Source organism: Nannocystis sp. (genome assembly GCF_016714285.1).
Taxonomy (GTDB): Bacteria; Myxococcota_A; Polyangia; order Nannocystales; family Nannocystaceae; genus Nannocystis.
On the sequence record NZ_JADJNN010000035.1, the window covers coordinates 230,687 to 285,187 of the forward strand.

The window sequence follows — 54,501 nt, forward strand, 5'->3', positions numbered from 1 at the left end:
CACCGCCTCCCCCGTCGACCCCAGCGCCTCCTCCCGCTGCCCCACCGCGCTCTGCACGGCGCCCAGGTTGTTGAGGCTGCCCGCAAGGTTCGGCTCGAACGCGTCCGGCCGCGCCGCCGCAAGCTTCCTATGCAGCTTCACCGCCTCCCCCGTCGACGCCAGCGCCTCCTCCCGCTGACCCACCGCGCTCTGCATGTTGCCCAGGTTATTGAGGCTGCTCGCAAGGTCCGGCTCGAACGCGTCCGGCCGCGCCGCCGCAAGCTTCCGGTACAGTTTCACCGCCTCCCCCGTCGACCCCACCGCCTCCTCCCGCCCCCCCACCTCGCTCTGCCTGCTGCCCAGGTTGTTGAGGCTGCTCGCAAGGTTCGGCTCGAACGCGTCCGGCCGCGCCGCCGCAAGCTTCCGGTACAGCTTCACCGCCTCCCCCGTCGACGCCAGCGCCTCCTCCCGCCCCCCCACCTCGCTCTGCATGTTGCCCTGGTTGTTGAGGCTGCTCGCAAGGTCTGGCTCGAACGCGTCCGGCCGCGCCGCCGCAAGCTTCCGGTACAGCTTCACCGCCTCCCCGTCGACGCCAGCGCCTCCTCCCGCCGCCCCACCTCGCTCTGCCTGCTGCCCAGGTTGTTGAGGCTGCCCGCAAGGTTCGGCTCGAACGCGTCCGGCCGCGCCGCCGCAAGCTTCCTGTACAGCTTCACTGCCTCCCCCGTCGACGCCAGCGCCTCCTCCCGCCGACCCACCGCGCTCTGCATGTTGCCCAGGTTATTGAGGCTCGTCGCAAGGTCCGGCTCGAACGCGTCCGGCCGCGCCGCCGCAAGCTTCCGGTACAGCTTCACCGCCTCCCCCGTCGACGCCAGCGCCTCCTCCCGCTGACCCACCGCGCTCTGCATGGCGCCCAGGTTATTGCGGCTCATCGCAAAGTTCGGCTCGAACGCGTCCGGCCGCGCCGCCGCAAGCTTCCGGTACAGCTTCACCGCCTCCCCCGTCGACGCCAGCGCCTCCTCCCGCCGCCCCACCGCGCTCTGCCTGCTGCCCAGGTTGTTGAGGCTGCCCGCAAGGTTCGGCTCGAACGCGTCCGGCCGCGCCGCCGCAAGCTTCCTGTACAGCTTCACCGCCTCCCCCGTCGACGCCAGCGCCTCCTCCCGCCGACCCACCGCGCTCTGCATGTTGCCCAGGTTATTGAGGCTCATCGCAAGGTCCGGCTCGAACGCGTCCGGCCGCGCCGCCGCAAGCTTCCGGTACAGCTTCACCGCCTCCCCCGTCGACGCCAGCGCCTCCTCCCGCCGCCCCACCTCGCTCTGCCTGCTGCCCAGGTTGTTGAGGCTGCTCGCAAGGTTCGGCTCGAACGCGTCCGGCCGCGCCGCCGCAAGCTTCCGGTACAGCTTCACCGCCTCCCCGTCGACGCCAGCGCCTCCTCCCGCCCCCCCACCGCGCTCTCCATGTTGCCCAGGTTGTTGAGGCTCGTCGCAAGGTCCGGCTCGAACGCGTCCGGCCGCGCCGCCGCGAGTTTCCGGTCCAGCTTCACCGCCTCCCCCGTCGACGCCAGCGCCTCCTCCCGCCCCCCCACCTCGCTCTGGATGTTGCCCTGGTTGTTGAGGCTGCCCGCAAGGTCCGGCTCGAACGCGTCCGGCCGCGCCGCCGCAAGCTTCCTGTACAGCTTCACCGCCTCCCCCGTCGACGCCAGCGCCTCCTCCGCTGACCCACCGCGCTCTGCATGCTGCCCAGGTTGTTGAGGCTGCTCGCAAGGTCCGGCTCGAACGCGTCCGGCCGCGCCGCCGCAAGCTTCCGGTACAGCTTCACCGCCTCCCCCGTCGACGCCAGCGCCTCCTCCCGCTGACCCACCGCGCTCTGCATGGTGCCCAGGTTATTGAGGCTGCTCGCAAGGTCCGGCTCGAACGCGTCCGGCCGCGCCGCCGCAAGCTTCCGGTACAGCTTCACCGCCTCCCCCGTCGACGCCAGCGCCTCCTCCCGCCGCCCCACCTCACTCAAGTGTGAGCCCTTGTCCCTCAAACGACGCGCTCTGCCTGCGAGTTCGTCCGGCGTCGCCGACTCCCAGGTACCCGTCGTCGGAGTCCCTTCCGCGGCCCGCTCCGCGAGCAACACGGCCACGCCCCGCAATGCGACCGACCCGAGCGGCAGCGGCCGCGCCAGTGCGTCGGCCTCGTCCGGTGTCATCGCCTCGAGCCCTCCGAGCGCGGCCTCAAGGCGTTCGGCGTGTGTCGGCGCCCAGGATTCCTCCGGCGCCACGGCGAGCCAGGCGCGGACGAAGGGCGCTGTGTGCCGGCGGGCCAGCGCCTCAAGACGAGGCACGAGCCCAGGTTGCCACCGCGCTGCACGACCCAGCACGCGCAGCGCTTGCTCGGCAAGCGACGACTCGCTGCCCTCAAAAGGCAAGTCCGCCAGCGAGGGAGTCGATGCCAGCTGCGTGGCGACGAGTCGCTCACCGATCCGGTCCGGCTGTACGGGCGGCAGCGCGCACGGCTCTCCGCCCGCACCGGGATACAGCGACGCGAACACGGCCGCCAGCCCGTCGAGCGTGGCCTCGGGTTGCCCGCCCAGGCCGGGCGTTCGAACGAGCACCGCACGCGCCTGCTCGACCGATCCGAGCGGGCCGACGAGTGTGGCGATGCATGCAACGGTGCTCAACACCTTGTCGCGGTTGGCGAACCCGTCGCCGACCAGCCGCACCGCCTCCGGCTTCCAAAACTTGAGGAGTTCCGCCGCAGGAGCTCGTCGAACAGCTTGCCCACGCCGGCATCGAACGGCGGTGGATCGCCCTCCACCGCGAGCAGGGCCGCCACGTGAAGCGCGAGCACGCCTTCGCGCACCAACCCGGTCAGCACCTCCACAGGCGGCATGACGACGGCCCTCATCGCGGAGCCTCGGCGCTCCGTGAACGCCTGCACTGCGTCTACCCACGCGCGGCTCACATCCTCGATGGACCCGAGCCGCCGCACGACATCCGCCCCCTCGAGCAGGTCTCGCAACGCTTCGACGCCATGCGGCAGCTCGCGCCACCACTCGGCCTCCGCCCGCGCCGCAAGGACGACCCGGATCGGTTCGGGGTTCTCACGAAAAGGCGCGAGCGCCCACAACAACTGCTCGAGATCCTTCCCCCAGGTCTCGGCATAGTCGACCGCAAGCAGCAGCGGTCGTCCCGCTTGCGCGAATGTCATCAGTTCTCCGTGATCCACGCCACGCCGCAAAACTCCTGCCGTCCAGCCGCGCTCGAGTTGCCGCTTGCACAGCTCGCGGACTAGACGCGTCTTGCCGCTCCCACCCGGCGCTGTCACCAGCCGGATCGCAAGCCCGGGCGTCTCGCACCACGCGGAAAAATCCGCGAGCATCGCCTCGCGCCCCGACATCGCCACGACTCCATGCTCGGCGCGCAGCAGACGAAATCCCGGGATCGACATGTCACCGGCCGGCAACTCTCGATACGGCTCCTCGAGCCACGCCGACGGTCGTGGCGCAGCCACAATACCGCTCCGCGCCATCCCAGGCGGCTTCGGGGTCGGCCTCGTCGAGGTGGACGGCGGCGAGCCGCCGCGCAGGCGATCGCGGAGCGCCGGCAACAGACAGTGCATGTCCACGTGCTCGTACGTCTGCACGCGTCCACCCCCAGCTTCCAGCTTGCCCACGACCTCTGGATCCGCGGCGCCGTAGAAGCCCCACACGATGTCGGGATGAGCCCCTTCGTCAGCCACCAGGGTCTGCAAGCTCCCCATGAGTACATCGTCCCAGCCACCATAGCCGAGCACCACAGGCAGCGCCGGCTCGATCCATCGCCGCAGCGTCGACGTGAGCTGCCTTCGCTCGCGCTGGAGCAGTCGATCGGTGTGCAGGGTGTCGGCGCTGAACCAGTACCCGTGCACGTGCACCACGTGCGTGCCATCCCGCTATGCTGTCCGGGATTGCCGTCGCGCGTGAGTGACCGTCCTGCGCGCCGTACCCCCTGCACGCTTCACGGCGACCTCGATGAGCGGGTCAAAGTTCGTCGTAAACACCAGTCGCCCTGGGTCCTGCTGCAAGATCTCGCCGAGTGCCACGACAGAGGGACGCAGAGGGAGCCAACCCGCGGGCGCATCGAGGAGTTCCTGGCACGCCGCGTGGCGGACCTCCCGATTGGCCGACGACACCCGGGCTCGACGCGCATTGTCGAGGAATTCGTGAGCCTCGAGCACCGCCTCGAGGATGACGCGATCGACCGCATCCTGTCCGCCGCCACGGCGGAGCAAGGCATCGAAGCCTTCGCGGTACGCGACGCCGAGATCCCTACCGGAACCACTTTCGTCGGCCCGCGCGACCGCCTCGTCGAACTTCACGCCACCGTCGCCCGCGAGCGCCGTGCGCAATCGATTCACCACCCCGCGCACGTCCGGGACTCCCGACAGCCCGGGTCCTGGCTGCATCGTCAAAGCCGAACCCAACAGCAGCACTATCTTCCGTTCGCTCTTGACGATCCGCGCGATCAGATCGCGTGCACCCTCGCTGAGCTCACCTCCAGAGACCTCGGGCGCAGGCATGCATCATGGTATCGTCCTCCTGACTACTTGAGAAGTGCACGGCACACCGCACGGAGCTCCGTCGACGCTACGCCGATCTCCTCTGCCCGCTTGGTCGACGCCCAGCCCACGTGCTGCTAACCATCTCCACCCAGCAAGCGCCTTCGTCCTGAACCGAGCGCTCGGGCCCTTTACAAGCGGGTCCGTGGTCCCGACCTCGACGAACGTGGCCGACACGCGACATAAGGGCCTCGGGTACGATTGCGACGGCCGCCGCCACGCCCCCCGCCGTGTGACGCCTACCAAGACACGCCCCACCTCGAATCACTCTCTCACGCCGTACTTCCAGGCGTGAATTTGCAGGCCCCGCGACACCGGACGACACCCCACAACATGTCCCAAGCGACATGTCCGTACCGCCATATCGCCCGCTCAGGGCCGGTGCGGTCCGGCTCTCGGCCACGCCGACCGCACCGGCCTTTAGCGGAGGCTTCCCGTGCCGGAGGGCCGAGAGGGGGGTCGACCGAGTCCGGCGTAGACCGGGGAATCACCCCGGCGACGGTGTGTCAGGCCGTGTTTGAGGGCGACCCCCCTCTCGGACATCCGGCTTCTCGAGCCTGCGCGGGCACCCAGCCGGACCGCACCGGCCCGTGCCACGTCACCCGCGCCACGAGCCGGACCGCGCCGGCCCGTGCCACGTCACCCGCGCGACCGATCGTTCACAGCACCGGGCGACTAACGCCGCCCGCGACCACCACCACCACCACCACCACCACGCCGACCACCACCGCCACCACCCCCGCGCCCACCGCCCCCAGCCGCCCGCGGCGAGCGCGGAGCAGCCGGCGCACGCGGCCCCGAATTCGCCGCCGCCCCTGGGCGCCCGAGCGTCGTCGGCCCCGGAGGCGGCCGCGACGGCGGGTACGGATGGTCGTCGACCCGCTCGATGTGCTCCCCGAGCAGCCGCTCGATGTCCGCCAGGAACGGCCGCTCCTCGTCGTCGCAGAACGACACCGCGATGCCCGACGCGTCGGCCCGCCCCGTGCGGCCGATCCGGTGCACGTAGGTCTCCGGCACGTTCGGCAGGTCGAAGTTGATCACGTGCGTCACCCCGGTGACGTCGATCCCGCGGGCCGCGATGTCCGTCGCCACCAGCACCGCCAGCTCGCCCGACTTGAACCCGTCGACGCGCGCGTGCGGGCCCCTGCGACTTGTTGCCGTGGATCGCCGCGCCGTCGACGCCCGCCTTGTGCAGGTGCTCCGCGACCCGATTGGCCCCGTGCTTGGTCCGGCTGAACACCAGCGCCCGCTCGACCTCCGGCGCCTTGAGCACGTGCAGCAGCAGGTTGCGCTTGGCGTCCTTGTCGACGAAGCAGACCCGCTGCGCCACCTTCTCCGCCGCCGACGACACCGGCGACACCGCGATGCTCACCGGGTCACGCAGCAGCGACCCCGCCAGCTCGCGGATCTCCGGCGGCATGGTCGCCGAGAAGAACAGCGTCTGCCGCACCTTCGGCAGCGCCGCCACGACCCGCCGCACGTCCGGCAGGAAGCCCATGTCGAGCATGCGGTCGGCCTCGTCGAGCACGAAGATCTGGATGTCCGCCAGGCTGATCAGGCGCTGCTGCATCAGGTCGAGCAGGCGCCCCGGCGTCGCCACCAAAATGTCGATGCCCCGCTTGATCTCCTTCTCCTGCGGCCCCTGGCTGACGCCGCCGAAGATCACCGCGTGCCACAGCTCGAGGTGCTTGCCGTAGCGGGCGAAGCTCTCCTCGATCTGCGCCGCCAGCTCGCGCGTCGGCGTCAAGATCAGCGCGCGCAGCTTTCGGGTCGTCGCCCGCCATCGCGTCGATGCGCTGCAAGATCGGCAGGGCGAAGGCCGCCGTCTTGCCGGTGCCAGTGCGCGCGCAGCCGACGATGTCGCGGCCGGCCAGCGCCGGCGGGATGGCCTCGATCTGAATGGGAGTGGGTCGGTGTAGCCCGCGTCGGTCACGGCGCGGACAAGGCTCGGTAGGAGCCCCAGGTCGCTGAAATGCACGCGCCTCCCCTGACACATTCCCGGCCGCACGTCGAGTCACTTCCACCGGCGCCCGCCGCGTGCGCGCGTGTTAGCCTGCCCGCGATGAAGCTGCGCGAGGCCAGGCGGCGCCTGCCGATCGTCGAGCTTGCCGCCAGGACGCGGCAGGCGGGTCCTGCCCGCCCCGCGCGGCGAGGTCCAGCGGCCGGGACTCGCCGTGTGGGAGTTCACGCTGGCCTGCGACCAGCGCTGCCAGGCCTGCGGCCCGCGAGCGGGCAGCGCCCGCCCGAACGGGCTCCGGCACCGAGGAGGCCCTGCGCCTGGTCGACGAGCTCGCCGGAGCTCGGCGTCGGCGAGGTCGTGCTCATCGGCGGCGAGGCCTACCTCCCGCAACGACGTCCTGCTCGTCATCCGCCAGATCCGCGAGCGCGGCATGACCTGCTCGATGACCACCGGCGGCCTCGGCCTCACCCGCCAGCGCGCCGAGGCCCTCGCCGAGGCCGGCCTGCAGACGGTGTCCGTCTCGATCGACGGCCTCGAGGCCAGCCACGGTCCTGCGCGGCACCCCGGCGGCTGGCGCCGCTGCTTCGAGGCCCTCGCCCACGCCCGCGCCGCCGGCATGACGATCGCCGCCAACACCCAGATCAACCGCCACAGCTGGCGCGAGCTGCCCGCCCTGCTGGGCTGCTCGCCGCCGCCGGCGCGCGCGCTGGCAGATGTTCCTGACCATGCCCCACGGCAACGCCGCCGACCACCCGGAGCTGCTCCTACAACCGCATGACGTGCTCGAGCTCTTCGAGATCGTCGACCGCGTCATCGACCGCTGCCAACAATTGAACGTCCGCTTCTGGCCCGGCAACAACCTCGGCTACTTCGGCCCCCACGAGGGCAAGATCCGCCGCCTCCTGCAGAGCGACGGCCACTACGAGGCTGCGCCGGCCGCACCGGCCTCGGCATCGAGGCCGACGGCACCATCAAGCCCTGCCCCCAGCGTCGGCGGCCCGCCCAACGAGGGGCGGCAACTGGCGCGACCACGGCCTGCGCGCGTTGTGGGAGCGCGCCCCGGAGATCCGCTATATCGAGCACCGCACCTCGATGATCTAGGGGATATTGCCGCGAGTGCTACTATGCAGATACCTGCATGGCCGGCTGCACCGCGATGAGCGAGCCCCTGCTCGGCCGCCCCGGCAACAACCCCTATTGCCACCACCGCGCGATCGAGATGCAGCGCATGGGCCTGCGCGAGCGCGTCGAGCAGGTCGCCGCCGCCTCCGGCCAGCCCTTCGACCACGGCCTGTTCCGCCTGATCCGCGAGCCCGCCGACGCGGCCGAGCGAGCCATCCGCGGCCCGGTCCAGATCGACGACCCCCGCAGCCCCCGCACGCAGGACCCCCACGGCCCCGGCACCCCGCTCCACATCCCCCGAGACGAGCCCACGACCTGAGCCCACGTCGTGCCATTGTCGAACGCCCCCAGCCTTGCTACCGTCGCCGCCCATGAAGCCCTGCACCCGCTGCCACCGCCACGTCCGCCGCGCGGCCGCGGCGTGCCCCTTCTGCGGCGAGGCGCTGCTCGAGCTCCCCGCACCCGCCATCGCCGCCACACTCGCCGCATGCGCCCCCTGGGCCCTCGGCCTCGCGGTCTTCGCCGCCTGCGGCGGCAAGGACGACGGCGACACCGACAGCACGAGCACCAGCGAAGCCAGCACGAGCACCGGCGAAGCCACCACCACCGCCGCCCCCACGACCAGCGCCACCGATGCCGCCAGCACCGGCTGCCTCACCGGCTGCAGCGACACCACCGTCGGCACCGGCTTCATCTACGGCACGCCTGACACCGGCGACACCCCCTCGAGGTGCGACGTGCAAGCCGAGGACTGCCCCGCCGGCGAGAAGTGCATGCCCTGGGTCGACGGCGGCGGCGCCATGTGGAACGCGCTCAAGTGCGTCCCCGTCGACCCCACCCCGTGGCCGTCGGCGAGCCCTGCGAGGCCCCGGCGGCGGCCTCACGGGCGTCGACAATTGCGACAAGCACGTGATGTGCTTCGAGGTCCAGGCAACACCGGCGTGTGCCGGGCGATGTGCGACAGCGGCACCTGCGAGGCCGGCTTCAACTGTTTCATCGGCAACGACAACGTCCTGCAGCTGCGCCCCCGCCTGCGACCTCAACATGCCCGACTGCCCGCCCGGCCGCACCTGCCTGCCGGTGGCCGGCGGCGGCGTGTGTGCCCCCGGAGGCTGATATGCCCGTCTTCTGGGCCGAGCTCACCGGCACCGCGCTGCTGATCGTCCTCGGCGACGGCGTGGTCGCCGGCGTGCTCCTGCGCCACAGCAAGAGCGAGAACGCCGGCTGGATCGTCATCACGATCGGCTGGGCCCTCGCCGTCACCCTCGCCGTCTATGCCGTCGGCAGCGTCAGCGGCGGCCACTTGAACCCCGCCGTCACCCTCGCGCTCGCCAGCGTCGGCGAATTCGCGTGGGCCCAGGTGCCCACATACCTGCTCGCCCAGCTCCTCGGCGCATTCCTCGGCGCCTGCCTGGTCTGGCTGCACTACCTCCCGCACTGGCGCGCCACCCAGGACCCCGCCAGCAAGCTCGCGGTCTTCTGCACCGCCCCCGCGCTGCGCCACGCCCCCGCCAACTTCCTCAGCGAGGCGCTCGGCAGCTTCATCCTGCTGTTCGGCCTCACCGCGATCGGGGCCCACCGCTTCGCCGAGGGCCTGGGTCCCATGGTCGTCGGCGCGCTCGTGCTGGCGATCGGCCTGTCCTCGGCGGCACCACCGGCTACGCGATCAACCCCGCCCGCGACCTCGGCCCCCGCCTCGCCCACGCCCTGCTCCCGATCACCGGCAAGGGCCCCTCGGACTGGTCCTACGCGTGGATCCCCGCGCTCGCGCCGATCGTCGGCGCCGTCGCTGGCGCCTTCGCCCACCGCGCGCTGTTCTGACGCGAGCGCGTCCCCGGAATGCCCCGTGCCGCCCCACGTTGCCAGCGGCGCGAGGGTGTATCCTCGCCGACCAGGAGAATCCGCAATGCGTAGACCGTGGCGACGTGGGCCCTCGCCGGGCTGGTGGCAGCTGTGTTGATGACCTCGCTGGCGCTGCCAGCCCGCCCCGCTCCGGCAGCCAGGTCGCCGCCAAACGTCGTCGCCGACCCGCAGCTGCAACAGCTCCTGCGCCACGTCCCCGCCGACACCCCTACGCCTTCATCGGCATGGGCAGCGCCGGCACCCGCGGCTTCATGGACAAGATGTACGGCTCGCTCACGCCGATGCTCAAGCTGCTCGACAGCAAACGCGCCGAGCTCGAGCGCGGCATCCCGGCAGAGCACCGCAAGCTGGTCACCGCGATCCTCGACGAGGCTGCAGGGCAAGCTCTCGGTCGACGGCCTCGCCGCCCTCGGCCTCGACGTCGAGGCCCGCTTCGCGATCTACGGCCTCGGCCTGCTCCCGGCCATGCGCGTCCAGCTGCGCGACGCCAAGGCCCTGCGCGCCGCCATCGACCGCGTGCAGCAGAGCGCCGGCGTCAGCTTCCCCACCCGCAAGCTCGGCGAGCTCGAGTACTGGCACATCGCCGGCAACTATGTCTCCGGCGCCGTGGCGATCGTCGACGACCAGCTGGTCCTCGGCGTCGCGCCGACCAGCCTCGCCGACCGCGTGTTCGCCCTGCTCCTCGGCAGCGAGCTCCCGGCCCAGTCGCTCGGCAAGTCGGAGCGCTTCCAGCAATTGCTCGTCGACCACGACCTGGCCCGCATCAGCGCCGGCTTCATCGACGCCCGCACCATCGCCGAGGCCTTCCTCGGCGAGGGCGACCCGCTGAACAAGGACGTGCTCGCCGCCCTCGCCCCGAGCTCGCCGCCCGCTGGCCGCAGCTCGGCGACGTGTGCAAGCAGGAGATCCGCCAGCTCGTCGCGCTCGCCCCCGCATGGTCTTCGGCACCGACAAGATCGACGCCGACGGCTTCTCCGGCAAGTTCGTCGTCGAGCTGCGCCCCGACCTCGCCCAGGGCTGATGGCGATGCGCGCACCCGTCGGCGGCCTCGACCCCGCCAGCATCGGCGAGCCGATCTTCGCCATGGGCGCCGCCCTCGACATGGACCGCGCCCTCAGCTTCGTCCAGAACAAGGCCATGGCGATCCAGAGCGCCCCTACGCCTGCCCCAGCTCGCCGAGCTCAACACCGCCGCCAGCGACATCAGCCGCGAGCTCAAGTCGACCCCGCCCGAGCTGTGGAAGGCCCGCGGAGGCGCCCTCGTCCTCGACGACCTCAAGCTCGCCGGCTTCCTCCCAGCGAGGTCCGCGGCTACGTCTCGATCGGCTTCACCCGACACCAAGGCGCTGCTGAACGCCGCCCGCCAGATCCACCCCTCCAGGCCTCGCCCTCAGCGACGACGGCAGCGTCCGGCCAGCCTGCCGGACGGCACCATCCCCTTCCTCAACGGCCTCGCCTACGGCGTCCCAGGCCGGCCGCGGCGGCGTGCTGGCGATCGGCAAGGACTCCGAGGCCCGCGTCAGGCCCTGCTCGCCGAGCCCGCCTCCAGCGACCCGCCGTTGATGATGATGGCCTACGACATGCACCGCTTCGGCGAACTCATGGGCCAGCTCTCCAGCGCCACCGGCCCGATGCCCAGCGAGATGCAGATGGTCATGGACTTCTACAAGTCGGTCGGCGTCGTCACCTACGACGCCCACGCCAGCGAGCGCGGCGTCGTCATGACGACCCGCATGAAGCTGCGCTGAGCCCCGCCGCCGCGCGAACACCACACCAAACGCCGCGCGGCTGCGACTGCAGCCGCGCGCGCCCTCACAGCTCAGCGGACGAACACCACGCCGAACGCCGGCACGCTCTTGTCGCCGTTGTCGGGCGTGCAAAACGCGATGTTGCCGACCGAGCGCTCCGGACCGCCGCATGGGGCGCCCTGGTTGCCGATGCCGATATACGAGTCGCACAGATTGCAGTCCATCTCCTGATTGCCGAGGATGCCGATGCGGGTCCGCGACCCACCACAGGTGCCGTCGAAGCCCTCCCGGCTGCAGTTGGTCTGCAGCAGCGAGCTGGCCGTGATCAGGGCCTTCCAGGCCGGGCGACCGATCGTCGACGGGACATACACGTTGGGCGACATCAGGGCGAACATCGAGGCCTTGGCCCCGGTCGGGATCTTCTGCGTCTTCAGGTTCAGCGCGCCCATGTTCAGGATCGGCGACTCGGGCCCGATCAGCATCCGTGAAGGCCACCGTGTTCCAGCTCGAACTTCGCCTCGTTGCGGTCCAGCGCCGTCATGCCGGCGTTGAGCAGCGCGTTGTTGGTCCACAGCACGGCGTCGTACAGGAAGGTGGTCTTGGGCCGTCGGCCTTGAGCACCAGCGTCCAGCCGCCGCCGTCGGTCGTCATGTCGCAATAGATGTCGAAGGCCGCGCCCGGCCCGTTGCCGTCCGGATCGATGTTGAAGATCCATCGCCAGGCCATCGGGTCGGCGGTCTTGATCGCCTTCAGCTCGGGGCCACGGCGCTTGTCCATGGCGCGAAGCCGGTGCCGCAGTCGCCGCCTTCGTGCAAGCCAGCCCGAGCGCGCACTTGGGGCAGGCCGCCCCGCAGTCGATGTCGGTCTCCATCCGTCCTGGATCTTGTCCACCGGGTCGGCAACTTGCATGTTGGTGCACATGTCGAGGTTGCTCATGTTGCCGTCGTCGCACTCCTCGACCCCGGGCTGCACGATCATATCCCCGCATTTGGCGTTCTTGCAGGTGGTGAGGCAAGCGTCGGTGTCGACGTCGTTGCCGTTGTCGTGTACGTCGCCCGAAAGCGGGCCCAATTCCGGCGTTTACGCCCCTTTGATCCGGTGGGTCGGGAAAACGAACCAAATTTGAACCAATTTTGAACCGCGGCGGGAGATCGCGTCCCCGCGCAAGTGCCCACAGGGCACCGCAGAACCTGGCCGAGGTCGGCGGCCTTCGGGCCCAGAAGAGACCGAAGGCCCCGGGGCTTGTCGATCCCCAAGCGACCCCAGGAGGCACCAATTAGGACGCGAGCGCGGGCGCTCAACCTGTCTCATGTGACCTGCCCGAAAAGACAGGCAGTGCTCCATATGCCAGCGGCAATCGATCGTGTCGCACACGCTCGGTGTCTGGGACCGCCGAGTCACGGGTGGTGCAGCGAGCACTCCGGCCGTGCCGCTCGGCTCGTCACCGACGCCACCTGAGGCGTCCGCGTTATTGCAGCCGGTACTCCGCGACGGCCGCATTCCGCTCGGCCAGCTCCTCGCTGCTGAGCAGGTGCTGGTTCTCCGTGGTGACGATGCGTCCAGTCTTCTGCGCCGCGTAGACGATGTGCGGGGGTGTTCCGGCTCGTCGGAAGACCTCCATCATCGCGGCCATCACCTCGTCCTCCGAGATCGGTTGATCACCTGGCGGCAACGGCTCGTGGACGGTCGCCCGGCGTTCGTGCTCAGCTTCGGCGGTGGCCTTCGGCACGCCCCAAACATGCCCAGCGTGGCCTTTCACGTCAACCGAGCGGCAGACCGTCCGGGCGGCGCTGATCAGGCGGTCGGCGCCCCGTTCACCGGTCGGAGCGCCGCCCTTGGGCGGGAGCTTGTCGAGGGTTCCCCAGCGGGCCGCGATCATGCCGGTGATCTCTGTAGGCCGCGTGGTCGAGGGCGATCGGCGTCCAGCGGCAACGGACACCAGACTTGCCGTCGGACACCATGACCGGCGCCGGGAGCAGCCGCATCAGCACGTACTTGTGGATCATCATCAGCGACGCGCCGAGCGCCGGTGGCGTGACCCATCGGACGTACTACAAGTACGTCCCTCGAGCCCGGTGCCGTGGTGAGCAGGGGGCTCGGGGTCTCTGCGAGGAGTTGACCGACAATACAGATCCGGCGACTCGGAAGCCTCGCATATCGCGGCAGGACCCCGGTTCCATCCTTCCCCGGCCACGAGCCACGTCTCGCCAGGGCGCATGATGCCGAGGACCGGATGCAACCGCGCCGGTCTTAGGGTCTTTACTTACGGCGACACTCTTGGGCTCGTCGCACGCCTGGCCAGCGGGCTCCGCGTCCCAGGTGCGGACAGGTCGGTGCTTCGCCGGTCAGTGGTGGTGGATCGCAACGCGTGATCCCGTGCCGCGTAGGCTCGGAGTACGGCCTGAGCTCCCCTCGGCGGCGAGTCACCGGACGGCGTCGGCGGCGGGCCCGACCCCGCCCGTGTTGACGCCCATCGCTTCCCGATCGGGCGCCGCACAGCCCGAGCCGTCCGGCCCAGACCGACCCCCTCGGGCGGCCCTGGATGCCCAGACGGCCCGGCCGGCCGCCAGGCTCGCTGTTTGCGCGGGTCCCCGACGCCGGCGTGGCCGGCCAGGCCGCCCCCCCAGCCCGACCCCTGCCGGCTCCCCTGTGAGTGCGGAGCACGGCGGTTTGTCAAGAAGTGGTTGCCCCGTGACTTGAGGCCGGGCGCAACTCCGACATCACCGGGTTGACCTCGTCCTCGAACAGGACGAGGTCGCCCTGACCATCGCCTCCCGCGACGCCGGCCCGACCCGGCGCGAACGCGGCCCAGGATGTGAGGCCAAGGAAGGGCGGTAAGGGGCTGCCGTCGACCACCCCGCGACGTCGGTTCGTGGGATGTTGACCTTGATGACCCCGTCATCGCTGCGCTCGGCTTGGCGATACGGTGAGCGGCGACGGCTTCAACGTCGAGGGCGGTGACATTTTGACCTCTTGGGGCGGGTGGTGCCGTGAGGCGTCTCTCGCCGCGCCCTGCTGGGGCGGCGGTGCGGTCGCCGGGCGCGAGGGTGCGTCGTCGCAGCCGATGGGCCGATCAGCATGGTCAGGAGGAGTGCTGACTTGTACATGGGACATTCTCCAGGGCGAGCAAGTGTTACGCGCATACGCGAGCATGGCCAGGTGACTATGCGCCGACCCGCCCCCCGGCACCATCCAGCGACAGGAAGCTGGTGTCGACCACCTTGCCATCGACCTTGCCGGCGAGGGCCGCCTTGGCGAGGGCCACCTTGGCGAGGGCGCCAGCGCGGTGCCGCTGCGCCAGGGCGCCTTGAAGGACCCGCGGACGCGGCCGCCGGGTGGCGGCCCGCAGGTCGCCTTCGCCGTCGGCGACGGAGCGTACGCAGGCAAGGCGCTCCTCGAGCGTCTGATCATGGGATGCGACGCGGCGCGCCTGGCGCTTCGAGTGGACTAGCCACGCCCTCGACGCCGTCGGCTCATCACTTCCGAAGCCCCAGACGCTCCGCCATGTGGTGCAGGTTGCTGCGCGCCATACCGAGCGAGCGGGCGGCCGCTGCCCAATTGCCGCCGTTGTCCCCCACCGCGCGGACCACCATCGCGCGCTTCGTCTCTTCGACGGCCTCCCGCAGTGTCATGCCACCGATGGACACGACATCAGAGCGGTAGCGAGACGAGGGACCGGGGCCCACCGAACCCTCCGCTCCGGGCTCCGGCGCGGAGAGCTGGAGGTGCTCAGGACCCACGAGAATCGGCGCGTCGCGCCCTACGTTGGCGCTGGCGCGCAGCACCGCCCTGCCGAGGAGATGGTCCAGCTCGCGCACGTTGCCCGGCCAGTCCGCGTTCCCCAACGCCTGCCGAGCCGACTCGTTGAGTCGCACGGGTCCCAGCCCGAGGCGCCTTCGATAGAGGTCGAGGAAGAACCCAGCGAGCAGCGGGATATCCGAGCGGCGATCTCGAAGAGGCGGGACGCGAATCGGATACATGTTCAAGCGATGAAACAGGTCCGGACGGAAGCGGCCGGCCTCGACCTCTCGCTCCAAGTCTCGATTGGTCGCGGCGACGACCCGCACGTCCACGTGCTGCAGCTTGTCCGACCCCACGCGTTGAATCTCGCCCTCCTGAAGGACCCGCAGCAGCTTCGGCTGCACGGACAGAGGAAGCTCGCCGACCTCGTCGAGGAAGATAGTGCCCCGATCGGCGATGTCGAACTTCCCTGCGCGGTCGGCGGTCGCCCCGGTGTACGCCCCGCGCAAGTGACCGAAGAGCTCGCTCTCCACGATCGTCTCCGGTAGTGCCGCGCAGTTGACGTAGATGAGCGGGTGCTCGGCGCGCCTCGAGTGTTGATGGACCGCGCGCGCGACCAACTCTTTGCCCACGCCCGTCTCGCCCATGATCAGAACAGGAAAATCGGAAGGGGCTACCAGCTCGATCTCTTGGCGGACGCGCTGCATCGGAGCGCTCGTTCCGATGATCTGGCTGCCTCCGTTTCGGAGCGCAGCGTCGCGCTGCAGCACGCTCGCTACCTGCTGGTGGTGGCGAGACGCTACCTCGAGGGCCTCGATGATCCGCCCCGTGTGAAGGGCCGCGCCCGCGAGCGCCCCGAGCATCCGAAGAAATCCCTCGTCGAGGCTGTCGAAGGCCCCCGGCTCGAGCGCGTCTGCCGTGAGAACGCCGATGACCCTGTCGCCCTCCATGAGCGGACACCCCAGGCACGCGTGCACATCGCGCGTGGCGTCCGGGTTGACGAGCAGCAAGCCGTCGTAAGGATCTCGCAGCGTGCTGTCGGCGGGAAAGCGAACCGGCGCCTTCCCAGCCACGACGACGTCCAAGCGCGGATGCTCCCGGCGGGCGAAGCGCCGGCCGAGCACCTCCGGCGCCAGACCGTGCGTGGCTAGCGGGATGAGATCGTCACCGACCAGCTCCAGCAACGCCGCCGCATCACACGGGATGGTCCGCCGCACCGTCTGGAGGAGCCGAGCTAGCCGATCCTGGGCCGCGAGTGACGCCGTCAGGTCGACGGCGATGGAGAGTAGAGCGTCCGGGTCGGGCACGTTATTCAGGTCATAACATGTTATCGGTGAGACAACACCCCAAGCGTTATCATCTACATAACGAGTGCTAAGGAAAGCCTTGAATTGCGGGAGATCCTTCTGGGCACATGTCTTGCATAGGTAGGGCGCAGAAGGAGAGCTCATGATCGACGTAAACGAGACCCTCGGCCAGGTCGCGACTGCCCACCCGGCATCCACCCTGGTCTTCCTGCGCCACCGACTCGACTTCTGCTGCGGTGGCCGGCAGAAGCTCGGCGATGCCTGTCGAGCGGCTGGTCTCGATCCCGACGCGGTCGCCGCGGAGATCCTGGCCGAGGGCGTCGTTAGCGAGCCCGAGCGGTGGGACACCAGGCCGCTGCCCGACGTCATCGACTTCATCCTCACCCGCTACCACGAGCCGCTCCGCGCCGATCTCCCGGCGCTGCTCGACGCGGCGAGGAGAGTGGAGCGGGTCCACTCGAAGAAGCCCAGCTGCCCGCATGGGCTGGCCGCGCACCTCGAAGAGCTCGATGTCGAGCTGCGACAACACCTCGCCAAGGAGGAGCAGGTCCTGTTTCCAGCGATCCGCTCTGGAAGCGGCGGCGCTCAGGTGCACATGCCGGTCCGCGTGATGATGCAGGAGCACGACGACCACGGCGCCAGCCTCCGACGTCTGCGCGAGCTAGCGACGGACTTCGTCCCTCCGCCGGAGGCGTGCGCGACCTGGCGTGCACTCTATGCCGGTCTGGAGAAGCTCGAGGCCGAGCTCATGGAGCACATTCACCTCGAGAACAACGTCCTGTTTCCCCGCGCGCTGAACGTGTGACGGTGAAACGCCCCGAGCCGAAGGAGAGCGCGCCGCATGACCCATCATGAACAACAACGCTCGCGGGGTGCCCCATGCTGACTCAGCTCTCTACGCGCCGCGAGGATGGCAATCAGGACTTGGTCGACCTCCTCGGCGAATGCCACCAGAGGATCCGGCGCTTCATCGACCTGGCCCGTCGAGCCGCGTCGCAGCCGGACGCGCCCCCCGACCAGGTCGCCCAGGCGTGCGCCGATGTGGAGCGCTACTTCGTCGAGGCACTGCCGCTACACGTCGCCGATGAGGAGGAGAGCATCGAACCCCGCCTGCGCGGACTGTCGCCGTCGGTAGACCTCGCGCTCGACGCCATGGCGCAGCAACACAGAGAGCACGCGTCGAAACTGGAAGCGCTTCTGCGCGCGACCGTCAGAGTCCGACGCGAGCCGCACGACGAACGCGCCCGCGGCGAGCTAGCGACTGCTGCCATCGCGCTGGAGACCGAGTTCGAGGGACACCTGGCCCTCGAAGAGAACACAATCTTCCCAGCGATCCGAGAGCTTCTGTCACCCGAGACCCAAGAGTCCATTATCGTCGAGCTTCGCCGCCGCCGCCGCCTCGGTACCTGGTCGCGGTAGGGACGGCCCTTCGTTGGTCGCCGGCTTCGCCGGGCTCTCCGACTCTGGTTCGTTCGCCTCCTCGAGGATTAGCTCGAAGTCGGGGTTGCTGGGCTCATCCGGGTCAGCACTGGGGAAATTCATCTCTGGTGGTTCTTGTCTCGCCCCTCGGGGGGTTTATTGGTTCAGGCGACATCTATGCTGAGACTGGGGGGCTCGCTCGTCGCACTGCATCCACCCGACACGCATTCATTGCGCTTTACATCGTTCCGGCTGGCAAACATTCATAAGCTGTGCTTTCCCACTTGTTTCCCGTCGGCCTTCTCGGCCTTCTCGAAGTGGTCGCTCCAACTGCAGCAGAGCCTTCCCTTGTGGCCACTCCTCAGTATAGAGCTCATGAGCTCGTGACGGTTGATGCCGCCCCTGACAGCGAGCCCACCGGAGCCAGCACCTCGGCGACCGCCTCGGTCCCGACCCGCACACAGGCTCAGGGGACCGAGTCTGGCACCCCAGCCACCGCGCTAAAGCCTAACGTTGTCGCTACCGAGCCCGCCGGTGCGGCGATGCCCCGGGCTGGGGACCCACAGCCCACGGGGCTGGTGTGGACGCCTGGGGCGCAGATCTTCCTGCGCGCTGAAGGCAGGATCAACCCCGACTTCGATGCCGCCGCCAATACCCCTCCTGATGTGGCTCAGGTGCTCGAGCGGGCGCGCCTCCAGCTGGGCGCGACGTGGGGCGTGGTCGGAGGCTTCGTCCAGCTCCAGGACGCGCGGAACTGGGGCTTTGAGGGCACGACGAGCTCCAACGAAGCCAACACCGACCTCCACCAAGGCTGGATGGAGATAGCCGGCGCCATCCCTCGCCGCAAGCTCTCGGGGTCGATCCGCGCGGGCCGCCAGGAGATCGACTGGGGCTCGCAGCGCATGATCGGGTCGTTTCTTTGGGCACCGATCGCCCGATCGTTCGACGCGCTCCGCCTGCAGGGCACGGCCGGCCGATGGCGCGCGGACGCGTTTGTGGCCATGCTCGCGCCGCCGGGCACCTTCACAGTCGGTGAACCGCCGAGGTCGGTGCAGACCCGGGGGGACCAGCTGGCGGCCGGCCTGGTCTCCTTCGCCGCCCACGACGCGTTCAATATCGAGGCGATGGTGATGGCCGACATCGCCGCGGCATCGATGGCAGCGCCGACCCGCGACCGACGGGTCTACGACTTCGGCGGTCGGCTCTGGGGCTCCCCGCTCGGCGGTCTCCGCTACGAAGCCGAGGGGCACGGCCAGGCGGGGCGCAACGAGGGCCTGAACCATCGCGCCTGGGCCTGGGCCGCCAATCTCAGCTACACGCGCGAGAGCAAGCGCGTGAAGCCGGGCGGCAAGATCGGCTACGCCATGGCCAGCGGCTCGCGCTGCACAGGCTCCTCAGCGGCCGGAGTCGCAAACTGCGGCGCTGCGACCAGCTCCGATTTCTTCAATTTCTACCCGACCAATCATATCCACTACGGATTGGTCGACTTGCTCGGCTGGCGAAACATGAGAGACCTCGAGGTCTCCGGGAGCCTCGCCGTCGACTGGTTCTCGGCCTCCCTCGGCTATCACTTTTTCCAGCTCAACGAGGCCTCTGGGCGCTGGCGTGACGCTGCCGGCGGTCAAGTGGGTTCGGGCTGGGACACCACCAACACCGATAGAACCCTCGGCCACGAATTCGATGTCGTAGCGACTCTCAAGCCGTGGAAGCCGCTGATGGTCCAGCCTGGCTACGGCGTGTTCCTGCCGCGGAAGGCCGGTCGGACCCTCGGAGGCGACAGTCCACAACACTTCGTCTACCTCTGGCTCGTGACGACCTTCTGATCGCGCCACCGCAAGCGATCATAGCGGATCCAGCTTGATCGCGGACGGTTTAACGGGGCATGCCTCAATGCACAGCCCGCATCCGACGCAGCGTTCGGGATCGATCTCAGGGCGACCGCGCCGCAACCTCAACGCGTCCGCGCCCGCGGGGCAGAGGCCCGCGCAAGCGCCACACTCGGGCCCGCGAAAGGGTAGACACGTGAATATGTCGATGCTCACCGTCCCGAGGAACCACGGACCCTGGGGCTGCGCGAGCGCGCCCTCGCCACAGGCTGCGGCGCAGGGGAAGCCCTCGCACATGTGACACGCCCGCGAATCGGGCACCATCACCGGCGTACCCGTGCCGGGCTTGACCCACTCTGCAAGGACGTGGATCGCATTGTGCGGGCAGGCCTTGATACAGTCTCCGCACGCGGTACAGCGCGCGAGGAAGGTCTCCTCGGGGAGCGCGCCAGGGGGCCGGCGACGGATAGGCAGCGCCGGTTCGCGTCGCGCAGGACGGATAAATCCGCGCCTCGAAACACCATCCTCGTTCATCTCACATCCTCCCGATCCGCATGTTCATGTCGAGCACCATCAGGGTCAGACCCGCGACGGACACCAGGACCATCATCGCCAGCATCGGGAGGAGGCTGCGCGTGGCTGCACGCTTGTCGATGAAACACCGGCGGCTGATCCGGTGGGCGACGACGATGCCGACCAGGTGACCGAAGATAATGAGCGCGACCTGCAGATACCAGATCGTTTGATCGCTGAGGAGCGGGCCGAGGTGCCAGGTTGCCGTGCCAAGGTAGTCCGCGCCGGTGCCCATCGGGTCGCTGAGGGCCGGGACGATCGCCGACCCCTCGGCGAAGATGTGCATTGCATTATGCGCGAGGTGATAGAATAGCGCCACCGGCAGCAGCGAGAAACTGTACGCCATGAAGAGCTCGCGCGCAGTCTTGCCGGTCGATCGCACCAGTCGGGCCGCCATGACGCAGCTCGCCCAGTAGAGGCCCACGGGGACCAGGCTGACGGCGAGCATCCCGATCGTGAAATTCACGCTGGACGGGGTCCCGAGGGTGACCGCAAGCCACTTGACGAGGCTCATGCTGCCCGGCGCGTGGTCCTCCCAGGCGGTCGTCATTGAGAAGCCGTGGAAGAGCGTCAGCGCCAGAAGGATCACGCACATCCATGCCTCATCCGGGCGTGTCGCGGTGGTCCCCGAGAGATCGTGGGCCAGCGGTCTCAGGTTGAGCGCGACGTTCTGCCGATCGCAGCTCTTGACGCACTCGGTGCACATCGTACACATCGTCGCGTTGTTGACGACCTTCAGCGAAATACCGGTCGGACAGGGATAGCCGCGGCTGTTGCCATTTAGACAATCCTCGGTCGTGCAAGTCTGGCAGGTCCGCGAGTTCCGAGCGCGGATCTCCACAGGGCTGAAATTGGCATACATCCCGCTGATCCGTCCGACCGGGCAGAGGTGCTCGCAAAACGCCTTCTTCTTGAAGGTCAGAGCACACGCGATCGCCATGGTCGCCATCCCCAGGCCCATCAACGCCGTCCCCGCTGGATCCGTGGTGATCCCTCCACCGAGCTCCGCCCAGGTCAGCAGCGTGAAGAGCGCGATGGCCGGGTACATGTTGCGGAGCACCCGCGGGACCTCCAGACCGAGCGACAGCGGCTCCTTGCGCCTAGCGAGGGAGAGGCGAGAGACAAGGTTCGCCAGCCCGTCCCACGGACACATGAAACAGAATAGCGGGCCGAAGATGGCGACCGCGAAGATCAGTCCAGCCCACCAGATCGTCCAGACCGCGATCGGCGTGATGTTGCCGATGCGGTTGCCGAAGATCCCCGCGTAGACCAGGAGCCCAAGCGCAGCGATGGCGAACAGTTGCGGGACGACCTGAAACCACCGACTTCGGACGATCTTGTAGACCCGGCGGTTCTTGATCAGGTTGACCCGAAACCCCTTGTCCTGCGCGACCGGGCGACCGCCGATCTTCTCGATGACGACAAACGAAAAGACGATGATCACGGCGACGCTCAGGACAAACAGCCACGTCGGCATCCCCGCCATGACCATCACCTGGTCGCCGTCGCCAGCCTCGTACATCTGGTGGCCGGCGTGAGCGCTGTGGTCCATGCCCGCGTGGTCCATGCCCGCGTGGTCCATGCCCGCGTGGTCCAATCCCAGCTGTGGGCCGACCCCCTCTGCCTGGTGGCACGGCGCGTCCGCGGCCACCGCGGCCTCGGTCGGGGCGGCGAGCGCGACTCGCGACGCGAGCGCGCCCATGAGAAACGCCGAGCAGGCAAGTCTCTGCGCGAGCCAGAACATGCGAGTGTCTCGGCGGGTCATGATGGTATTCCTCTGTGCGCCGCGATTTCCGCGACATCGGCCTTGAGCTGGGACTTGAGTCTTCGTGAGCGGCCGCGCCGACTGCGGCCGAGGAGCACCAGCACGAAGAGCGGGACGAGCGGCCCGGTCAGGGCGAGGAGCAGCACCCACGGGACCGCGTCCGTGGAGAGCTCGATATGGAAGCGGATCCTCACCTCGGGCTGGCCATCGATGTCGAGGAGGCGGGCCACAAGGGTGTAGTCGCCGGTGGCGGGCATCGTCTCACGGGTGGCGTAGATCATCTCCACATCGACCTTGTCCCGATAAAAACTGCCGACGCGGTCGCCCTCGTCATCGACGAATTCAAACTCTGCCCGGCCTGTGTAGTTTGTGTCGAGCTGCAGATCGTAGACGTAGACGAATAGCTTTACGTCGTTGGGCGTGGTCGCCTGACGGCGATCCATCCCCTGGAAGTTGAAGAGCGTCGCACCCATCTCCCAGCGGCCGTCGACGACGATGTGCTCCTCGACCGGGACCTGCGGATAGTTCTCGTAGTACCCGTAGTGCGGGAGCCCCTTGTTGTGGTGGGCCTCGGCGATCGCGGGGGCCGCGGCCAGACCGATCCCAAGCGCGAGGACCAGGGAATTGAGGACCGGCAGACGCACCCGACGGGTCAGCCGGCGTTCGGGACAGCTCGCCACACACTGCCCGCAGTTGTCACAATCGTGCGTATGCGTCCCTGCGCGCGGCGACAGCCCGTATGGACAGACGAGCGAGCAGGTGTGGCAATTCGGCGGGCAGGTCTTCGACGCGATCGCACGCACCTTGAGCAGCGACAGGCGGCCGAGCATCCCGAGGAGAAAGCCCTGCGGGCAGATGTTGCGACAGAAGGTCCCCGGCGCCACGAGGACATCGATCCACCACCACATCACCGGGATGACCAGGAGCCCCGAGGCCAGACCCGCCGTGACCCCGAGGAAGATCGCCGCCACCACCGCCACGTAGGGCAGGATGAAGAACCACACCACGATCCCGGCGCTCATGCTGGCCAGCAGACCGCCGAGCAAGATCCACCCGCCGAGGCGCGGCCTCGGGCGCAGATGGGGTAGCGGGGCCCCCAGCCACAGCAGGCCCCCGCGGATCGTTTGTCCGACCTCGAAGAGCAGGCGCATCGGACAGATGTGACTACAAAACACCTTGCCGAAGAGCACCGCCAGCCCGATGGTCCCGAGCGCACCGAGGAACAGGCTGAGTCCGCCGGTCGACACGGCCATCGAGAGCCCGAGGATCGGATCGACGGTCTCGAGCCCGCCGATCGTCGCTGCCCACGGCATCCCGAGGAACTGGAGGCTGGCCTCGTAGGGCTCGCCGAGCAGCGCTAGCGCGCTCTCATTGAGGCGGTACGCCGCCGCCCAGCCCTCGCCCTCCATCATTTCCACCGCCCGCGAGCTGTTGTGGGCGACCTTGTAGTTTCGCCAAACTCCGCCCATCGCCGCATAGATGACGAAGACGAAGACGCCGAGCTGCGTGACGCGGCGCAGGGCCTGAGCCGCGACATCTCGCCTACGCCACTTCACGATACTTCCGGGCCTTCGCCCGGGAGCGTTCGGTCCCTGGTCTCTCGGGGGATCACGCGGATCGCCTGCGGCAGGTGCAGGCACGCCTGCTCACAGAGCCCGCAGCCGACGCACGCGTCGGCCTGGACATGCGGGGTCTCAAGGAGGCCGATCTTGATCGCCTTACCCGCGAGCGGGCAGGCCCGATAGCACGCCCCGCAGGTGCGCCCGTTGAAGCTGTAACACTGGCCCTTGCTGACCTGGGCGGTCCCCATGTCGACGTTCGCACGCCACTCCTCGCTCGTGCTTCCAAATGGCTTGAGGGCCCCCGACGGGCACACGTTTGCGCATTCTCCGCACAGCGTGCAGGCTCGATCGCGCGGCGTGATGTAGGGGGTAAAGGCCCTGCCGAGCCCGTCGCCGAGCCCGTAATACTTGATACAACCATTCGGGCACGCGCTCCCGCACTTGAAGCAACGCGCGCAGGCCGACTCGAACTCGCCCGCCGGGAGGGCCCCAGGCGGGCGCAGGTGGTTCGGCTTCGCGGTCTGCTTCTTGACCCCGACCGCGACGCCGATCGCACCGATGCCCGCAGCGATGGACAACCCGAGGACATTGCGACGTGCAAGAGTGGTCATGGCCTCAGACTCTGATCTTCTCGATCCGGGCAGCGCACTTCTTGAAGTCCACCTGTCCGCTGACCGGGTCGAAGGCGCGGTGGGTGATCGCGTTGGCCAGCCAGCGATTCTTCTCGGGGTCGGCCGAGTCGCCCACGGAGAGGTTCCACGGGCTGAACATGTAGCCCCGCGGGACCGTGTTGCGGGCGGGCTTCACCTTCGAGTCGAGGCCGATCGACGCCCGGGCCTCGTAGGAACCGCGACGTGAGATGACTCGGACCCACTCGCCATCCTCGATTCCAAGGACGCCCGCGTCGTCGATGTTCATCTCGACGTACATCTCCGGCACCAGTCGCTTCGTCGTCCCCGAGCGGATCGTCTTCGCGGTGTGGAAGTGCTCATAGACAACCCCGAGGCCGATCCAAAACGGGTACTTGTCGACCGGAACCTCATCCCAGCGCTTGTTGAGGAAGTCAAAGTCCGGCAGCTCGGGCGTGAGCCCGTTGTCCCTGGCCTTCTCGAGCAGGTGCAGGTTATCGATCATGTAGAAGCCCTTCTCGGTGCCGGCCCGGCTGAGCTGAGCGATGATCTCCTCCCGTCCCTCATAGTTCTGCTCACAGAGATGCATGTGGAGCTTGCCATCGGCAGTGCGAAAGCCGCCGTACGGCTTGCCGTCCCACCCCTCCTGCTCCATGTAGCGGCGCTTGGTACCGCCGTTTCGAGCGATCTCGTAAGTCGGGGCCGGCCACTGGATCCCGCGGTGATTGCGGATCTGATCGTAGAGGGCGACGCCGTCGCGCTCCTCGACCTCGAGCATTCCCGTCAGGTCGGAGTCCGAGCCCTTCGACGCAATGACGATGTCGCGAAAGACGTCCTCAGGGTTGTAGAAGCCGTTGGCCATCTTCTTGTACGGGAAGATCGCATCGGCGTCGAGGTCGAGGGCCGTGGCGATCGCCCGGCCCTTGTCGATGACCATGTCCATATCGGGCTTGGTGCCCCGGATCGGGTTGGCGGTGCCGTCACAGACGTAGAAGCGGCGCTCCGACTGGATGTACGTACCGCCGACCCACTCACCCCAGGTCGCCGCCGGCAGGATCACGTCGGCGTAGAGGTTGTTCGGGGCATGCCGGTAGATCTCCTGGACGACGTTGAAGGTCTTGTTCAGCGCGGGCCGCACGAGCGTATTCTGGTCCGGGAGGTCGATGTGCGTCGCGTAGATAAGGAACATCGCCTTGACGTCGCCCTTGAGGGCCCGCTCCATCATGCCGATGGCCATCCCCGGGTTCTCCTCCTTGGCCACCGAGGCCAGCCGCTCCGGGGGGATCCGCCACACCTTTGCGATGTGGTCGCGCCATGCGACGTTGCTCAACCCCTCGTTGAAGGGCAGGCGCCCGGTCAGGCCCCCGGTCAACCGCTCGCCCATGGCGTTCGGCTGCCCGGTCATCGAGAACGGGCCACAGCCGGGGCGACCGATGTTCCCCGAGAGCGCCATCAGGTTGATGAGGCTGACGGTGTTGTTCTGGCCGTGGATATGCTGGTTGTAGCCGATCCCCCACAGCGAGAGCACCCCGCCCTTACCGTTCTTGCGCCCCTTGATCGAGGCCTCGGCCCAGATCGCCGCGACCTCGCGGAGGTACTTGGGGTCGATCATCGTGATGTGCTGGACCTTCTCGGGCGCATAGCGCTCGGTGACGCCCTTCACATAGTCTTCCCACCCGGTCGAATGGCCTTTGAGGAAGTCCCAGGCGATGGCCTCCTCGTGCGAGGTGAGCAGCACATGGGCGATCGCGTTCTGAATCGCTATATCGCCGTTGATCGTCGAGAAATGGTAAGAATTTGCCTCGTTGACCTCCTCGTAGCCCATGACCGTGCCAGTCCGGCGGGGGTCGACGACGAGGGTCGGGATCTTCTTGTTCGCTTTGTGGTCGGCGATCCGCCAAAAGACGATCGGATGGGACCCACGAGCGTTGTGGCCCCAATGTGTGACCATATCCGCGAGCTCGATGTCCTCGTAAGCGGTCGGCGGCGTGTCACTCCCGAGCGACTTGAAGTAGCCCGTGACCGCGGAGGTCATGCACATACGGGCGTTGGCCTCGATCGTGTTCGACCCGAGGACACCCTTCATGAACAGGTTCTCGAGCCACTGGCCCTCGACCGGGAGCTGACCGGATCCGTAGAGCCCGATCGAATTTCCCGCCGAATTTCTTATAGATTCCGACGATCTGATTGACGATGATCTCGTCCGCCTCCTCCCACGTCGCCTCGCGGAAGACGTCGTCGCTGAAACGACCCTTCGTCGCGCTCTCGTGACCCGTGAGTTGGTCGGTCATGTCCCGCCGGATGAGCGGCTTGGTCAGCCGATCGACGTAGATCGCCTCGGCGCTGGCGAGCCCCTTGATGCACTGCAACCCGTTGTTCGTCGGGTGCTTCGGGTCAGGCATCATGCCGACGATCTTGCCCTTCTCGGTCTGAATCAACGTCCCGCAGCCGACCCCGCAGTATGGGCACTGGGCCAGGATGTTGTTTGGGACCGTCGTCGACTCCGGTGGCGCGAACTCGTCGCTGGCGTCCGCCGGGCGCCGACCCTGGGCCACCGCCTCGGCCGTCGCGCCGGACTCGGCCCGCTGCTCGCCCTTCTTTCCGCCGCCACAGGCGGCGCCCGTCGCCACGCCTGCGATCGCCGCGCTGATGGAGAATTGACGCCGCGTGAGGCCCGTGGGGAGCGGGTGCGCCGGCGGCTCGTGGAGCACCTCCAGGTGTCTCCCGCCGTAGTGTGGATTCTTGCCCGAATTGTCGTCGTTTGTCATCTGGGACCTACCAAGTGTGCGCGCGGAGGTACGCGATTACGTCCTCAATTTGCTGGTCATCCAGGTTGGCGATGACCGCGGCGCCGACGCCGTCGAAGCCCCGCATCCGCGTCTGGCTCTTGCCATTGATGATCATATAACGCAGAAAGCCGTTGGTCACGGTCGAGAGGAACGCGTGGCGGCCAATCCCCGTACCGCTGCTCGACTCGATATAACCAGCGCCCGATCGACCGTGGCATTGCACGCAGATGCTCTCGAAGATCGGCTTACCCGCCTCGGGGTCCCCCCGAAGTGGAGACTCGTCGAGCTCGACCACCATGTGCGGCGTCAGTGAGCGGATGTAGGCCACCAGCGCCTCGCGGCCCGCAGCGTCGATGTACGACTTCCACGGGGTCATCGTGGTGCCCAGTCGCCCTTCGGCGATGGTGGCGAGCAGCATCTTGTTGCTAGCGGCCTCCAGGAAGGTCTTGCTGCGCAGGCTCGGGCCGATACCGACGCGACCACCAGCGTCGTTGCCGTGGCACTTCACGCAATTCCGGGCGAAGAGCTCGGCCCCGGTTGCGACCTTCTGTGGAGTCACCACGATTTCGGTGTTGTTGTCGCTCTTGCTCGACTTGGTGGCGTGGCGCGCGCGCGGCCGCTCCACCTCCACCTCTCCCTCACAGGCAGGGACAGCCGTCGCCAGGAAGGAGGCCGTCAGGAGCGCAACAATCGTGCGCGGGAATGCGTCACCTACTCGACGTTTTCGGGACACCAGAGTCTCCTGCGACGAAAAATTCTTCTCATGCACCTGGAAGGGCATAGCGCTGTCGATGACGCTACCAGACACTGCATCGCGGCCGTTAACGTAATCTTTGCGGCGCAAGGCTTGCCATGCGGCAAGTTTTGCACGACGCGATAGCCGCGGCTTCTATATCATTCTCTCATGGAGGCATCTTGCGGACCAGCGTTTCCTTTGGTTGCGGCGTGCGGCAGTCAGCAATCGTGTTTCTCGCCACGCTTGCGTTTGTCGGATGTTCCTCACCACCAGGCCAGCCGAGCCGGCCGGGCAAAATCCTCGCTACTTCCGTGGCGGAGGCTGAGCCGCCCGCAGGATTTTCGCCACTAATGTCCCCGGTCGAGCCCAGAGGCTCTGATGGCGCGCTGCATACCGCCCCCGCAACCCCCACAGCGGTCGCCGCCTCGACGATCCCGCAGGTCGTGCTCGTGAGCGCCTCCTGGTGCCAGTGGTGCATGGTCTTCGAGAGTGAGGTGCTCCACGAGCCCGAGGTCGCGACGACGCTCTCCAGCAAATTCGAGCTATTACACGTGGACCTGGATCTCTTCCCGGAGTGGGGAGATATCGCGGGCTTTCGCGGGCTCCCCAGCCTTGTCTTTTTCGACCGCCAGGGGAGACATGTCCTGACGCGCTCCGGCTACCGCCCGCCCGACGAGGTCATCGCCCTGCTCACGGCGGTCTTCAACAAGCTCGCCAGCGGTGAATTGGAGCCCTATCCCGCACCGCCGCCGGGTCGGGCGCTCGCCGAGCGTTCGCTCAGCGCCGCCGAGATCAAGCAGGAGCTCGCGCGCCTCGAATTCGAGGTCTTTCTCCGCGTCAATTCCAACGACGGCGGATTCGAAACCCCCGCGCGCCACCCCTATCCGGCGCTCCTCGTCGAGCTCGAACGATGGCGCCAACACGGTGCCCCCCCGCGGGTCGCGGCATGGGTTGACAAGACGACCGAAAGCGCGCTTCGGGGCAGTTCTCCGCGCCACGAGGGCGTCCCCTTGGCGGACATGGACTTCGCTACCGAGGAGCTCATCACGCTGTCCCAGAAGGGACCCGGCGCAGGCCCGCGATGGCGGGAGGGGATCGACCGGCTGCCGCAAGCGGACCCCTTTCGCGGCCTTCAGGACCCCGTCGATGGCGGCGTGTTCCGCTACGCTGCCGGACCAGGTTGGTACAATCCCCACTTCGAACGACGGGCCATCGAGAACTTGGCCTGGGCTGAGCTCGCCCAGATTCAGGGTCGAGCGCAAGACGCCAGGATCCTTCGCCTCTTTGTTGACACCACATTCGCCTACGGCGAGCTCCTCGCAACCAGCCAGCAGAGCGACCCATTCTACTATCGACTGCGGCGCGCGGAGCGGAGGCGAGTCCCCACGCCGAGGGCCGCAAGACTCTTCAGGCTCGAGGTGCAGGCCCGCGCGGCGCAGGTCGACCCTCGGCGCTGTGAGCAGTTGCTGCGTGTCCCTGGGGAGACCTGGCCGCGCGCCCGCTGGACCGAGGACGAGGACGAGGACGAGGAACATATCGAAGAGGCCACCCCCGATTCGGTCGGTGAGCTGCTCGTCGGGCTCGCGGGTTGCGAGGGCAAGGTTTACCGCGAACGGACGCAACGCCTCGTCGATACCGTGCTCGAGCGCTGGCGCCGGCCCCTGCCGAGCACGCCCCGGCTTTTCGGCCTCACCCGCGGTATTTGCCGGGCAGCCCCGGCGGCGTGTGGTAGGGCCCTCGCCACCGTCTCGACCCTCCCCTTTGATCCCGCATACCCGCCGCCCTTTGTGGAATACGCATCGCGCGAGGAACAGTCCGAAATGACGCCAGGTACGAGCCCGTCACATCGACCAGGAACACACCCTTGAAGCGTTCGATGATCGACCCCGATGAAGCCCTCAGGCGGACCCTTGACCTCGCAGCGCGGCCGACGAGCGAATTTGTCACGCTCGACGACGCGCTCGGTCGATTCCTCGGCGCCGACATCCACACGCCCTGGGACCTCCCTGCCCACGACAATTCAGCAATGGACGGCTACGCAATCCGAGCCGCGGACACCGCGGATGCCACCGGGGTCCATCCGGTCCGCCTCACGATCGTCGGGAGTGTCTTCGCCGGGACGCGACCGACCGCCATCGTGGGCCCGGGACAGGCGGTCCGGATCATGACAGGTGCGGTGATTCCGGCCGGCGCGGACACGGTCGTCCGTCAGGAGGCCACCCGCGCCGGCGAGGGCGTGGTTGACGTCCGCATCGCCTCAGACCGCGGAAACAACGTTCGCCCCCGCGGCGAGACCCTGCGCCGGGACGAGCTCGTGTTGCGCGTGGGGACGAAGGTCACGTCCCAAGAGATCGCCCTCCTCGCGGCCTTTGGTCGCTGCCAGGTCCCGGTCGCCCGGCGCCCGACGGTCCACGTGGTCACATGTGGCGATGAGCTCCACGACGCGCACGAGGCGGCAGACGACCTGACCGTCGATTCAAATGGACCGATGATCGCTGCGATGGCCCGCGAGGCGGGCGCGATCGCGTATCGCTCGGGCCCCGTCAAGGACGATCTCGAGCAGCTCCGTGCGCATCTCCTGCAGGTCCTATCCACCGTCGACGTCTTGATCACGATCGGCGGGGCATCCGTCGGCGAGCGGGACCTTGTGGTCGACGCGCTCCGGGCCCATGGCGCCGAGCTCGTCTTTCATACGGTCGCCCTCAAGCCCGGCAAGCCGGTCGGCCTCTTCATCCTCCGGGAGAAGCCAGTATTCGTGCTTCCAGGCAACCCTGCAGCCTGCTCGATGACGTTTGACCGGCTCGTCCGGCCGTTTCTCCTGGCGGTTCAGGGTGTGCCGCGCGAGCAGGTATCGCGCCCGCGGTTGCCGGCGATCCTCGCCAATGATGTGCACAAGCAACCGGGGCTGACCTACTATCTCCGCGGCTGGGCGGAGCTGGCCCTCGGCGGGCTGCAGGTCCGGCTCCCACCGCGACAGAGCTCGGGGCAGCTCACCGCGGGCCTCGAGGGAAATGCGGTGGCCATCATCCCCGCGGGCCCTGGGACCGTCTTCGCCGGGACGCCCGTCGAGATCGAGCTCCTCAAGCCCCCTCATGTCGCCCCTCGCCCGCCCATACTGGCGTTCGCGGGCTACTCCGGCAGCGGCAAGACGACCGCGCTGACCGCCCTGATCTCGCGTCTGAGCGCCCGCGGGGTCCGCGTCGCTGCGCTCAAGCACGACGCGCACGAGTTCCAGTTAGACCGTGAGGGCAAGGACACGGCCAAGTTCAGCGCCGCCGGGGCTACCGCGGTCGGCATCGCCTCCGCGAGCCGGCGCGCGGTGATCGCCACGACGAGCCGTGCAACGACGCTGGCGGAGCTGATCGCCACGATCACCGTCGAGGTCGACGTGATCCTGGTCGAGGGGTACAAGCACGATGACATCCCGAAGATCGTCGTAAATAGCGACGGCATCCGCGAGCTCTCGCCCCGACGGCCCGGCGTCATCGCCGTGATCAGCGACTCAGCGTGCGGCGTCGCTGTACCAGTATTTTCCCACGGAGATGACGAGGCGCTCGAGGCGTTTGTGCTCTCGTTTATCCGACGATCCGTTTAGGCAGTGGGCCGACGTCCCGCCTCGGACTCGACGAAGCCACGGACGATGTCCATGACCGACACGATGCCGACCAAGACATGCTGTTCATCGATCACCAGCAACCGGTGGACGGCCCTGGACACCATGATGCTACCGGCCTCGACGATGCTCTGGTCAGACCCGATCTTGATCACACTGGGTGTCATAACCTCACGCACCGTACCGTCGCGCCGCACCGTGGGGTCGCCGAACTCATCGGCGTGGCCGTTCTCCAGCGAATAATATTGGGCGTTGCCGACCTGCTCACCACGATCTCGGTCCGGATCGTTGAGGTCCGAGGCGCTGACCACGCCGACGACCTCGCCGCTTGCATCGACGACTGGCACACCGCTCACTCGCTTTTGGGCGAACAGCCGGGCAGCTGTCTCCAAGCTGGTGTCTGGGCTGACCGCAAACACCTTGTGTGTCATCACGTCGGAGACCGACGGAAACCGACAACCACCGTCTGGGGACGAATTCTGACGATCTCGCATGAGACTAGTGTACAGAAGTGAACCCCACACGTTTGCGAAATTTTTGCGTCCGCGAATTCTCCCAAGTGCTCGGCACCGTCGTACCTCCGCCGGTCGGTCCTGGGAGCAAACGATGAAATTGCGCGGCCCTCTCCCTGATGGCGAAAAATAGTGCCGTCCCACCGAGCTCGCTTCGCCGCTATGATGGGGTTCATCATGACGCCAGAGAAGCCCGGCAAAGGCCCGCGTGTGGGCGTCACCCTCGCGCTTCAGCGCCGCAAACACCGTCGCCAATTCCGAGGACCGCCGTCTCGTCGGGCCTTCCTCATCGGTGGCGCCGCGATGGTGGCCGCGGGCGCATCGATGGTCGGTCTGGTGGCACGGACCGCCTCGCCCAGGCTCGAGGGACTGTCGCTCCCCGTGCGGCCGCCCACCGCCAGCCCGGACGACGACGCCTTCCGCCGCGCTTGCATCCGCTGTGGCCTGTGCGGGACCGTCTGCGAGAACGGCTGCATCCGCTTCTTCGGCGCTGACGAGCCGGAGATGGGGGCGATGACGCCCTACCTCGACGTCCGGCGGCGCTCCTGCACGCTTTGCATGCGCTGTACCAACATTTGTCCCAGCGGGGCCCTGAGGCCTGTCGCTGACGACCTTCAGGTGATCGCCGAGAAGATCGACATGGGGCGAGCCAAGGTCGAGCGCGACCTGTGCCTCTCCTATCTCGGTCGCATCTGCGGCTATTGTCACGACGTCTGCCCGCTCCCGGGAAAGGCGATCAAGCTCACGACCCATGGGCTCCCTGTGATTCAGGACGGATGTGTCGGCTGTGGTCGCTGCGTCGAACACTGCCCACAAAATCCCAGCGCCCTGACCTTGGTCCCGGCCAGCGCTCGGCAGGTGCCGTCGTGAAGCCCGGCGCAGGCTGGCGATGGACGCGGCGGGCATGCCAGGTGCCCGCATTTGTCGCCATCTTGGTCGCCCCGTTGCTGGGGGGATGGCAGCGTCTGGATCGCAACTACCTGTCGGCGTGGAAAGACCACGGCTGGGATCTACCGGTGAGCGTTCTCGAGAACCTGCCGCTCGGGGATGCGCCGAGCCAGGCCCACGCCGCCAACCAATTGTTGGGTGGCGGCGTCGCGGGCGAGTATCTCGGGGTCGCCGCGATCGATCCCGTCGGCGGCCTGCTCGCCCTCCTATCAGCGCCCGTGATCTACATCAGCGTGGTCGTCAGCTGGCTTATCCCCGTCGTTCTGGCGCTGATGGCCGGGCGCTTCTTCTGTGGCTGGATGTGCCCCTTTGGCAGCCTCGCCCGCGGAATCGCGGGGATCCTCGATCGACTTCCTTGGCGGATCCCGAGCTTTGTGCCGCCGCGTCTGCGGGTTGTGCGATTCGTTCTCCTCGGCCTCGCCCTGACGGCTGGAGCGATCGGCTCCCAGTGGCTGCTCTACCTCCTGCTCCCGCACCTCCTCCTCCAGCAATCTGCCTACGCGGTGTGGCTGATGGGCGGCGGCGGGGCTGCGCTCGGGGCGTTGCTCGGACTGCTCGGCGTCGGCGTCTTCTTCGGCCCCACAGTCTACTGTGCCACTGTCTGCCCAACCGGGGCCGCACTCTCGCTCGCAGGACGCCGCCGCGTGGTTCGCCTCGAGATCATCGACAAGCCGGCATGCGGGGCGCACTGTGACCTCTGCGACCGGGCATGCTGGCTCTTCCTTCACCCCTCGGAGGGCGAGCCCGGGCCCGATTGCGACAACTGTGCCCGGTGCGTGGAGGTCTGCCCCCGAGATAATCTCCGGGTTGTCGCCCGCCCGCCGTGGACGAAACGCAAGGCGTCCCTGGTCCCCCTGGTCCCCCTGATCGTCGGCGTGTGGCTCGCTAGCACCAACCTCGTCGTGGCCGCGCCCGCCGACGACCACAAACCCGCGTTGCTCCTCGACGCCCGCCGTGAGGTCGGCGCTACCAATATTGCGATCTCGATCGTCGACCTCACCGGCGTCCGACTCGAGGCCGACGACCCGCGCCAGCTCGACGGACTCGAGGTGTCCGTTTATGTCGTCCGTGGCCCGCGGGGTGAGCCCGACGAGCGGGGACGTCTCCCGGCCCGGGAGTACTACCAGGGTCCGCTGAGGCTGCGCATGGTAGGGACGGACGGGTTGGACCATGAGCTGGCCTTCGAATCGCCGCAGTACCCCCATTCGACCCCGAATCGCTCCATCTACCGCGAGCATGTCAAAGTTGTCCTGCGACCGGGAGATGCGGTGATCCTTGCACCGATCGACGGCTGGTTCTCCGAGACCCAACGCTGGGAGATCCCCGCCCCGAACGCGGGTCGTGAGGGCCTGCGCATGCTCGCATTCATGGGCGTGGGCGTTCTCCTCTTCGGCGGTGTGACGGCCCTCGCGCTTGGGCTGCGCCCGCGTGAGCCGGGGGCGGCACGAGGGCGCATCGCCGGGCGATGAACTTGTCGACGCTCATTTCGGTATAGACGGCTTCGCAGCCCCACTGCTGGCCAAGCCGATGACCCTCGGCAGCTCGCCGCCCGCGACGCCGGCACTCGCGCTCGAAGGTCCTCATCCTCCGATGAGGACCATCGCCTTCTCGGGGCCGCCCTGGCCATCGACCTGAAACTCGTGCCCGGGCCGTTTATGCCCGAGGATCGTCCGTATGCGCGACGCCAGCGCGTCGGGGTCGTGAGGCCGCAGGGCCGAGCGTAGATCGCCCGTGTCGTCGCGCGCGAGACAATTGTGCAGCTGGCCGGTCGCCGAGATGCGGAGACGATTGCAGCTGGCGCAGAAATTCTCGGTCATCGCGGCGATCACCCCGAGGCGCTGGCCAGCGAAGCGGCCGTCAGCGACACGCCAGTAGCTCGCGGGCCCGAGGCCCCGCAGGCCCTCGCCGGCGTCGGACACCAGCGCGGCGCCGACGTGGTCCGCGACCGCCCGACGCAGCTCGCTGGCGGGCAGCAGCTCGCCGGGCACGTACAGGCGGCCGCCCGACATCGGCATGAGCTCGATGAAGCGGGGCACGTGCCCGCGCGCCCAGGCCCAGGTGGCGAGCGCGCCGATCTCGTCGTCGTTGAAGCCGCGCACCGCCACGGTGTTGAGCTTGATGCCGAGAAAGCCCGCGGCGGTGGCGGCCTCGAGGCCCGCGAGCACCTGCGATAGCTCGCCCCGGCGGGTGATCTCCCGGAAGCGTGTCGGGTCGAGGCTGTCGATGCTTACGGTCAGACCCGTGAGGCCGGCCGCGTGCAGCGGCGCCGCGAGCTCGACCAGCCGCACGCCGTTGGTGGTCATCACCACCTGCAACTTGCGATCGGTGTCACCACCGACTGAGATCTGCGAGAGCTCGGTGACCAGCTCGACGAGGCCCTGGCGCACCGTCGGCTCGCCGCCGGTCAGGCGCACCCGCTCGACGCCCCAGGCCGCGAAGGCCCGCACGACCAGCACGACCTCCGCGAGGGTCAGCAGTTCGCGCCGCGCCACCTGCTCCACCCCCGCCTCCGGCATGCAGTAGGTGCAGCGGAAGTTGCAGTGGTCGGTCAGCGACACCCGCAGGTACTTCACCGCGCGCGCCTGCGGGTCCACCAGCGGCGGACCAGACGGAGGCACGGGCGCGGGCGCGGGCCGCAGACGACGAAGCGGGATGAGAGTCATGACAGCGCGAACCAGCGCGGGACCCCAAGGTTACCAAAAGGACGCTTGACTGTCCCGACCATCACGCGGCCGCCCCCAACGGCGTTGCGTGCGGAAGCGCAGTCGAGCTTGGCGCCCTGGCCGGCCACTGGCTTCAGCTCTGGGACCCAAGGCCGACGGTGTCACGCAGCCTCGCGCGCCAGCGGCCGGCGCCGCGCCCAACAGCTCCGCACTGTTCGATCGGGTCGACCTCGGGCAACAGCCCAATGCCGCGCCCAACAGCTCGGCGATGCGCCAGCGCGGCGAACAGTTCGACGCACCGTCCGATTGGCTTGACCTCGGGCAACAGCCGTGTCACCCGGTATTAGAAAATGGCAATGCATCATCATGCTACTGGTGTGATGCGGTGGGGCGGGAAATAGCCGTCCGCCTCCTCTGGATGGCAAGACGGGAGTGTGCGGATCAAGCGTGATGCGCGGCAGCGGTCAGGGTCCCGTCGCTGAGTATCCGTGCCCGCAAACCACCGCGGCAGTGGTCTTTGAGAAACTCCTCGGCCCCCGGGCCCACTGCCTCGTCCATCCAGTAACAGGGCCGACATTCCTCGCTACCCTCGAATTCCACCCCCTGAAAACGGAAACGTCGGCCAATCCAAGCGGACAAATCGACCCCGCGGACGATCAGATTTCGGCGGAAGATCGAACCCGCCAACTCCGGCTTCTGGAAATGGTCGCGCACCGCCTGGATGGCAGCCGCATCGAAAAATGTCACCTGCCCTTTGAAATCCTCCTTGTGCCCGAAGTAGCGGTCGCCGCGCAGGCCCATCCCCGCCACGCACTCGACCACCGGCACCGACTCGCTGCCGTGATCACCCCGCGCTCCGCCGTGATGGCCACGGAAATCATGCCCGGGCGAAATCCAGATTTCCTCCAACTCAGCCCGCCACTCGGGGATGTCGTCGGTGGGTTTGCCAGTATCCGCGGAGGTATTGTCCGGCCCGACCCAGCCCGTGCTGCCGTCGGCGTAATGCTCGCGTTTCCATACAGGAAGCTCGTATTTCAGGCGCTCCATGATGGCCCGTGCGGCGTCGAAGGCTGCGGCGCGATGCGAAGAGGCCACGCCCACCCACACGGCGGACTCGCCAATCTCCAGCAGCCCGGTGCGATGAATCGCTACGGCAGCCACGATGTCATGCTTCCGCGCCTCTTCATCGAGAATGCGTCGGCCCATTTTCAACGCCAGTGCGGGGTAGGCCTGGTATTCCAGCCTCTCGACCACATGCCCGTCATTGCGGTTCCTCACGCGGCCGTCAAACGTCACCTCCGCACCGGCAGCGGGATCATGCAACTGCTCCGCCAGCGAAACGATGTCGATGGGTTGATCGGTCAGGGAAAAATGGAGGAGCATGGGCATCGCAGATTTCAGATTTCAGATTTCAGATCTTTCCCCATCTCACCCGCCTGACATGGGCGGGAGGAAGGCGATTTGGTCGCCGTTGGTGAGCGGGTGGTCCCAGCCAACCATCTCGTCGTTGACGGCGACACGCAAGTCGGTGTGCGCGCTGCCAAGCCGGTGCTCCGCCGCCAAGGTTTCGTAGAGGTCCCTCGCGGTGGTGGTGGCGCTGGCGATGGTCTCGTCGGCCAGGCCGCGGCGTTCGGACAGCAGGCCGAAGTAGTGGATTTGATAGGTATTCATGGGGAGTTCGCGGTTTGCCAGTCGTCGGGGGTGTTGGCATTGTCGAGAGCACGCGGAACCAGCGGGTCTAGCAGGCGGCATTCGTTGCGGATCAGCACCTTGCGCGGGCAGCGGAATTCCGTGTTGCGGAGCAGCGGCAGCGCGGCGGACGCATAGAGCGCACACAGCGGCTCGGGTAATCCGTCGAACTCACTGCGATACGACAAAAAGAGTTCGTCCGGGTGCTTGGAAGCGACCAGGTGGCTGAGGGTGGCTGCATCAAGGCGCGGAAGATCACAGGCCAGGACCAGCCAATCCGCACCGGGATGAAGACTCATGGCGGCGACTATACCCACCAGCGGGCCACCGGTGGAGTCAATGGGATCGCGGATGATCGCCAGATCCGGGAGATCGGAGAAGCCGACGGGAATCTCCTGATCGTGGCGCAATGAGAGCACGACATCCACGCATCCGGCCCCGGCTAACAGATCGTAAGTGCGCCGGGCCAGCGAGCGACCATCCGGGTGGATCAGCGCCGCCTTGTCCGTGCCCATGCGGGTGCTGCGCCCGCCGGCGAGGACGAGCCCATACAGCGGTTGGGAGGGGGCGGTCATTGCGCGAAATGGTAGTCGCCGGACTTGCCTCCGGTTTTGGACACTAGGTGAAGATTCTGGATGCGGATGGCTTTGTTCATGGCCTTGCACATGTCGTAAACGGTCAGGGCGGCGACCGAGGCACCGGTCATGGCCTCCATTTCCACGCCGGTTTTGGCGGTGGTGGCGACCTCGCAGCGAATCAGCACGCCGGTATCGTCCGGAGTGATTTCAAATCCGCAGTGTTCGACGGGCAACGGGTGGCAAAACGGGATGAATTCGCTGGTTTTCTTCACCGCCATGGTGCCTGCGATGATGGCGGTTTGGAATACCGGACCTTTGGGGCCCTGGAGATCATGGTTTGAGAATCGCGCGAGGATTTCGGCTCCGAGTTCCACCCGGACAGCGGCTACCGCGCATCGCTTGTTAGCCTGCTTGCCGGAAACGTCTACCATCGTCGGAAGACCGTCGCGGACATGGGTGAAATCCTGGTTTTCGGGTTCTGTCATGGGTGGTTAGGTCCAAGGGGTGAATGGCAGTGACGATGGTCCCACGGGACCGGGAGGGACGGTGACAAAGCCACTGCTTTTGAGCAAGCCAATGAAGTCCCCGCTGTTGCCGGTGGGTGCGGGCCGTGCGCAGTCACCAACCCCCAACGCGACCGGAAGGTGGTGGGTCATGCCGGGAAGGCTGCGGACTGGCTCGGCGAGCGTCACAAGCCGGGGCGGCGGCAGTGGCATGCCCATGGACACGGCGAGCACGGGAAGCACCAAGGCATGCAGGCCGGTTAGGGCGGACACAGGGTTACCCGGCAGCGCCACGACGATTTGTCCAGACGGACCCAACCAGCAACCCGCCGGCTTTCCAGGGCGCTGGGCGATGCCATGAAAGAGCTTTTCACAACCGAGAGAATCCAATAAATCCGGCACGAAGTCGTGCGCCCCCTTGGAGACCGCGCCGGTCAGCAAAAGCCAATCGTGATCCGCCAGAAAGGTCCGCACCAGTTGGCGCTGCTCCGGGGCATCGCTGATCGTTCCCGTTTTCGCGGGTGGAATTCCCGAACGCCGGAGGGCACAAGCGATCGCGTGGGCATTCGATTGGCGGATCTGGTGGGGGGCCGGTGTTTCATCGACTTGAATCAATTCATCGCCGGTGGCGAGCACGGCGACTCTAGGCAGCCGCGAAACCTCGATCCATGCGGCACCGCAGGAGGCGGCGATTCCTATTTCACGGCAACCGAGGCGAACTCCCCCCGCCAACAGCCGGTCCCCGGCGCGGGCGTCCGACCCAGCCCAGTGGATAAACCGTCCGGCCTGAGGCTCAAAGGAATCGTCCACCATGATCTCCTCGCCGCTGCGCACCACATCCTCCACCGGAACGATGCAATCCGCTCCAACGGGCATGGGAGCGCCAGTCATTATTTCCAAACACGAGCGGGTTCTCTCCGGCAGACAGGCCGTTGCCCGCCCGGCCGGTGCGCTGCCGCTGATCAGGAAACGGCGCCCCTGCGCGAAATCGGAGGCCCGCAGCGCGAATCCATCCATCATCACCCGGTCAAAGGGCGGAGAATCCCGGTCGGCGCTGATCTCCTGCCGCAGCACCCGACCGGCCGCATCTTCTATTCGGACGCGCTCGGTGGCCAGCACGCTGGTGTGCTTCAGCAGCAAATCAAATGCTTCGCGAAACGGGATCATTTTGGGAACGGTTGAATAGGGAGAACGCAAGGATGGGAAGGCGTTGGCAGCACCGCCTGAAGCATCGCTCCTTCCGCTGCGGGCACGGCTGCCTTTCGACGATCGATCCAAGTGTATAACACCGGATCGAGGAACAACACAACCAGCAATCCGACGGCCAGCCCGCCGATGGCTGCAGTGAGTTTGGCCGCTCACCTTGCCCCCGCCACCGCGAAGCTGGCCACCCAATCCTCATATGGTGATCTGTCACCGCCAGGCCTCGTCGGCGCTGCGCTGCGGATCCTGACCGGCGCCAACATGTCCGGGCGGGGACCGAGACACGACCCACAGTGCCGACGTCGATTATGCCGAATTGCTGCCGAGCTTGTTTCAGCTCGCGGCCGGTTCCTTCTTTATCGAGCTGGCCCATGAGCCAGATCGCGAGCGAGTGCTCAGACTCGTCCGCGAGTGCGTGCGCCCCGGCCAGCGCGTCTTCGTCGGCGTCATCGACCCCCTCGGTCCCCGCGTCGAGACACCCGAGGAGGTCCGCGACCGGGTGCTGGAGGCGGCCCGTTTCATCCCCCCTGGACCAGCTCGGCACCACCGACGATTGTGGGTTTGCGCCGTTTAGCGACGACCGCTCGACCAGCCGCTCGACCGCCTTCGCCAAGATCCGGGCGCGCGTCATCGGCACCGAGATGGCCGCATAGGCGCTGGGGCTGCCGTGAGCAGCCAGGACTCTGCAGACCGCGTGCGGGAGTCCGCGCTGCAGACCGCGAGCAGCATCCTCTCGCTGCAGCGCCGGGTCGACGAGGAGATTCGCGCCCTCAACAAGGCGCTGCAGCAACGCAGCGAGGAGCTGGCGACGGCCAACATCGAGCTGCAGCGCCAGACGGAGACGGCTCACGCGCAAGCCCGCGCGTTCGCGGAGAAGATCGGCCTCGCGCTCCAGCGGTCGCCCGCGGATCCTGCCCGGCGTTGACAGCTCGCGCCCCGGTGAAGCCGGGACCTGCCGCGAGCACGAATGAGATGGAGGTGCAGTGGCTCTCGACCTTGCTCACTGGGCCACCGGCGAGCACCTGACTGCCTCCGGGCGCGCTCGGGGAGGCTGACCTCGGGCGGCTCGCCGGAGCGCTTGTGGTGGGCCAGGCGGTCCGCGAGCTGCTCGTCGACGGCGAAGCCCAGGCTGAAGAGTGAGCGCAGGCGGTCGGGGTTGGCGTCCTTGGCCCGCGCGGCCGCGTCGGTGCGGCGGGCAGCCTCGCGGGCGACCTCCAGGGCGGCCCACTGAGCCGTGCGAGGGGTCAGGCGGGCGAAACGGCGCCGTGGGGCTGCCCGCCCTCGACGACTTCAAGCAGTTCGACGCCCCGATGCCGCTCCGTGAGCTCGTGATCGTCGACCCGGCGAGTCCCTGCGTCGGCATGAGCGTCGCGGCCGTGCTCGCCGAGGCGAACCTCGCGCTCGGCAGTTGCGCCGCGCAGCTCCCCGCAGGCGCGCTCAGCGACTGCGCCGCGATGATCAACGAGTCCTTCGTCGACGGTGAGGCCGCGGCGAGGCGCTCTGCAGCGATCGCCTGGCGCCCCCCGAGTCCCGGCCTCGGACGCCGACGCCGACGCCGTGCGAGCCCGACAAGTGCGAGCTATGCGTGGGAGACAGCGAACTGCCCGACGGCTGCGACCAGGCGGGCTGTGAAGAGGGTGACGTGGCCTGCGACAACGGCATCTGTCCAGACGGCCTGTACTGCGCGACCGGATGCTGTCTGCCGAGCCCCGGCTGACCCGCTCGCCAGCGCCGCCATATCGTCGGCGTCACACCGACGACTCCGCTCGCCCGTTCGGCGAGGGTCCGCGCTCACCTGCGCGGCTCAGGTCCTCGCTGAAAGGGACCCGTTCAGGAAAAGCACCGGGACTGCTCCTGGGAGCACTGGTCCAATTTTCAGGGTTGATTTCTCGTGCGACCTCTTCCTTATGGACCGCGGAGGTGCGCATGAGCGACAGCGACCGGGGCGACGGGCCAAAGAAGTGCCTCGGGGGTCGTTATGACCTACTGGACCGCGTCGGCATCGGCGGCGGGGCTGTGGTCGTGCGGGCGCGCGACCGGCAGATCCACCGGCTCGTCGCGGTCAAGCTGCTGCGCTCGCAGGACGCGGACCTCCGGTGCCGCTTCGCCCGCGAGTCCATGGTGCTCGCCGGCATGGATCATCCCGCGATTGTGCGGGTCCTGGCCCACGACAGCGACGGGGATGAACCCTACACCGTCCTCGAGCTGATCGAGGGCCCGGACCTCGGCGAGCATCTGGCCGGGTCCGGTCCGCTGCCGTGGCGGCAGGTGCTGCAGATCGGCATCCAAATCGCCGACGCCCTGGACGCCGCCCACCGCCAGGGCCTGGTTCACCGGGACGTGAAGCCGGCGAACATCATGTTCGCCGACGCCGACGATCGCCTGCACGTGAAGTTGATCGACTTCGGGATCGTCCGGGTCTCCGAAGTTTATCGGCTCCCGACCGGGGCGGTGCGACCCCGGCCGACCGGCATGGGCAAGGCGCTGGGCACCCCGGGCTACCTGCCGCTGGAGGCCGGCCTCGTCGAGCCGAATCCCAGCTTCGACGTGTTCGGACTCGGCGCTACGCTGTACCAACTGCTGACTGGGGCCCTGCCCGAGGAGCCCCTCCAGTCGCTGCGCGAGGCGCATCCTGGTTGTGACGCGCCGGACGACCTGGAGCGCGTCCTGATCGCCGCGCTGGCGCTCGAGCCCGAGGACCGCACACGAACCGCGGCCGAGCTGGGGCGCGCGCTCGAGGCAGTGCTCGCGGCGCACCCGGAGCGCGGCACGCCCTCGACGCGGATCGATGGCCGCTATGAGCTGATCGGGCTGGCGGGCACCGGCGCCAAGGCGGACGCGCACCTCGCGGTGCACCGCGGCGCCGGCCACGACGTCGTTCTGAAGTTCCTTCGGTCCAAAGACCCCGACGACATCCTCCGCTTCACGCGCGAGGCGATGCTGCTCCAGACCTTCGACCATCCGGCGCTGCCGCGCTTCTACGACCACGCACCGGAGGCCAGCCCGCCGTACATCGCCATGGCGCACGCGCCGGGCCGCCCTGCGGCGCGGCTGTGCTCACCGCCTCGCCTGCGGCCCGCCGAGGTGGCCGCGGTCGGGGTGAAGCTCGCCGATGTGCTCGCCGTGGTGCACGCGCGGGGCGTCCTGCACCGCGACATCAACGCGAACAACGTGCTCATCGATAGCTGCGGCGCGGTGACCTTGCTCGACTTCGGTGCCGCAGAGCTCGACGAAAGTTTTTACGACGTGCCCGCCGGCGAGCGGCGGTATCTGACGCCCCCCGAGGCGCGCGTGGTCATCCCGCACGGCGGCATTGGTACGCTGGCTTGGTCGGCCCCGGAGGTACGTGAGGGCCGGGGCTGGACCGACAAGAGCGACATCTACTCGATGGGCCACCTGCTGTTTCGCCTGCTGACCGGCAAGGTGCCGGTCAAGGGCGCGGACCCGCCGACCTCGCCGCAGGTCCACGCAAGCGCGTGCCCCGAGGACCTCGCGGCGGCGGTCATGAGCGCGTTGCAGGTCAACCCACACCACCGCCCGAGCGCGGACCAGCTCGCCCAGACGCTGCGGGAAGCGCTGGAGAGCGAGGAGGAGGCCCTCGCCCGCGCCGTCGTGGTGGCGCTGCCCGCCGGGCGCCCCGCACTTCGCCTGGTGCCCGCAGGGCCGCAGGTCCGGGCCGGCTGGACGGAGCACCCGCTCCCCGAGGCGACCTCCGATCCCAACCCGCAGGTCCTGGTCGATCCGCCGTCCTTGCCGCTGGCAGCCGTGGACGCCGTGACCGGGCAAGCCCCCTCGCCGGCCCACCCTCGTCGACCACGACCCGCGGTCCTTGCACTCGCCGCCGTTGCGATGACCGTGCTCGCCGGGTCCGGGTGGTGGATGCATGTCGCCGAGCGCCCCCTCACCGAGCCCCCGATGACACCGACGCTGGCCCGGTCAGGGCCGCCTGCACCTGGGCCGAACTCGACGCCCGCCCTCGACGCGTCGCCCCCCAAGGTCATCGCGCCGACGCCCGTGGCGAGCGCCGCCGACCAACTCGCTGCTGCAACCTCGGCGCTGAACGGCTGCGCGCGCATGGCTCACCGCGAGATCCTCGTCGAACTCGCGACCGCGGCAGGCGAACCTCGCTTCACCGCGATCGACATCGTCGGCGACGACGCGGAGGGAACCGCGTGCGTCCGCCGCGAGCTCGAGCGCATCCGCTTCCCCCCGCCCGCCAGCGGTGGCACCCTCGTCAAGGAGTACCGGCCATGATCGCATCGCCCGCGCTGCACCTCCTCGCCGCCCTGGCGATCGCCACGTCATCGCCGGCCGATCCCTCGACCTGCGCCGCGGACGACCTGCAGTGCTCCGCGCCCGCCTTCGCGGCTGCAGCCCGGCGCGCCACGTCCGACGCTCAAAGGGTGCAATACCTGTACTTCGCGCACCGGGCTTATCTGGCCCTGTCCGACAAGCCGCCGAAAGGTCGCGTCGCATCCCGCGATCTGTGCCAGGCCCACCGGCTCCTCGAGCAGGCGCTCGCGCTCCCCGAGACGCCGCTGCGAGGCCGCATCGTCGACTCCGAGCGGGAGACGTTGGCCAGGCTCACCACCAAGAAGGTCCAGTGCAAGGCGCCGAAGTCCGGCATCAAGGACAGGCCGCTCGTCGCGGCCGCAGCTCCGCCGGTCGAGCTGAGATCCGACGCCGCCACGGATGAGCCCTCGACGATCGCGGCCGGGATCGCGGCCCAGCCGCAAACGGACGACGACATCGTGGTCGCTGCATCCAAACTCCCGGACCTGGATAGCTGGCAGCCAACGACGATCCAGCCCGAGCCGGACGCGGACCTGATGCCCGTGGCGGCGCGCCACGTGAAAACCGAACGCCCCGCGAGTGCTCCTAGCCACGGGCGAGGACTCGTGCTCGCGGGCGGGGTCACGCTCGGCGTCGGGGTCGCCCTCACCACGGCAGCCGGCTTCATGGGCCGCCGCATGGTCGACACACGCCGCGAGATCGTCGCCCTCGGCAACAGCGTCGACGGCTACGCGACGACCGACCAGAACACCCAGGACGACGACCTGCGTGGTGACTACCGGGCGACCCAGACCCGGACCCTCGCACTGGCCCTCGCGGGCGGCGCGACCGTCCTCGTGGCCGTGATCCTCACCAGCATCGGCGGGCGCAGGATGGCCCGCGCCGCCTCGCGCACCGCGCTCGTCCCGGCCCCCGGCGGTCTTGTGTTCCACACACGTTTCTAACCTCCCGGGAGCCCCCTATGAACCCCCGTATCCGCTTGCTGTCGTCCATCCTGCCCCTCGGATTCCTCACCGGCTGCCCGCCGCTGCCGCCGGAGCTCGTGACCTGCGAGGAAGCCGACGCGTGCGACACCACCGGCCTCGCCGCCACCAGCGGCGACTGGACACCCACGACGAGCGACGGTGTTCAGACGGTCACGGGCGACAGCCCCGACCCCGACGCCAGCTCCGGCTCCACGGCCCCGGCGGAGGAGACCGGCGACGAGCCCGGCGGCACCACCGATGAGCCCGTGCTGCCGCCGCAGATCGTCGACGGGGTCGTCATCCCCGACTACATCGACGACAACGGCCTGCTGAGCGTCGAGGTCACGGCCGTGAACACCGAGGGCGTATCGATGCTCCTCGACGACGGCGAGCTGATCGAGCTGACGCCGATCCGCCCGGGCCAGTTTCTCGGGCACATTCCAGCATTTACGGGCCTCGACAATGACAAGCACACGGCCATTCTGACGCCCTGGCGCAACATCCTTGTGGGCGAGTCCGTGAACGCCGACTACGTGATCGCCCTGCCGAAGCCCGGCAGCCAGACCCACTGGAAGCCCGACGGACCCGAGGGCAAGGTGGCGGCCATCGCCGTGCTCCCGGACGGGCGCCCCGTCGAGCTCGGCACCTTCCAAGAAATGGGCGCGCCGCGCTGCTACCTGCGCCTCCGCAACAAGCAGGGGATTCAAGAGAAGGCGATGGACTTTGTCCCCCTGCTGGGGTCGGCGCACTGCCGCGCGATCGACCTGAAGATTGACCGCGACACCGGCCGCCTCAATGTCCTTGTGGAGCGCAAGATCGGCGACGACCCGGTGTGGTGGGCTGGCGAGATCTCCGCGTGGGGCAAGGGCCTGAAGAACATCGGCGTCGGCGCGGTGGGCGACACGGCGCTCGCCCTGGCGGCCCGGCCCGACGTCGTCGCGGTCTGCGGCACGCGCACAGTGGCGACGATCGACAAGCTCGATGCGCTCGCGGTGCTACTGCGCCACGGCGAGCCCGCGCAGGTGCGGGTCTTCGACTACCAGGCGAAGGGCAAAGACCCGCACTGGTTTGCGGAGAGCGCGAATGACTGCACTTTCGCGGGAGACACGCTCGTGCTTGTCGGCGCGGCGTGGGGCGAGCACGACGCGGATCCCAAAAAAGTACGGGACCGCCTCATGATCATCGAGTCCGACCTCGCTGCTGTCGCTGACGATGCGACGTGGGCCGTGGCCGGGCTCGACCAGGGTGTCCAGACCCGGGCCCTCGCGCTCGACCTCGACGATCAGGGCCGCTACCTCCTCGCCGGCTACACTTGCTTTGATACCTGCGAACCAGTCGGCGAGGTCCGGGTCTATGCGCCCGGCGGCAAGCTCGTCACGCACAACTCGCTCGGCCCACTCGGATCGGCCTCGTTCGGCCCACACGGCATCGCGTGGAGCCCCGCCGGCTACGCCGTCGTCGCCATGGGCGGGCAGGACAACCAAACGGTCGTCTTCAAGGTCCAGGCAGTGATCCCTGGCGTCGCCTTGCCACCCTGGACCTTCATCCCGAACGACAAGAAAGGGCCCCAGATGGCGCTCGCAGTGGCGGTCGGGCCCTACGGGGAGGTCTACGCCGGGGGCATCGGCGCCGCCGACCAGGCCGCGTTCGCCCGCGTCGGCAGCTGAGAGAGCCCGGGCTCACCCCGGCGGCGGCGTGAAGCCGGCGCACGCGGTCTCGACGAGGCTCGCGGCCTTGGCGAACGCCGGTCCATAGTCGGGGGCCAGAGAATCCTCAAGGTGGTGGTACGGGAACATCTTGGCCAACGTGCCGATCCGGTCGTAGGGCTCCCACTGGCTCTCGGTATTCAAGATGCTGAACATCACCACCGACTTGTCGTCACCGTGCTTGGCATCGATCACGGTCTGGGCCCACTCGGCCGGCGTCCCTTCCGAGCCATAATCTCCGACCGTGGCGATGAACGTCACCATCAACAGCGCGTCCTTGCGGAGAAAGCCGTTGTTACAGCCGCCCGGGTCGTTGATGTTCGACTGCATCGCCGCCGTGAGCGCTTGGCCCAGCAAGCCGTAGCCGCTGGCTCCGACCGTGGCGATGCACTTGAAGGTCTCCTCAAGGTCGCTCTGCCCCTTCACGAGGTAGCGGCGGCCGCCGTCGATCGGGCACGGTTTGTTAGGTGCGGAGTAGCCGGCGGGAAATACCGTGCCCGCCCCCCAGGCCCAGTCACACGCGGTCACGAGGTCAAGGTCCTGGCACGGATAATTTGGAACACCGCAGCACGGCATACCCTGTAAATCCGCGTTGCCCCACTTGCAACAGGGCTCGCCGACCTTGCAGGCGAGATTTGGGCAGACGGAGTTGCACGAAAGGCTGCCCCAGCCCGTGTCGTTGTTATTATCCTCACCATCGCCGTCCACCACCATGATGTGATAGTCAAAGTCGGCGATTTCGCCTGGATCGTATCGATGAACTGAGGGAACGCCGCCGCGAGCTGCGCCTGCCGATACTGCATGTTCCCATTTCGCGCGATCATAAAAAGGAAGTCGATCTTCCCCTTGCACCCGACCGGCGAGTCGTTGCCGAAGTCGGGTATATCCCCGAGGTCTCCGACAGGCCCGGATGTCGAGCCCGCGCTCCCGCTGGCTGAGCCGCTGTCCTCGCCCGTGCTCGTCCCCGAGCTCCCCGAGCTCCCCGAGCCGGATGAGCCGCTTCCAGTCGACACCGCGGGCGCAGTCGTGACGTCCGGCATCGAACCGAACCCGGTGTGGCCGGGCGGCGCCTGGCAGGCGCCGACCAGCAAGAGCGCCAGGATGAAGCGGGTGCCCACGTCCGCACCGTAGCGCAGATTCGCCCCAGGATCCACGGGCCGGGCCTCACGGCGGGCCGCGCGGCTTCCTCCCGGGCCAACTGCTCGACCGGGCGCACCGTCAACCTCCCGCGCCCAGGGCCCAGCGGCGATGGTGCAGGCGTCGGACCAGGGGGCTGAGCTTCGCCAGGATCAGCAGGGCCGCGCGCGAGGCACGGTCGCTCGGCAGATGCGGGAGAAATCCACGGTGGTGAAGCTCGGCGACGAGGTCGACCCAATTTCCCGTGATCGGAAGAGCCCCGCGCTTGTGTGCCTGGCGAATGGCACCCCAGAGCTCGACCGCGGTCGCTGTTCCCGTCAGCCGTGGGGGGATCGCCGTTTCGACGGCCGTGAAATGGCGCTGGAGCTCTTCGGCCGAGGCATCGGGCGCGAGCGCGAACCGAGGCATCGGCTGCTCGGCGGGCTCGGCGGGCTCGGCGGCAGGCTCCGGGGGTTCGGGCCCGCGCGTGTCGGCCGCGTCGGCCGACGACGGAGGGGCCGCTTGGCTGGCGAGCACCGGGGGCGGAGGATGGCCCTCGCCGGCCTGGACGACGGTCGGGGTGGCAGGCAGCCCGGCCGACCCGGCCGACCCGGCCGACCCGACGTCGGGTCGCGTGGTTGGCCAGGGAGTGGCGTGGGCAAGCCAGGCTCCGGCGTCAAAATCGGGCAACGCACGCATCTCGAGCTTCACCGCGGACTCGAGGTGGCCGGCGGTGTGCGCCAGGATGACGGCGGTCGATGCGTCCGGACACGAGAGCAGTAACTCTTGCGCCCCGATCCGCGCACGCGCGAGCAGCGGGCGCCAGGCCGTGAACTCCCAGGATCGCCGCTTCCCCTCGGCCTGCACCCAGAGGGACGGCGCACAACGCGGCGTGCGCTCCAGCGAATCGAGCGCCGCGGGGAGGTGGTCCGGGTTGATGCGGACGACCCACAGATTGTTGAGCGTGCCATCGCGTGCGATGAAAAAGAACGCCGCGAGATCCTCGCGCAGCAGCTCGAAACGCAGCTCCACGTCGCCAGCGAGCCGTCTGCCGCGTCCGCATGCAATCGGGCCCATGGTTCGTCAGGATGCCGCGGGCCGCCGAACGGCCCCTCGACGCGGACGATGCGCTCCGCCGTCTCTTCCAGGTCCTCACGCCACCTCATGCTCACGTGCTCGCGGCCCCAGCCCTCCGGCCATTCGATGGATAGCTCCCATGTATCGCCGGTCACCCACTCGAGCACGAGGCGCTCACCGCCCGGGCGCTCGAGGATATGGCGGCACCGATCATCCGGCGCCCACGTCTCTTCCCAGCTGCGCTCGGCCTGCTGCTGAGCGACCCAGCCCGCTACAAGTGCCTCTCTGCACCTGCTCGCCAGCCAGCATCCGCGAGCGCAGCCTCGATCGCATCAACGTCCATAGTCATCGCTTCACCGACGGACGACGCCGGTGGGGGAGGTGGGTACCAGTGCCGTCTCGGCGGGCGCCAGCGCCAACGTCACGGGCCGGCTCGATCCAGCCTCCAGGCGAAGGAGGGCCTCACCGACCGTGACGTTCTCGTCGCTCGTCACCAGGAACGCCACGAGGATCTCGCCGACGTTGCAGAGACCCTCCTCGGCCACGGCGATCGCGTTCTTGAGCAGATGGAGGACGCCTCGATGGAGGCGTCTGAACTTCTTGTCAGGGTTCCTGAGCGTTTCGGGGCGTGGATGTCGATCTTGTAGAGGCGTCCTTCGATGCGTAGATATAGCCGTGACTTCCGCCCGCCGAGCGCCACCCATTCGACGTTGGTGATGTCGAGGTCGGGTCTGGCCAGGAGGGCGTGAATCTCCCCCCTGGTGTCGGCGGCAGAGATTTCGGTCGAGCTATAAGACGGGCGCTTTCGGATCGCGGTTTTGGCTGAGGATGTCATCTCAATGTCCGACAATCGCCGGCCTCGCGGCGAAGGTCAATCGCGCGATGGACGCACGCGGACGGCCCGACGAGCTGATGGGCGGGGCCGCGATGGGCGAGGCCGTCCAGGTCGGTGATGCGCTCGTGGATCAGGCCGGTGCGACCGAGCCTCGCGCGCGAGGATATGCGGCAAGATCCGCGCCGCGCCAAATGGAACATGACCTCAGGGACAGATCGAGCGGCGCCCTGAAACGTCATGCGGCGCGTGGGGCATCCCGTCTGGGCCGCCGCGACGAAACCGGATGCCTGGCGCTGAGCATCGCGTTACGCGGGCCGGCGTGAACCGTGATGCGGCCCGCCGAGGATGGCGTATCCGGGCGCCGGGATGAAGCGTGATCCTTGGGGCCCGGCATCGCGGGTCGCCGTGGCGGGCTGCAGCGACAGACTCGGCGTGTGGGGTGGCGGAACATGAAGCGCGAAACGAGGCGTGCAGTTTACCTTTCCCTGGCGGCAAGCTCGCGGTACGATCGCGGCGATGGATGAAGCCAGGGGCCCAAGTGGCGGATGAGTGCCTCGCGGGATGGGGTACGCTGCGGGCATCGATGGGGTCGTGAGGCGGTACCGTGCGTACGTCGATGCCCGCCGAGATTTGGCGCTCAAATGGCGCCCCGACCCGACACAATCTGCGGCCCTGGTGGGTGAGCGGGCGGTCCATCCTGGTGGCCACTTCTCCCTCGAGGTCGGTGCCTCCGGCCTGGGCCGACTTGTGCACCTGTGGCCTGGCTGGGGCCGTCGCACAATTGGCACCGGCAGTCCAGACCAACTGCGTTCGGATGCGCTCCGCATGCTCCGCGCCGGGGGGCCCTTCGGCGGGCCCACGACCGCGCGGACAGGCGAGCGCATCGTTCAACTCACGGGGCTCCACGGTGGGGTGCGCCGACCGCTCTCGGATGGGAGCGAGGTTCGCTTGCACCACCTGGAGGAGACGTCCCTGCGCGTGCGAATCTGGCCCGACGGAAATCGCACACGAGCCAGCGACGGGTGCCCCGGAGGATGACGGCAAGATGATCGAGGACGACGCCGAGCACATCCTCTCCTCGGCTCGACGCAAACGCCCTGGATCTTCGCAGATTTGCATCCGCTCATTGGTGCACTGCGCGCCTCCCTATCATTTGTTGCTCTGCCCACTCAGGCAGAGCTGATCGTCGCGATCGCCGTGCAGAGCCTTGGATACGGGCACATGGTCGGGAGTTGAGGCGATATCCGGGCCCTCGATTACGTGCCCTGGCTCGAAGACCTACGGCCGGCCTGGCCCGCGAGAAAGCAAAGGCCGCGGCGGAGAAAGCCGCGAGGGAGTCCGCGCCGTCGGCGAAAGCCCCGGGAGGCGTCCGCAGCGGCGTCGACGAAGGCCGCAGCGCCGCCCCGGCGGCCGATCGGGAGAGACCCCCGCGAGGAAGCGACCGCGGACAAGCCAGGGCCCGAAGCGAAGCCCGCTGCGACGATACCGGAGGTACGCCCGGCCGGCGCGAGCGACGTGTACGTCTCGGCCGGCGCTCGCAGAAGCCGTGACCCGGCACCTCGCTAACGTGGCCCCGGCGTTGCCCTCGGGCGTGCTCGGGGCAGCATTCGCGGTCGAGCTACTTCGCGCCCTCGAGGCCGCTGTGCTCAGCGACCAACCCACCTGACCGGCAAGACGATCGAGCTCTTCGCCCGCCTGCACAAGAAGGGCTTTCTCTCGTCGATTCCGGCGGACCAGGCCGGTCGGCCGCCCTTAAACTGCTCGCCGACCGCACGCCGCTCGTCCGCCGGCTCCACTACCGCCGCTGGTGCTTTGCGTTCGGCGACATTCACGAGCCTGCGTCCGTGCCGCGCGGGCGGCTCGGCGTGATCGCGGCCGAGTGAGCTTGCTCCCGGAAGCCGGCGCTCAGGGGCCGAAGGCGCCGAGTCGTCCCAGCCGCGTTCGCCGCGCGTCCACCGTCTCGCAGCTCGAGACCACCGCACGCGGGCGTCGGGCGCGGGGTCGCAAGCGTGCGGCAGCGGGGACACGCCCGCGGCCGGGCCGCGGCCGAACCAGGCGCGCGGTTTGCGTACGATGGCCGACCGCGGCTGATCGGCTGACCAAACTTGCCGCGGCCGAGGTGCGGAACCGCTGAACGGGCGCTCATTCTCGGTCGCATAAAATGGTGCGATTTTGGTTTGTCAGCCGCAGACGGACACCGCCGTCTTTGCCTGCCGTATTCGGCAACGTGACGATGCTGGAGCTCCCAGACGATTCGCAGGCCGATCTTGAGCGAGCTTCACTCCAACATTCCGCGCTGAAATGCGCAACGAGTCCACCTTTTCGTCTCCCAGGTTGCCCTTCGTTATGACCTCGGTTTGCCCTTCGTTATGACCTCGGTTTGCCCTCGTGATGACCTCGGTTGCCCTCGTGATGACCTCGGTTGCCCTCGTGATGACCCTCGGTTGCCTCGTGATGACCTCGGTTGACCCTTGGTCGCCCCTGGCCGTCTTCCCGAATCATCGTCCGGCACCTGGCGTGGCTCACGATCCGCCTGCTGTGCCGTCATGGCTGCGGATTGGCGGACCGCCTGCTCGTGCTGGACGGGACCTTGCATCGGCGATGATGACGGTCCTCGGCGGCCAGCTCCTCAGGGCGCACCTGGACGTGCAGTGGCGTGTGATCTCCAGATCGGCACCCGGGCGCGGCTACGAGCCCGGCCTGCCGGGACAACCCAAAGTGGCCGTCGCCGCCTTCGGCCATCGCCGGCCTCTTGCCGCGAATCCCGGGCTGGCCCGCGCGAGCGTCAGCCCGCACGCCTCGGAAACTTCTTGCCCGCGTGGTCCGCATCTGTGAACGTGCGGCTGTGAGCGGATCCAGCAGCAGCGCCGACGACGACGCGAAGAGGCCTGACCAGCACCCCGTCGCGCCCGTGGCTCACGACCTCGACCTGCTCGACTTGCCCGAGGACGGCGCCGGGCGGTGGTTGTGACCGACCCCGACCAGCCGGAGGGCACGGACCTCGGCCAGGTGCTTCGCGCGCATCCCTTTTGCGCGATCGTGATAGCGTCCGCCCATGCAATCGCAACGACGAGCACGGGTGATCTCCCGCGGATGGGTGCAGGCGGTGCTGCTTGTGGCCCTGTTCGGCCTCGGTGCTCGGCTTCATCGCCTCGCACCTACCAGGCTGAGCCGCCGATCCTGAGCGCGTGACTCCGCCCACCGGCGAGTCTCGCTTCACCGGCGAGGATTGAACCGTCCGGGTCGGCAGGGAGGTGTTCCTGCGCAATGGCATCATGCACATTGGTTTGATTTCGCCACGGCGCCTACCTCGGCCCCGACTTCACCGCCGATTACCTCCACCAGCGGGGCCCTTCGATGTCGAAGCAGCATGCTAGCGGCGGACGCCCACCGGCTCACGGTCGCCGACTTTCACCAATCGCTACGATGCGAGCACTGCACCTTCGCGGAATACTCGGCATTGACCATGCCCGTCGCCAGCTCGAGCGCACTATCACCAATTCTCGCTTTGACCTGGCAGGCAGTGGCTGCGGCCGGTGCGATCGCTGACCCGGAGGGACACCCGGTGCCTGGACTGCGTACTTCTGCCTGAGGCGCGGACGGCGACCGCCGCCGGCCCGGCCAGCAAATTCACTCGTACACCATTGACGGCTGCCCTGGAGGCGCAGTCGACAACGGCCCGACGGCCGACATCATTGTCTGAGCGTTCTGCTGGTCGCCCTGCTGGCCGGGATCGGCGCCGCTGGCCGCGTTTGGCAGCTGGGACTGGCTCGGATATTGGCACGGCCGCGAGAGCGCTGCAAGCCGTCCTTTCAGGCGCCTGACAGCGGTCGCCCTGACCCTCGCAGAAGGCCACCGCCGGGTTCTTCTTCATCATGGCAACGATGTTCCTGCTCCAGGCCGTGTGCTCGCACCCTGACCCAGCATTACCGCACCGAGCTCGGCGGGCAGCTTAGATCCGCGTCGATCATCTGCTGCCTTACAATGTCGCCCGCACCTGGCACGTCCAGCTCCCAATCTTCTGGGTCGTGACTCCGTTCCCTGGTCATGGCATCTTCCTGGCGCTGATGATCGCCGCCCAGCCGCGCGAGCCGCGCGGCCAGCACGCGCTCACCTACCTGCGCTCGGCGCCCTCGCGTGGTCGTCGGCGGCAGCCTGCCTGGCGAGCCGGGCCGGGATCCACGGTGGTTCGGCGACCTGTATTGTGGTCTGGCATGCAAGGCTTCGAGCACCTCGACCTTTCGGCCGCTTCTGGCAGGTCCTGCTGACCGGCGGGATGTTCTTCTGTCGCCATCCTGTGGCGCACCATGCGTCAGCGGCTCGCCGTCGAGCACCATGCCGGCCCATGCGCCGTGGTTCTTCTTCGCCGTCTTGGCTCCATGGCCCGGTACGTTACCGTCGGCCTGCTGGCTCACCCGCGCGCCAGCTTCGTCGCGTCGCCGACTTCGCGCTTCATCGTCGGCGAACTTGTGGGTCGAGGACTTCGAGCTGTTCACCACGGTGATGGTTTCGCCAGCATGTTCGTCCTGCTCGGCGTGGTCCGCGAGCGCATCGCGCTGACCGTCATCTTCGTCGACATTGTGTTGCACAGCGCCGGCGGCGTGATTTGGCACCGCGCACCACCTGTACTTCAACGGCGAGCCGGTTGAGGTGCTCGCGCTCGGCGCCTTCTTCTCGGCCCTGGAGGTCATCCTGCTGACGCTGCTGACCGCCGAGGCGGAGCTTTTGCAACCTGGCGCCCAGCAGGAGGCCCGCTCGGACTTCCACCCCCTTCCCGCACGCAGTGGGGTGCCGGCGTTCCGGGTCGCCGTCGGCTTCGGGAACTTCGTCGGCGCCGGCATCTTCGGCTTCCTCGTCAACCTGCCGATCGTCTCCTACTACGAGATCGGCATCCGCGCTGACGCCAACCACGCCCACGCCGCCGCGATGATGGGCGTACGGCATGCTTGCGGTCGGCTTCATGCCAAACTTGCCTGCGCTACCTGGCGTGCCCGAGGCGCGCTGGTCCGACCGCATGGCGAAGATCAGCTGTGGTCGTTTCAACCTGGCCTGCGGGATGGCCTGGTCACTCCCTGCTGCCGCTCGGCATCCTTCAGCCTACCACTCGGTCAGCGCCGGTTATCATGCGGCCCGCGCTTCGAGTTTATCACCTCGATCTCTGATTTGCGGATCGAGGTCGTGCGGCTGCCCGGCGACCTGCTC

Annotated in this window: 49 protein-coding genes and 6 pseudogenes (1 of these 55 running past the window's edge); 21 read left to right on the plus strand and 34 right to left on the minus strand. The window is 68.1% G+C overall.

The annotated features are described in order from the left end of the window. The 7 genes and pseudogenes from IPJ59_RS33155 to IPJ59_RS33185 all read right to left on the minus strand — a co-directional run. Positions 1 to 555, minus strand: the 5' portion of a protein-coding gene (locus IPJ59_RS33155; protein WP_293275268.1) for a tetratricopeptide repeat protein. 306 nt of this gene lie to the left of the window's left edge; the window shows 555 of its 861 coding nt (coding positions 1-555); it begins with the start codon at positions 553 to 555; its stop codon lies off the left edge, out of view. Continuing rightward, entirely contained in the window at positions 552 to 1,382 is an 831-nt protein-coding gene (locus IPJ59_RS33160; protein ID WP_293275270.1) for a tetratricopeptide repeat protein, read from the minus strand. The genes IPJ59_RS33155 and IPJ59_RS33160 overlap by 4 nt, the downstream gene beginning before the upstream one ends. After that, a complete protein-coding gene (locus IPJ59_RS33165) occupies positions 1,379 to 1,657 on the minus strand; it encodes a tetratricopeptide repeat protein (protein ID WP_293275271.1) in 279 nt (92 codons plus the stop codon). Before IPJ59_RS33165 ends, IPJ59_RS33160 begins: the two co-directional genes overlap by 4 nt. After that, a complete protein-coding gene (locus IPJ59_RS33170) occupies positions 1,654 to 2,682 on the minus strand; it encodes a tetratricopeptide repeat protein (RefSeq protein WP_293275272.1) in 1,029 nt (342 codons plus the stop codon). Before IPJ59_RS33170 ends, IPJ59_RS33165 begins: the two co-directional genes overlap by 4 nt. Further along, a complete protein-coding gene (locus IPJ59_RS33175; RefSeq protein ID WP_293275274.1) occupies positions 2,637 to 3,878 on the minus strand; it encodes a hypothetical protein in 1,242 nt (413 codons plus the stop codon). The genes IPJ59_RS33170 and IPJ59_RS33175 overlap by 46 nt, the downstream gene beginning before the upstream one ends. A 15-nt stretch (positions 3,879 to 3,893) precedes the next feature. Next, complete coding sequence (locus IPJ59_RS33180) at positions 3,894 to 4,520, minus strand: hypothetical protein (protein ID WP_293275275.1); 627 nt, start codon at positions 4,518 to 4,520, stop codon at positions 3,894 to 3,896. Positions 4,521 to 5,240: 720 nt separating this feature from the next. After that, positions 5,241 to 6,555 (minus strand): annotated as a pseudogene (locus tag IPJ59_RS33185) (DEAD/DEAH box helicase); the annotation flags it as partial. A gap of 109 nt (positions 6,556 to 6,664) precedes the next feature. Here IPJ59_RS33185 and IPJ59_RS33190 point away from each other — a divergent pair. Beyond that, positions 6,665 to 7,297, plus strand: coding sequence for a radical SAM protein (locus IPJ59_RS33190; RefSeq protein WP_293275278.1), 633 nt, complete (start codon positions 6,665 to 6,667; stop codon positions 7,295 to 7,297). Here IPJ59_RS33190 and IPJ59_RS33195 read toward each other — a convergent pair. Then, entirely contained in the window at positions 7,284 to 7,439 is a 156-nt protein-coding gene (locus tag IPJ59_RS33195) for a hypothetical protein (RefSeq protein WP_293275279.1), read from the minus strand. The genes IPJ59_RS33190 and IPJ59_RS33195 overlap by 14 nt on opposite strands. Before the next feature lie 236 nt (positions 7,440 to 7,675). Here IPJ59_RS33195 and IPJ59_RS33200 point away from each other — a divergent pair, with 236 nt between their 5' ends. The 3 genes and pseudogenes from IPJ59_RS33200 (at position 7,676) to IPJ59_RS33210 (ending at position 9,462) form a co-directional block, all read left to right on the plus strand. Then, positions 7,676 to 7,960, plus strand: coding sequence for a hypothetical protein (locus tag IPJ59_RS33200; protein WP_293275280.1), 285 nt, complete (start codon positions 7,676 to 7,678; stop codon positions 7,958 to 7,960). Positions 7,961 to 8,012: 52 nt separating this feature from the next. Beyond that, positions 8,013 to 8,801 carry a hypothetical protein gene (locus IPJ59_RS33205; RefSeq protein ID WP_293275281.1) on the plus strand — a complete coding sequence of 263 codons (789 nt, stop codon included), beginning with the start codon at positions 8,013 to 8,015 and terminating at the stop codon, positions 8,799 to 8,801. Beyond that, a pseudogene (locus tag IPJ59_RS33210) lies at positions 8,759 to 9,462 on the plus strand (MIP/aquaporin family protein). Before IPJ59_RS33205 ends, IPJ59_RS33210 begins: the two are co-directional and overlap by 43 nt. Before the next feature lie 393 nt (positions 9,463 to 9,855). Here the strand turns inward: IPJ59_RS33210 and IPJ59_RS33215 are convergent. Next, complete coding sequence (locus IPJ59_RS33215; RefSeq protein WP_293275285.1) at positions 9,856 to 10,254, minus strand: hypothetical protein; 399 nt, start codon at positions 10,252 to 10,254, stop codon at positions 9,856 to 9,858. Positions 10,255 to 10,396: 142 nt separating this feature from the next. Here IPJ59_RS33215 and IPJ59_RS33220 point away from each other — a divergent pair, with 142 nt between their 5' ends. Further along, positions 10,397 to 10,525 carry a hypothetical protein gene (locus IPJ59_RS33220; RefSeq protein ID WP_293275286.1) on the plus strand — a complete coding sequence of 43 codons (129 nt, stop codon included), beginning with the start codon at positions 10,397 to 10,399 and terminating at the stop codon, positions 10,523 to 10,525. 558 nt (positions 10,526 to 11,083) lie between these two features. After that, entirely contained in the window at positions 11,084 to 11,251 is a 168-nt protein-coding gene (locus IPJ59_RS33225) for a hypothetical protein (RefSeq protein ID WP_293275287.1), read from the plus strand. A 71-nt stretch (positions 11,252 to 11,322) separates the two neighbouring features. Here the strand turns inward: IPJ59_RS33225 and IPJ59_RS33230 are convergent, their stop codons facing one another. The 5 genes from IPJ59_RS33230 to norR all read right to left on the minus strand — a co-directional run bounded on the left by IPJ59_RS33230 (position 11,323) and on the right by norR (position 16,299). Then, positions 11,323 to 11,733, minus strand: a complete 411-nt coding sequence (locus tag IPJ59_RS33230) for a hypothetical protein (protein ID WP_293275288.1) — start codon at positions 11,731 to 11,733, stop codon at positions 11,323 to 11,325. A 55-nt stretch (positions 11,734 to 11,788) separates the two neighbouring features. After that, on the minus strand, positions 11,789 to 12,322 hold the full coding sequence (locus IPJ59_RS33235; RefSeq protein ID WP_293275290.1) for a fibrinogen-like YCDxxxxGGGW domain-containing protein: 534 nt from the start codon (positions 12,320 to 12,322) through the stop codon (positions 11,789 to 11,791). A 397-nt stretch (positions 12,323 to 12,719) separates the two neighbouring features. Beyond that, entirely contained in the window at positions 12,720 to 13,130 is a 411-nt protein-coding gene (locus IPJ59_RS33240; RefSeq protein WP_293275291.1) for a hypothetical protein, read from the minus strand. A gap of 794 nt (positions 13,131 to 13,924) precedes the next feature. After that, complete coding sequence (locus tag IPJ59_RS38405) at positions 13,925 to 14,107, minus strand: DUF1259 domain-containing protein (protein WP_366524745.1); 183 nt, start codon at positions 14,105 to 14,107, stop codon at positions 13,925 to 13,927. 620 nt (positions 14,108 to 14,727) lie between these two features. Further along, positions 14,728 to 16,299: a nitric oxide reductase transcriptional regulator NorR gene (norR, locus tag IPJ59_RS33245; RefSeq protein WP_293275292.1), complete on the minus strand. Its 1,572-nt coding sequence runs from the start codon at positions 16,297 to 16,299 to the stop codon at positions 14,728 to 14,730. 142 nt (positions 16,300 to 16,441) lie between these two features. On the opposite strand from norR, the gene ytfE reads away from it, so the two are divergent. The 3 genes from ytfE to IPJ59_RS33260 all read left to right on the plus strand — a co-directional run bounded on the left by ytfE (position 16,442) and on the right by IPJ59_RS33260 (position 19,541). Next, complete coding sequence (gene ytfE / locus IPJ59_RS33250) at positions 16,442 to 17,104, plus strand: iron-sulfur cluster repair protein YtfE (protein WP_293275294.1); 663 nt, start codon at positions 16,442 to 16,444, stop codon at positions 17,102 to 17,104. 74 nt (positions 17,105 to 17,178) lie between these two features. Further along, the gene (locus IPJ59_RS33255) at positions 17,179 to 17,718 is read left to right on the plus strand and encodes a hemerythrin domain-containing protein (RefSeq protein ID WP_293275295.1); all 540 of its coding nucleotides are present in this window, start codon (positions 17,179 to 17,181) and stop codon (positions 17,716 to 17,718) included. A 578-nt stretch (positions 17,719 to 18,296) separates the two neighbouring features. Beyond that, on the plus strand, positions 18,297 to 19,541 hold the full coding sequence (locus IPJ59_RS33260) for an alginate export family protein (protein WP_293275296.1): 1,245 nt from the start codon (positions 18,297 to 18,299) through the stop codon (positions 19,539 to 19,541). Between the two features lie 18 nt (positions 19,542 to 19,559). On the opposite strand, the gene IPJ59_RS38410 is transcribed toward IPJ59_RS33260, so the two are convergent. The 8 genes and pseudogenes from IPJ59_RS38410 to IPJ59_RS33300 form a co-directional block, all read right to left on the minus strand. Further along, positions 19,560 to 20,078: a 4Fe-4S dicluster domain-containing protein gene (locus IPJ59_RS38410; protein ID WP_366524746.1), complete on the minus strand. Its 519-nt coding sequence runs from the start codon at positions 20,076 to 20,078 to the stop codon at positions 19,560 to 19,562. A 1-nt stretch (position 20,079) separates the two neighbouring features. Next, a complete protein-coding gene (locus IPJ59_RS33270; RefSeq protein WP_293275298.1) occupies positions 20,080 to 21,861 on the minus strand; it encodes a 4Fe-4S binding protein in 1,782 nt (593 codons plus the stop codon). 17 nt (positions 21,862 to 21,878) lie between these two features. After that, a complete protein-coding gene (locus IPJ59_RS33275) occupies positions 21,879 to 23,438 on the minus strand; it encodes a 4Fe-4S binding protein (protein ID WP_293275300.1) in 1,560 nt (519 codons plus the stop codon). Next, positions 23,435 to 24,055, minus strand: coding sequence for a 4Fe-4S dicluster domain-containing protein (locus tag IPJ59_RS33280; RefSeq protein WP_293275302.1), 621 nt, complete (start codon positions 24,053 to 24,055; stop codon positions 23,435 to 23,437). Before IPJ59_RS33280 ends, IPJ59_RS33275 begins: the two co-directional genes overlap by 4 nt. A gap of 4 nt (positions 24,056 to 24,059) precedes the next feature. Beyond that, a complete protein-coding gene (locus IPJ59_RS38415) occupies positions 24,060 to 25,016 on the minus strand; it encodes a molybdopterin dinucleotide binding domain-containing protein (RefSeq protein ID WP_366524748.1) in 957 nt (318 codons plus the stop codon). Between the two features lie 48 nt (positions 25,017 to 25,064). After that, a pseudogene (locus IPJ59_RS33290) lies at positions 25,065 to 26,174 on the minus strand (molybdopterin-dependent oxidoreductase); the annotation flags it as partial. Beyond that, positions 26,065 to 26,841 (minus strand): hypothetical protein, encoded by a 777-nt coding sequence (locus tag IPJ59_RS33295; RefSeq protein WP_293275303.1) that lies wholly within the window; start codon positions 26,839 to 26,841, stop codon positions 26,065 to 26,067. The gene IPJ59_RS33295 and the pseudogene IPJ59_RS33290, both read right to left, overlap by 110 nt. A gap of 7 nt (positions 26,842 to 26,848) precedes the next feature. After that, positions 26,849 to 27,706 (minus strand): c-type cytochrome, encoded by an 858-nt coding sequence (locus IPJ59_RS33300; protein ID WP_293275305.1) that lies wholly within the window; start codon positions 27,704 to 27,706, stop codon positions 26,849 to 26,851. A gap of 242 nt (positions 27,707 to 27,948) precedes the next feature. On the opposite strand from IPJ59_RS33300, the gene IPJ59_RS33305 reads away from it, so the two are divergent. Both IPJ59_RS33305 and mobB read left to right on the plus strand, forming a co-directional pair. Then, positions 27,949 to 29,466 (plus strand): thioredoxin fold domain-containing protein, encoded by a 1,518-nt coding sequence (locus tag IPJ59_RS33305; protein WP_293275307.1) that lies wholly within the window; start codon positions 27,949 to 27,951, stop codon positions 29,464 to 29,466. Continuing rightward, a complete protein-coding gene (gene mobB / locus IPJ59_RS33310; RefSeq protein ID WP_293275308.1) occupies positions 29,463 to 31,193 on the plus strand; it encodes a molybdopterin-guanine dinucleotide biosynthesis protein B in 1,731 nt (576 codons plus the stop codon). Before IPJ59_RS33305 ends, mobB begins: the two co-directional genes overlap by 4 nt. On the opposite strand, the gene IPJ59_RS33315 is transcribed toward mobB, so the two are convergent. Next, a complete protein-coding gene (locus IPJ59_RS33315) occupies positions 31,190 to 31,705 on the minus strand; it encodes a CBS domain-containing protein (RefSeq protein WP_293275310.1) in 516 nt (171 codons plus the stop codon). The genes mobB and IPJ59_RS33315 overlap by 4 nt on opposite strands. Positions 31,706 to 32,059: 354 nt before the next feature. On the opposite strand from IPJ59_RS33315, the gene IPJ59_RS33320 reads away from it, so the two are divergent. Further along, entirely contained in the window at positions 32,060 to 32,593 is a 534-nt protein-coding gene (locus tag IPJ59_RS33320) for a 4Fe-4S dicluster domain-containing protein (RefSeq protein ID WP_293275312.1), read from the plus strand. Between the two features lie 146 nt (positions 32,594 to 32,739). Then, entirely contained in the window at positions 32,740 to 34,140 is a 1,401-nt protein-coding gene (locus IPJ59_RS33325) for a 4Fe-4S binding protein (RefSeq protein ID WP_293275314.1), read from the plus strand. A gap of 111 nt (positions 34,141 to 34,251) precedes the next feature. On the opposite strand, the gene moaA is transcribed toward IPJ59_RS33325, so the two are convergent. The 6 genes from moaA to IPJ59_RS33355 form a co-directional block, all read right to left on the minus strand. Next, on the minus strand, positions 34,252 to 35,265 hold the full coding sequence (gene moaA, locus IPJ59_RS33330) for a GTP 3',8-cyclase MoaA (RefSeq protein ID WP_293275315.1): 1,014 nt from the start codon (positions 35,263 to 35,265) through the stop codon (positions 34,252 to 34,254). A 510-nt stretch (positions 35,266 to 35,775) separates the two neighbouring features. After that, positions 35,776 to 36,723, minus strand: coding sequence for a molybdenum cofactor biosynthesis protein MoaE (locus IPJ59_RS33335; protein ID WP_293275317.1), 948 nt, complete (start codon positions 36,721 to 36,723; stop codon positions 35,776 to 35,778). A 39-nt stretch (positions 36,724 to 36,762) separates the two neighbouring features. Next, a complete protein-coding gene (locus tag IPJ59_RS33340) occupies positions 36,763 to 37,005 on the minus strand; it encodes a MoaD/ThiS family protein (RefSeq protein WP_293275318.1) in 243 nt (80 codons plus the stop codon). Then, positions 37,002 to 37,598, minus strand: coding sequence for an NTP transferase domain-containing protein (locus IPJ59_RS33345; RefSeq protein ID WP_293275320.1), 597 nt, complete (start codon positions 37,596 to 37,598; stop codon positions 37,002 to 37,004). Before IPJ59_RS33345 ends, IPJ59_RS33340 begins: the two co-directional genes overlap by 4 nt. Next, positions 37,595 to 38,086 (minus strand): cyclic pyranopterin monophosphate synthase MoaC, encoded by a 492-nt coding sequence (gene moaC, locus IPJ59_RS33350; protein ID WP_293275321.1) that lies wholly within the window; start codon positions 38,084 to 38,086, stop codon positions 37,595 to 37,597. The genes IPJ59_RS33345 and moaC overlap by 4 nt, the downstream gene beginning before the upstream one ends. A gap of 6 nt (positions 38,087 to 38,092) precedes the next feature. Then, on the minus strand, positions 38,093 to 39,271 hold the full coding sequence (locus IPJ59_RS33355) for a molybdopterin molybdotransferase MoeA (RefSeq protein ID WP_293275323.1): 1,179 nt from the start codon (positions 39,269 to 39,271) through the stop codon (positions 38,093 to 38,095). Between the two features lie 295 nt (positions 39,272 to 39,566). Here IPJ59_RS33355 and IPJ59_RS38420 point away from each other — a divergent pair. Together IPJ59_RS38420 and IPJ59_RS33360 are read left to right on the plus strand one after the other, a co-directional pair. Then, a pseudogene (locus IPJ59_RS38420) lies at positions 39,567 to 39,960 on the plus strand (5-methyltetrahydropteroyltriglutamate--homocysteine methyltransferase); the annotation flags it as partial. A gap of 14 nt (positions 39,961 to 39,974) precedes the next feature. Continuing rightward, positions 39,975 to 40,232 (plus strand): hypothetical protein, encoded by a 258-nt coding sequence (locus IPJ59_RS33360; RefSeq protein ID WP_293275324.1) that lies wholly within the window; start codon positions 39,975 to 39,977, stop codon positions 40,230 to 40,232. On the opposite strand, the pseudogene brxE reads toward IPJ59_RS33360, so the two are convergent. Beyond that, a pseudogene (gene brxE / locus IPJ59_RS38425) lies at positions 40,154 to 40,561 on the minus strand (BREX-6 system BrxE protein); the annotation flags it as partial. The gene IPJ59_RS33360 and the pseudogene brxE sit on opposite strands and share 79 nt — an antisense overlap. A gap of 672 nt (positions 40,562 to 41,233) precedes the next feature. On the opposite strand from brxE, the gene IPJ59_RS33365 reads away from it, so the two are divergent. Genes IPJ59_RS33365 through IPJ59_RS33375 form a run of 3 tightly spaced genes read left to right on the plus strand, consistent with a single transcriptional unit; the run spans position 41,234 to position 46,232 of the window. Further along, positions 41,234 to 43,561, plus strand: coding sequence for a protein kinase domain-containing protein (locus tag IPJ59_RS33365; protein ID WP_293275326.1), 2,328 nt, complete (start codon positions 41,234 to 41,236; stop codon positions 43,559 to 43,561). Beyond that, the gene (locus IPJ59_RS33370) at positions 43,558 to 44,544 is read left to right on the plus strand and encodes a hypothetical protein (RefSeq protein ID WP_293275328.1); all 987 of its coding nucleotides are present in this window, start codon (positions 43,558 to 43,560) and stop codon (positions 44,542 to 44,544) included. The genes IPJ59_RS33365 and IPJ59_RS33370 overlap by 4 nt, the downstream gene beginning before the upstream one ends. A 17-nt stretch (positions 44,545 to 44,561) precedes the next feature. Then, a complete protein-coding gene (locus IPJ59_RS33375) occupies positions 44,562 to 46,232 on the plus strand; it encodes a hypothetical protein (protein ID WP_293275330.1) in 1,671 nt (556 codons plus the stop codon). 12 nt (positions 46,233 to 46,244) lie between these two features. Here IPJ59_RS33375 and IPJ59_RS33380 read toward each other — a convergent pair whose 3' ends face one another. The 3 genes from IPJ59_RS33380 to IPJ59_RS33390 form a co-directional block, all read right to left on the minus strand. Continuing rightward, a complete protein-coding gene (locus tag IPJ59_RS33380; protein ID WP_293275332.1) occupies positions 46,245 to 47,123 on the minus strand; it encodes a hypothetical protein in 879 nt (292 codons plus the stop codon). A 366-nt stretch (positions 47,124 to 47,489) separates the two neighbouring features. Further along, positions 47,490 to 48,419 carry a hypothetical protein gene (locus IPJ59_RS33385; RefSeq protein WP_293275333.1) on the minus strand — a complete coding sequence of 310 codons (930 nt, stop codon included), beginning with the start codon at positions 48,417 to 48,419 and terminating at the stop codon, positions 47,490 to 47,492. A 398-nt stretch (positions 48,420 to 48,817) separates the two neighbouring features. Further along, complete coding sequence (locus IPJ59_RS33390) at positions 48,818 to 49,009, minus strand: hypothetical protein (protein WP_293275335.1); 192 nt, start codon at positions 49,007 to 49,009, stop codon at positions 48,818 to 48,820. A gap of 337 nt (positions 49,010 to 49,346) precedes the next feature. On the opposite strand from IPJ59_RS33390, the gene IPJ59_RS33395 reads away from it, so the two are divergent. Both IPJ59_RS33395 and IPJ59_RS33400 read left to right on the plus strand, forming a co-directional pair. Further along, a complete protein-coding gene (locus IPJ59_RS33395) occupies positions 49,347 to 49,622 on the plus strand; it encodes a hypothetical protein (RefSeq protein ID WP_293275336.1) in 276 nt (91 codons plus the stop codon). A gap of 2,522 nt (positions 49,623 to 52,144) precedes the next feature. After that, on the plus strand, positions 52,145 to 52,270 hold the full coding sequence (locus tag IPJ59_RS33400; RefSeq protein WP_293275338.1) for a hypothetical protein: 126 nt from the start codon (positions 52,145 to 52,147) through the stop codon (positions 52,268 to 52,270). A 955-nt stretch (positions 52,271 to 53,225) separates the two neighbouring features. Here the strand turns inward: IPJ59_RS33400 and IPJ59_RS33405 are convergent. After that, positions 53,226 to 53,912: a hypothetical protein gene (locus IPJ59_RS33405; RefSeq protein ID WP_293275340.1), complete on the minus strand. Its 687-nt coding sequence runs from the start codon at positions 53,910 to 53,912 to the stop codon at positions 53,226 to 53,228. A gap of 37 nt (positions 53,913 to 53,949) precedes the next feature. Between IPJ59_RS33405 and IPJ59_RS33410 the strand changes: the two are divergent. After that, a pseudogene (locus tag IPJ59_RS33410) lies at positions 53,950 to 54,501 on the plus strand (nitric-oxide reductase large subunit); the annotation flags it as partial.

Excerpts from the sequence above, each read along its gene's own strand:
- IPJ59_RS33340 (WP_293275318.1), bottom strand. The coding sequence starts at position 37,005 with ATGAATACCTATCAAATCCACTACTTCGGCCTGCTGTCCGAACGCCGC.
- IPJ59_RS33180 (WP_293275275.1), bottom strand. The coding sequence starts at position 4,520 with ATGCCTGCGCCCGAGGTCTCTGGAGGTGAGCTCAGCGAGGGTGCACGC.
- IPJ59_RS33395 (WP_293275336.1), top strand. The coding sequence starts at position 49,347 with ATGGACGCACGCGGACGGCCCGACGAGCTGATGGGCGGGGCCGCGATG.
- IPJ59_RS33205 (WP_293275281.1), top strand. The coding sequence starts at position 8,013 with ATGAAGCCCTGCACCCGCTGCCACCGCCACGTCCGCCGCGCGGCCGCG.
- IPJ59_RS33240 (WP_293275291.1), bottom strand. The coding sequence starts at position 13,130 with ATGATCGCGGCCCGCTGGGGAACCCTCGACAAGCTCCCGCCCAAGGGC.
- IPJ59_RS33270 (WP_293275298.1), bottom strand. The coding sequence starts at position 21,861 with ATGTTCTGGCTCGCGCAGAGACTTGCCTGCTCGGCGTTTCTCATGGGC.
- IPJ59_RS33355 (WP_293275323.1), bottom strand. The coding sequence starts at position 39,271 with ATGATCCCGTTTCGCGAAGCATTTGATTTGCTGCTGAAGCACACCAGC.
- IPJ59_RS33305 (WP_293275307.1), top strand. The coding sequence starts at position 27,949 with ATGTCCCCGGTCGAGCCCAGAGGCTCTGATGGCGCGCTGCATACCGCC.
- moaC (WP_293275321.1), bottom strand. The coding sequence starts at position 38,086 with ATGACAGAACCCGAAAACCAGGATTTCACCCATGTCCGCGACGGTCTT.
- IPJ59_RS33375 (WP_293275330.1), top strand. The coding sequence starts at position 44,562 with ATGAACCCCCGTATCCGCTTGCTGTCGTCCATCCTGCCCCTCGGATTC.
- IPJ59_RS38415 (WP_366524748.1), bottom strand. The coding sequence starts at position 25,016 with ATGGACATGGTCATCGACAAGGGCCGGGCGATCGCCACGGCCCTCGAC.
- IPJ59_RS33345 (WP_293275320.1), bottom strand. The coding sequence starts at position 37,598 with ATGACCGCCCCCTCCCAACCGCTGTATGGGCTCGTCCTCGCCGGCGGG.
- IPJ59_RS33230 (WP_293275288.1), bottom strand. The coding sequence starts at position 11,733 with ATGCTGATCGGGCCCGAGTCGCCGATCCTGAACATGGGCGCGCTGAAC.
- IPJ59_RS38410 (WP_366524746.1), bottom strand. The coding sequence starts at position 20,078 with ATGAACGAGGATGGTGTTTCGAGGCGCGGATTTATCCGTCCTGCGCGA.
- IPJ59_RS33335 (WP_293275317.1), bottom strand. The coding sequence starts at position 36,723 with ATGCCCATGCTCCTCCATTTTTCCCTGACCGATCAACCCATCGACATC.
- IPJ59_RS33295 (WP_293275303.1), bottom strand. The coding sequence starts at position 26,841 with ATGACAAACGACGACAATTCGGGCAAGAATCCACACTACGGCGGGAGA.
- IPJ59_RS33315 (WP_293275310.1), bottom strand. The coding sequence starts at position 31,705 with ATGCGAGATCGTCAGAATTCGTCCCCAGACGGTGGTTGTCGGTTTCCG.
- IPJ59_RS33200 (WP_293275280.1), top strand. The coding sequence starts at position 7,676 with ATGAGCGAGCCCCTGCTCGGCCGCCCCGGCAACAACCCCTATTGCCAC.
- ytfE (WP_293275294.1), top strand. The coding sequence starts at position 16,442 with ATGATCGACGTAAACGAGACCCTCGGCCAGGTCGCGACTGCCCACCCG.
- IPJ59_RS33280 (WP_293275302.1), bottom strand. The coding sequence starts at position 24,055 with ATGACCACTCTTGCACGTCGCAATGTCCTCGGGTTGTCCATCGCTGCG.
- IPJ59_RS33365 (WP_293275326.1), top strand. The coding sequence starts at position 41,234 with ATGAGCGACAGCGACCGGGGCGACGGGCCAAAGAAGTGCCTCGGGGGT.
- IPJ59_RS33255 (WP_293275295.1), top strand. The coding sequence starts at position 17,179 with ATGCTGACTCAGCTCTCTACGCGCCGCGAGGATGGCAATCAGGACTTG.
- IPJ59_RS33370 (WP_293275328.1), top strand. The coding sequence starts at position 43,558 with ATGATCGCATCGCCCGCGCTGCACCTCCTCGCCGCCCTGGCGATCGCC.
- IPJ59_RS33225 (WP_293275287.1), top strand. The coding sequence starts at position 11,084 with ATGCACCGCTTCGGCGAACTCATGGGCCAGCTCTCCAGCGCCACCGGC.